55 protein-coding genes and 3 tRNA genes (2 of these 58 running past the window's edge) are annotated in these 55,430 nt (G+C 69.2%); 31 read left to right on the top strand and 27 right to left on the bottom strand.

Features of this window, described 5'->3' with window-relative positions; genetic code table 11:
* The 4 genes from ABD987_RS24965 to ABD987_RS24950 form a co-directional block, all read left to right on the top strand.
* Positions 1-530: the end of an acetoacetate--CoA ligase gene (locus ABD987_RS24965; RefSeq protein ID WP_345398315.1), read on the top strand. It extends 1,450 nt beyond the left edge of the window; 530 of the gene's 1,980 nt are visible here — the last part of the coding sequence; the start codon falls outside the window, past its left edge; the stop codon is at positions 528-530.
* A gap of 37 nt (positions 531-567) precedes the next feature.
* A complete protein-coding gene (locus ABD987_RS24960) occupies positions 568-2,283 on the top strand; it encodes a phosphatidylglycerol lysyltransferase domain-containing protein (RefSeq protein ID WP_345398312.1) in 1,716 nt (571 codons plus the stop codon).
* Between the two features lie 65 nt (positions 2,284-2,348).
* Positions 2,349-2,438 (top strand) — tRNA-Ser (locus tag ABD987_RS24955).
* 43 nt (positions 2,439-2,481) lie between these two features.
* A tRNA-Arg gene (locus ABD987_RS24950) sits at positions 2,482-2,555 on the top strand.
* Between the two features lie 207 nt (positions 2,556-2,762).
* Here ABD987_RS24950 and ABD987_RS24945 read toward each other — a convergent pair.
* From ABD987_RS24945 to ABD987_RS24925, 5 genes are all read right to left on the bottom strand, one after another.
* Positions 2,763-3,278: a YbaB/EbfC family nucleoid-associated protein gene (locus ABD987_RS24945; protein WP_345398309.1), complete on the bottom strand. Its 516-nt coding sequence runs from the start codon at positions 3,276-3,278 to the stop codon at positions 2,763-2,765.
* A complete protein-coding gene (locus ABD987_RS24940; protein ID WP_345398306.1) occupies positions 3,271-4,320 on the bottom strand; it encodes a hypothetical protein in 1,050 nt (349 codons plus the stop codon). Before ABD987_RS24940 ends, ABD987_RS24945 begins: the two co-directional genes overlap by 8 nt.
* A gap of 11 nt (positions 4,321-4,331) precedes the next feature.
* The gene (locus tag ABD987_RS24935; protein WP_345398303.1) at positions 4,332-4,709 is read right to left on the bottom strand and encodes a hypothetical protein; all 378 of its coding nucleotides are present in this window, start codon (positions 4,707-4,709) and stop codon (positions 4,332-4,334) included.
* A 181-nt stretch (positions 4,710-4,890) separates the two neighbouring features.
* Entirely contained in the window at positions 4,891-5,394 is a 504-nt protein-coding gene (locus ABD987_RS24930; RefSeq protein ID WP_345398300.1) for a hydrogenase maturation protease, read from the bottom strand.
* 113 nt (positions 5,395-5,507) lie between these two features.
* Positions 5,508-6,560, bottom strand: a complete 1,053-nt coding sequence (locus tag ABD987_RS24925; protein WP_345398297.1) for an SEL1-like repeat protein — start codon at positions 6,558-6,560, stop codon at positions 5,508-5,510.
* Between the two features lie 173 nt (positions 6,561-6,733).
* Between ABD987_RS24925 and ABD987_RS24920 the strand changes: the two genes are divergently transcribed.
* A complete protein-coding gene (locus ABD987_RS24920) occupies positions 6,734-7,405 on the top strand; it encodes an HNH endonuclease family protein (RefSeq protein WP_345398294.1) in 672 nt (223 codons plus the stop codon).
* Between the two features lie 66 nt (positions 7,406-7,471).
* The gene (locus ABD987_RS24915; protein ID WP_345398291.1) at positions 7,472-8,116 is read left to right on the top strand and encodes an alpha/beta fold hydrolase; all 645 of its coding nucleotides are present in this window, start codon (positions 7,472-7,474) and stop codon (positions 8,114-8,116) included.
* A gap of 80 nt (positions 8,117-8,196) precedes the next feature.
* On the opposite strand, the gene ABD987_RS24910 is transcribed toward ABD987_RS24915, so the two are convergent.
* Positions 8,197-8,832, bottom strand: coding sequence for a nitroreductase family protein (locus ABD987_RS24910; RefSeq protein WP_345398288.1), 636 nt, complete (start codon positions 8,830-8,832; stop codon positions 8,197-8,199).
* Positions 8,833-8,934: 102 nt separating this feature from the next.
* Here ABD987_RS24910 and ABD987_RS24905 point away from each other — a divergent pair, with 102 nt between their 5' ends.
* A complete protein-coding gene (locus tag ABD987_RS24905; protein WP_345398285.1) occupies positions 8,935-9,453 on the top strand; it encodes a MarR family winged helix-turn-helix transcriptional regulator in 519 nt (172 codons plus the stop codon).
* On the opposite strand, the gene ABD987_RS24900 is transcribed toward ABD987_RS24905, so the two are convergent.
* The 3 genes from ABD987_RS24900 to ABD987_RS24890 all read right to left on the bottom strand — a co-directional run bounded on the left by ABD987_RS24900 (position 9,441) and on the right by ABD987_RS24890 (position 11,118).
* The gene (locus ABD987_RS24900; protein WP_345398282.1) at positions 9,441-9,866 is read right to left on the bottom strand and encodes an ATP-binding protein; all 426 of its coding nucleotides are present in this window, start codon (positions 9,864-9,866) and stop codon (positions 9,441-9,443) included. The two genes, ABD987_RS24905 and ABD987_RS24900, sit on opposite strands and share 13 nt — an antisense overlap.
* Positions 9,867-9,931: 65 nt before the next feature.
* The gene (locus ABD987_RS24895) at positions 9,932-10,705 is read right to left on the bottom strand and encodes a SigB/SigF/SigG family RNA polymerase sigma factor (RefSeq protein ID WP_345398278.1); all 774 of its coding nucleotides are present in this window, start codon (positions 10,703-10,705) and stop codon (positions 9,932-9,934) included.
* On the bottom strand, positions 10,702-11,118 hold the full coding sequence (locus ABD987_RS24890) for an ATP-binding protein (RefSeq protein WP_345398275.1): 417 nt from the start codon (positions 11,116-11,118) through the stop codon (positions 10,702-10,704). The genes ABD987_RS24895 and ABD987_RS24890 overlap by 4 nt, the downstream gene beginning before the upstream one ends.
* 160 nt (positions 11,119-11,278) lie before the next feature.
* Between ABD987_RS24890 and ABD987_RS24885 the strand changes: the two genes are divergently transcribed.
* The 3 genes from ABD987_RS24885 to ABD987_RS24875 all read left to right on the top strand — a co-directional run bounded on the left by ABD987_RS24885 (position 11,279) and on the right by ABD987_RS24875 (position 12,975).
* Positions 11,279-11,587, top strand: a complete 309-nt coding sequence (locus ABD987_RS24885) for a WhiB family transcriptional regulator (protein WP_345398272.1) — start codon at positions 11,279-11,281, stop codon at positions 11,585-11,587.
* Between the two features lie 190 nt (positions 11,588-11,777).
* Positions 11,778-12,131: an STAS domain-containing protein gene (locus tag ABD987_RS24880; RefSeq protein ID WP_345398269.1), complete on the top strand. Its 354-nt coding sequence runs from the start codon at positions 11,778-11,780 to the stop codon at positions 12,129-12,131.
* 58 nt (positions 12,132-12,189) lie between these two features.
* The gene (locus tag ABD987_RS24875) at positions 12,190-12,975 is read left to right on the top strand and encodes a metal-dependent hydrolase (protein ID WP_345398829.1); all 786 of its coding nucleotides are present in this window, start codon (positions 12,190-12,192) and stop codon (positions 12,973-12,975) included.
* Here ABD987_RS24875 and ABD987_RS24870 read toward each other — a convergent pair.
* Positions 12,941-13,786 (bottom strand): nuclear transport factor 2 family protein, encoded by an 846-nt coding sequence (locus tag ABD987_RS24870; RefSeq protein ID WP_345398266.1) that lies wholly within the window; start codon positions 13,784-13,786, stop codon positions 12,941-12,943. The two genes, ABD987_RS24875 and ABD987_RS24870, sit on opposite strands and share 35 nt — an antisense overlap.
* Before the next feature lie 102 nt (positions 13,787-13,888).
* Here ABD987_RS24870 and ABD987_RS24865 point away from each other — a divergent pair, with 102 nt between their 5' ends.
* On the top strand, positions 13,889-14,440 hold the full coding sequence (locus ABD987_RS24865) for a TetR/AcrR family transcriptional regulator (RefSeq protein ID WP_345398263.1): 552 nt from the start codon (positions 13,889-13,891) through the stop codon (positions 14,438-14,440).
* A gap of 1,064 nt (positions 14,441-15,504) precedes the next feature.
* Here ABD987_RS24865 and ABD987_RS24860 read toward each other — a convergent pair.
* From ABD987_RS24860 to ABD987_RS24850, 3 genes are all read right to left on the bottom strand, one after another.
* Positions 15,505-16,719, bottom strand: a complete 1,215-nt coding sequence (locus ABD987_RS24860) for an HNH endonuclease signature motif containing protein (RefSeq protein WP_345398260.1) — start codon at positions 16,717-16,719, stop codon at positions 15,505-15,507.
* 243 nt (positions 16,720-16,962) lie between these two features.
* The gene (locus ABD987_RS24855; RefSeq protein ID WP_345398257.1) at positions 16,963-18,603 is read right to left on the bottom strand and encodes an ABC transporter permease; all 1,641 of its coding nucleotides are present in this window, start codon (positions 18,601-18,603) and stop codon (positions 16,963-16,965) included.
* Entirely contained in the window at positions 18,600-19,496 is an 897-nt protein-coding gene (locus ABD987_RS24850) for an ABC transporter ATP-binding protein (RefSeq protein ID WP_345398254.1), read from the bottom strand. Before ABD987_RS24850 ends, ABD987_RS24855 begins: the two co-directional genes overlap by 4 nt.
* A gap of 94 nt (positions 19,497-19,590) precedes the next feature.
* Here ABD987_RS24850 and ABD987_RS24845 point away from each other — a divergent pair, with 94 nt between their 5' ends.
* The 6 genes from ABD987_RS24845 (at position 19,591) to ABD987_RS24820 (ending at position 25,196) form a co-directional block, all read left to right on the top strand.
* Complete coding sequence (locus ABD987_RS24845; protein WP_345398251.1) at positions 19,591-20,079, top strand: GbsR/MarR family transcriptional regulator; 489 nt, start codon at positions 19,591-19,593, stop codon at positions 20,077-20,079.
* A gap of 111 nt (positions 20,080-20,190) precedes the next feature.
* Positions 20,191-20,898 carry an SGNH/GDSL hydrolase family protein gene (locus tag ABD987_RS24840; protein WP_345398826.1) on the top strand — a complete coding sequence of 236 codons (708 nt, stop codon included), beginning with the start codon at positions 20,191-20,193 and terminating at the stop codon, positions 20,896-20,898.
* Between the two features lie 112 nt (positions 20,899-21,010).
* Positions 21,011-21,151 carry a hypothetical protein gene (locus ABD987_RS24835; RefSeq protein WP_345398248.1) on the top strand — a complete coding sequence of 47 codons (141 nt, stop codon included), beginning with the start codon at positions 21,011-21,013 and terminating at the stop codon, positions 21,149-21,151.
* A 315-nt stretch (positions 21,152-21,466) separates the two neighbouring features.
* Positions 21,467-22,072 (top strand): RNA polymerase sigma factor, encoded by a 606-nt coding sequence (locus ABD987_RS24830; protein ID WP_345398245.1) that lies wholly within the window; start codon positions 21,467-21,469, stop codon positions 22,070-22,072.
* Positions 22,069-22,548: a carboxypeptidase regulatory-like domain-containing protein gene (locus tag ABD987_RS24825; RefSeq protein WP_345398242.1), complete on the top strand. Its 480-nt coding sequence runs from the start codon at positions 22,069-22,071 to the stop codon at positions 22,546-22,548. The genes ABD987_RS24830 and ABD987_RS24825 overlap by 4 nt, the downstream gene beginning before the upstream one ends.
* Before the next feature lie 119 nt (positions 22,549-22,667).
* Positions 22,668-25,196, top strand: coding sequence for a CHAT domain-containing protein (locus ABD987_RS24820; protein WP_345398239.1), 2,529 nt, complete (start codon positions 22,668-22,670; stop codon positions 25,194-25,196).
* 8 nt (positions 25,197-25,204) lie between these two features.
* Here the strand turns inward: ABD987_RS24820 and ABD987_RS24815 are convergent, their stop codons facing one another.
* Positions 25,205-25,975, bottom strand: a complete 771-nt coding sequence (locus tag ABD987_RS24815) for a polysaccharide deacetylase family protein (RefSeq protein ID WP_345398823.1) — start codon at positions 25,973-25,975, stop codon at positions 25,205-25,207.
* A gap of 136 nt (positions 25,976-26,111) precedes the next feature.
* The gene (locus ABD987_RS24810; RefSeq protein WP_345398236.1) at positions 26,112-26,564 is read right to left on the bottom strand and encodes an SRPBCC family protein; all 453 of its coding nucleotides are present in this window, start codon (positions 26,562-26,564) and stop codon (positions 26,112-26,114) included.
* Between the two features lie 76 nt (positions 26,565-26,640).
* Here ABD987_RS24810 and ABD987_RS24805 point away from each other — a divergent pair, with 76 nt between their 5' ends.
* Positions 26,641-28,620 (top strand): FUSC family protein, encoded by a 1,980-nt coding sequence (locus tag ABD987_RS24805; RefSeq protein ID WP_345398233.1) that lies wholly within the window; start codon positions 26,641-26,643, stop codon positions 28,618-28,620.
* Positions 28,621-28,691: 71 nt separating this feature from the next.
* Positions 28,692-28,925 (top strand): antitoxin, encoded by a 234-nt coding sequence (locus ABD987_RS24800; protein ID WP_345398230.1) that lies wholly within the window; start codon positions 28,692-28,694, stop codon positions 28,923-28,925.
* A 48-nt stretch (positions 28,926-28,973) separates the two neighbouring features.
* On the opposite strand, the gene ABD987_RS24795 is transcribed toward ABD987_RS24800, so the two are convergent.
* From ABD987_RS24795 to ABD987_RS24785, 3 genes are all read right to left on the bottom strand, one after another.
* Positions 28,974-29,942 carry a prephenate dehydrogenase gene (locus ABD987_RS24795; RefSeq protein WP_345398227.1) on the bottom strand — a complete coding sequence of 323 codons (969 nt, stop codon included), beginning with the start codon at positions 29,940-29,942 and terminating at the stop codon, positions 28,974-28,976.
* 72 nt (positions 29,943-30,014) lie between these two features.
* Positions 30,015-32,033, bottom strand: a complete 2,019-nt coding sequence (locus ABD987_RS24790; protein WP_345398224.1) for an oxidoreductase — start codon at positions 32,031-32,033, stop codon at positions 30,015-30,017.
* Positions 32,030-32,590: a PadR family transcriptional regulator gene (locus ABD987_RS24785; protein WP_345398221.1), complete on the bottom strand. Its 561-nt coding sequence runs from the start codon at positions 32,588-32,590 to the stop codon at positions 32,030-32,032. The genes ABD987_RS24790 and ABD987_RS24785 overlap by 4 nt, the downstream gene beginning before the upstream one ends.
* Before the next feature lie 126 nt (positions 32,591-32,716).
* Between ABD987_RS24785 and ABD987_RS24780 the strand changes: the two genes are divergently transcribed.
* Complete coding sequence (locus tag ABD987_RS24780; RefSeq protein WP_345398218.1) at positions 32,717-33,646, top strand: patatin-like phospholipase family protein; 930 nt, start codon at positions 32,717-32,719, stop codon at positions 33,644-33,646.
* A 38-nt stretch (positions 33,647-33,684) separates the two neighbouring features.
* Here ABD987_RS24780 and ABD987_RS24775 read toward each other — a convergent pair whose 3' ends face one another.
* Positions 33,685-34,533 (bottom strand): SAM-dependent methyltransferase, encoded by an 849-nt coding sequence (locus tag ABD987_RS24775; RefSeq protein WP_345398215.1) that lies wholly within the window; start codon positions 34,531-34,533, stop codon positions 33,685-33,687.
* 194 nt (positions 34,534-34,727) lie between these two features.
* Between ABD987_RS24775 and ABD987_RS24770 the strand changes: the two genes are divergently transcribed.
* Positions 34,728-35,936: an alpha/beta hydrolase gene (locus ABD987_RS24770; RefSeq protein WP_345398212.1), complete on the top strand. Its 1,209-nt coding sequence runs from the start codon at positions 34,728-34,730 to the stop codon at positions 35,934-35,936.
* A gap of 93 nt (positions 35,937-36,029) precedes the next feature.
* Here ABD987_RS24770 and ABD987_RS24765 read toward each other — a convergent pair whose 3' ends face one another.
* The 3 genes from ABD987_RS24765 to ABD987_RS24755 form a co-directional block, all read right to left on the bottom strand.
* Positions 36,030-36,992, bottom strand: a complete 963-nt coding sequence (locus ABD987_RS24765) for a hypothetical protein (RefSeq protein ID WP_345398209.1) — start codon at positions 36,990-36,992, stop codon at positions 36,030-36,032.
* Positions 36,993-37,152: 160 nt separating this feature from the next.
* The gene (locus tag ABD987_RS24760; RefSeq protein ID WP_345398206.1) at positions 37,153-38,559 is read right to left on the bottom strand and encodes a nitrosuccinate lyase; all 1,407 of its coding nucleotides are present in this window, start codon (positions 38,557-38,559) and stop codon (positions 37,153-37,155) included.
* A gap of 78 nt (positions 38,560-38,637) precedes the next feature.
* Positions 38,638-39,171, bottom strand: a complete 534-nt coding sequence (locus ABD987_RS24755; protein ID WP_378214314.1) for a DinB family protein — start codon at positions 39,169-39,171, stop codon at positions 38,638-38,640.
* 176 nt (positions 39,172-39,347) lie between these two features.
* Between ABD987_RS24755 and ABD987_RS24750 the strand changes: the two genes are divergently transcribed.
* The 4 genes from ABD987_RS24750 (at position 39,348) to ABD987_RS24735 (ending at position 41,784) form a co-directional block, all read left to right on the top strand.
* Positions 39,348-39,938, top strand: a complete 591-nt coding sequence (locus tag ABD987_RS24750; protein WP_345398200.1) for a DUF2269 family protein — start codon at positions 39,348-39,350, stop codon at positions 39,936-39,938.
* A 5-nt stretch (positions 39,939-39,943) separates the two neighbouring features.
* Entirely contained in the window at positions 39,944-40,843 is a 900-nt protein-coding gene (locus ABD987_RS24745) for an ABC transporter ATP-binding protein (protein ID WP_345398197.1), read from the top strand.
* Positions 40,833-41,654 carry an ABC transporter permease gene (locus ABD987_RS24740; protein ID WP_345398194.1) on the top strand — a complete coding sequence of 274 codons (822 nt, stop codon included), beginning with the start codon at positions 40,833-40,835 and terminating at the stop codon, positions 41,652-41,654. Before ABD987_RS24745 ends, ABD987_RS24740 begins: the two co-directional genes overlap by 11 nt.
* Before the next feature lie 57 nt (positions 41,655-41,711).
* A tRNA-Lys gene (locus tag ABD987_RS24735) sits at positions 41,712-41,784 on the top strand.
* Between the two features lie 403 nt (positions 41,785-42,187).
* Here ABD987_RS24735 and ABD987_RS24730 read toward each other — a convergent pair.
* Complete coding sequence (locus ABD987_RS24730) at positions 42,188-42,730, bottom strand: copper resistance CopC family protein (RefSeq protein ID WP_345398191.1); 543 nt, start codon at positions 42,728-42,730, stop codon at positions 42,188-42,190.
* A gap of 139 nt (positions 42,731-42,869) precedes the next feature.
* Complete coding sequence (locus ABD987_RS24725; protein WP_345398188.1) at positions 42,870-43,511, bottom strand: LuxR C-terminal-related transcriptional regulator; 642 nt, start codon at positions 43,509-43,511, stop codon at positions 42,870-42,872.
* 646 nt (positions 43,512-44,157) lie between these two features.
* On the opposite strand from ABD987_RS24725, the gene ABD987_RS24720 reads away from it, so the two are divergent.
* Positions 44,158-45,207 (top strand): hypothetical protein, encoded by a 1,050-nt coding sequence (locus ABD987_RS24720; protein ID WP_345398185.1) that lies wholly within the window; start codon positions 44,158-44,160, stop codon positions 45,205-45,207.
* 433 nt (positions 45,208-45,640) lie between these two features.
* On the top strand, positions 45,641-48,016 hold the full coding sequence (locus ABD987_RS24715) for a hypothetical protein (protein ID WP_345398182.1): 2,376 nt from the start codon (positions 45,641-45,643) through the stop codon (positions 48,014-48,016).
* Between the two features lie 57 nt (positions 48,017-48,073).
* Here ABD987_RS24715 and ABD987_RS24710 read toward each other — a convergent pair whose 3' ends face one another.
* Positions 48,074-49,099, bottom strand: a complete 1,026-nt coding sequence (locus tag ABD987_RS24710) for a hypothetical protein (RefSeq protein WP_345398179.1) — start codon at positions 49,097-49,099, stop codon at positions 48,074-48,076.
* 241 nt (positions 49,100-49,340) lie between these two features.
* Between ABD987_RS24710 and ABD987_RS24705 the strand changes: the two genes are divergently transcribed.
* The 3 genes from ABD987_RS24705 to ABD987_RS24695 all read left to right on the top strand — a co-directional run bounded on the left by ABD987_RS24705 (position 49,341) and on the right by ABD987_RS24695 (position 51,690).
* Positions 49,341-49,976 (top strand): hypothetical protein, encoded by a 636-nt coding sequence (locus tag ABD987_RS24705; RefSeq protein WP_345398176.1) that lies wholly within the window; start codon positions 49,341-49,343, stop codon positions 49,974-49,976.
* A gap of 72 nt (positions 49,977-50,048) precedes the next feature.
* Positions 50,049-51,134: a class F sortase gene (locus ABD987_RS24700; RefSeq protein WP_345398173.1), complete on the top strand. Its 1,086-nt coding sequence runs from the start codon at positions 50,049-50,051 to the stop codon at positions 51,132-51,134.
* Between the two features lie 316 nt (positions 51,135-51,450).
* Positions 51,451-51,690: a hypothetical protein gene (locus ABD987_RS24695; protein WP_345398170.1), complete on the top strand. Its 240-nt coding sequence runs from the start codon at positions 51,451-51,453 to the stop codon at positions 51,688-51,690.
* Between the two features lie 97 nt (positions 51,691-51,787).
* Here the strand turns inward: ABD987_RS24695 and metK are convergent, their stop codons facing one another.
* Together metK and ABD987_RS24685 are read right to left on the bottom strand one after the other, a co-directional pair.
* Positions 51,788-52,987 carry a methionine adenosyltransferase gene (gene metK / locus ABD987_RS24690; RefSeq protein ID WP_345398167.1) on the bottom strand — a complete coding sequence of 400 codons (1,200 nt, stop codon included), beginning with the start codon at positions 52,985-52,987 and terminating at the stop codon, positions 51,788-51,790.
* Positions 52,988-53,190: 203 nt separating this feature from the next.
* Complete coding sequence (locus tag ABD987_RS24685) at positions 53,191-53,907, bottom strand: LmbU family transcriptional regulator (protein ID WP_345398164.1); 717 nt, start codon at positions 53,905-53,907, stop codon at positions 53,191-53,193.
* 954 nt (positions 53,908-54,861) lie between these two features.
* Here ABD987_RS24685 and rfbA point away from each other — a divergent pair.
* Positions 54,862-55,430 carry the 5' portion of a glucose-1-phosphate thymidylyltransferase RfbA gene (gene rfbA / locus ABD987_RS24680; RefSeq protein ID WP_345398161.1) on the top strand. It continues 304 nt past the right edge of the window, so 569 of the gene's 873 nt are visible here — the first part of the coding sequence; it begins with the start codon at positions 54,862-54,864; its stop codon lies off the right edge, out of view.

Below are 55,430 nucleotides of genomic sequence, written 5' to 3'. Positions count from 1 at the left end.
TGTTCTTCTGGAACGATTCCGACGGCTCGCGGCTGCGCGAGGCCTACTTCGACATGTACCCCGGGCTCTGGCGGCACGGCGACTGGATCCGGATCACCGGGCGCGGCTCGGCGGTGATCTACGGCCGGAGTGACTCGACTCTCAACCGCGGCGGGGTCCGCATGGGCACCGCGGAGTTCTATCGTGTGGTCGAGGGGTTCGACCAGGTCGTCGACTCGCTGGTCGTGGACACCTCGGCCGCCGGGAACGAGGACGGACAGCTGCTCTGCTTCCTCGTGCTCGCCAAGGACGCGGAGCTGACCGACGTCGAGCCGGCGCTGCGCAGGGAACTGCGCGGCGCGCTCTCCCCGCGGCATGTACCCGATCGGTTCGTCGTGGTGGCGGAGGTGCCGCGCACACTGAACGGTAAAAAGTGTGAGGTACCGGTGAAGAAGATCCTCTCCGGGGTGGCCCCGGAGCGGGCCGTGAGCAGGGACGCGCTGGCGAATCCGGCGGCGTTGACGCCGTTCGTGGAGCTGGCCAAGGGGTAAACGGGGGAAGCATGGTGGCACGCACGGTGTTGCAGGCGTGGTGACGGGGACTCGCGCACACAACACCTGGCAGCTGGCGGGCGCCACGTCGGTAGCGGTGATCACCTGGGTGACCCGGATCGTCGGGCTGCTGGCGATCGTGTCGGTGGTCATCCCGGCCGGTCGGCGGAGCCTGCGCGGTCACCTGGCCGAATGGCTGGAACTACCGCAGGAGGCGACGGTGGCCGCGGCCACCGTCGCGCTGGTCTCCGGGGTGCTGCTGGTGATGCTGGCGGCCGGGCTGCGCAGGCGGAAGCGCCGTGCGTGGCAGCTCGCGGTCGGGGGTTCGGTGCTGCTGACCGCGGCGCATCTCGGGCTGCGGCACGTCCTCGGCGCCGGGATCGTGTCGGTGATCCTGCTCACCGGCCTGCTCGCCACCCGCCGGTACTTCATCGCGAAACCGGACCCGGTGGTCGGGCGGTGGCGTGCCGTGCGGGTCTTCCTGCAGCTGAACCTCGCCGGGTTCGTCATCAACCTGGTGCTGCTGTCGGTCGCCTCGGACACGGTGCTGGAACCGCTTTCCTTCGGCGACCGGATCCAGCAGTCGGTGCTGGCGCTGTTCGGCGCGAGCGGTCCGGCGGAGTTCCACGCCATGTGGCTGGAGGACCTGTCCGCGGCCATCGGCCTGCTGTGCGGGATCGGCGCCGTCCTGGTCGCGGCCTACTTCCTGCTGCGCTCGGCCGAACCGGCACCCCGGCTGTCCGACGACGAGGTCCGCCGCCTCGCGGACCTGCTCAAACACCACGGCGAGCGTGACTCGCTTGGCTACTTCGCGTTGCGGCGCGACAAGTTCGTGGTGTTCTCGAAGTCCGGGAAGGCCGCCGTCACCTACCGCGTGATCGCCGGGGTCGCGCTCTGCTCGGCTGATCCACTGGGCGACCACGAGGCCTGGCCGGGGGCGATCGAGGAGTACCTGGCGGTGTGCCGCCGGCACGCCTGGGTTCCCGCCGCGATGGGCACGTCCGAGCTGGGCGCCACCGTGTGGGCCCGGTTCGGGCTCGAGGTGCTCGAAATCGGCGACGAGGCCGTGGTCGACGTCGAGACCTTCACCCTCGACGGCCGGATCATGCGCGGCGTGCGGCAGGCGGCGTCGCGGACCAAGCGTGCCGGGTACAAGGTGCTGGTCCGGCGCGCCGAGGACCTGCGCGAGGGTGAGCTGGCCGAGCTGGAGACGCTCGCCGCGAACTGGCGGGGCACGGACACCGAACGCGGGTTCTCGATGGCGCTGGGGCGGATGGGGGACCGGGGCTCGGTGCTGGTGACGGCCGAACAGGGCGGCCGTGTCCGTGGCGTGCTGCAGTTCGTTCCCTGGGGCAGGCACGGGTTGTCGCTGGACGTCATGCGTCGCGACCGGACCGCCGACAACGGCGTCAACGAGCTGATGATCTCCGAGCTGCTGCTCGCCGTGCGGGGCAGCGGGATCCAGAGCGTGTCGCTGAACTTCGCCGCGTTCCGGGCGCTGATGGAGCAGGGGCAGCGCATCGGGGCCGGTCCCGTCGCGCGCCTGTCCGCGAAGGTCATCCACTTCTTCTCGAGGTGGATCCAGATCGAAAGCCTTTACCGCTTCAACGCCAAGTTCCAGCCTCGCTGGGCGCCCCGGTATCTGGTGTACCCCGCCGTCCGCGAACTGCCGAGGGTCGGCATCGCCGCCTTCGAGGCGGAGGGACTCGGCGGACGGTCTCCGCGCCTGCTCAGGTTGCTGCGCCGGGCGTAAGGGGGGTGCTGTTGGAGGCCCTCGGATGGGTGTGTAACCTATCTGAGCAGTGGTCACCGGGCCTGGGAGGCTTCGCCTAGTCTGGTCTATGGCGCCGCACTGCTAATGCGGTTGGGGGTAACCCCCCCTCCCGGGTTCAAATCCCGGAGCCTCCGCTGGTATCCGGTTCGCCGGATGCTAGATTGCACAACTGAACACGCGCCCGTAGCTCAGCTGGATAGAGCATCTGACTACGGATCAGAAGGTCAGGGGTTCGAATCCCTTCGGGCGCACGTCTGGTTGAGACAGTAAACGAGAAGACCGCCTGGCAACAGGCGGTCTTCTCTATTTCCGGCCCGAAAATGGGCCGAGTGGTACCTGTCACAGCGCTCGTCCGGTCCCGTGTGGACGGACGGCGGCGGCGATTCGCTTCGTCGCAACTCCCCGGGACTTCGCCGGGAGCGGGGACGGCGCCCTCGCCGTCCCCGCCTCGCGCCGGGTCACCAGGCCGGGTCGAACCGCATGCCCTTGTCGTAATAGTCGTCGTCGTTCACCGGCCGGGCTGCCGTCTTCTCCTCGACCGGACGGCCCACGCTGTCCGAGCGGTCCTTCAGGTACTCGTACTCGCTTTCGCGCTTGACCCGGTGCGGTGGCCGGTCGGTGCGGGGTGGTTCCTCGTCCGCCTGCAGCGTGGGCTCGAACCGCGACCGCCACCGCAGCCGGTCGGCCAGGTAGCCCGCGTTGCCCAGCGGGCGCAACAACTCGGCGCTGCGCTCGGCGGACTCTCGCTGCGCCTTCGTGTAGGTCCGCATCACGAGGTCGGCGATCTCGGCCTCCGACATCCCCGTGACCGCGTCCGAAAGCCGGAGCCGCGTCATGACCCCGTCGGTGTTGACCGACAGCGAGACCACGCCGCCGGGGGACGTCGCGTCCGCCGACAACGCGCCTAGCGCGGTCACCATGGCCTCGCGCTTTTCGTCCAGCTGACGAGCGGCTTCCCGCGCGGCCTCACTCACGCACGGATCCCGCGACGCTGCCGCCGCGGTTGCCGATCGTGCCGTCGGGCGCGATGTCGACGCCCGAGTCGCGGACCCGCTTCTCGGTCTGTCGCGAGGTGTTGCCGGTTTCGAAGTTGTCCGGGTCGAAGTGGTCGCCGGGGCTGACGTCCGGCGGCGGCGGGACGCTCGGCAGGTCCCGTGATTCGATCCCGATGTGCTGGGCGAGGTCTTCGGAGGTGTCGCCCATCCCCGAGCGGATCTTGTCGGCGTTTTCCATGAAGCTCGTGTAGATGTCCATCACGTTGTCGCCGCTGACCTCGGTGCTGTTGGCGACGACCTGGCTCAGCGCGGCGCCCGCGGCGTTCCCGGCGACCAGCGCGCCGTTCGCCGCGGTGAAGACGGCCCCGCCGGCGGCGGCGCCCGCCCCACCGGTGGCGACGGCGAGCAGACCGGTGACCGCGCCCGCGAAGGCGGCGGCCAGCACCTTGGATCCCGCGGCGTCGCTCTGCTGCGCCTTGTCCTTCTGGAACTTCTTCGCCGTTTCCTTGAAGGCCGAGCCGAGGTTCGACAGGTCCTGTCGTGCCGTCGCGATGGCTTCCCTGGCCGCGACCACGTCGCTCTCCAGCACGGTGATCTTGGTTTCCACCCGTGCGTAGGTTTCCGACAGGTCGTTGATGTAGGACTTGACGGCGTTGGCCGCCTCGCCCCGCCAGTACTCCATCCGTTTCTCGGCTTGGTCGAGCTTCGTCTTGGAGTCCTCCTGGAGCGTCTTCCAGATCTTGTCGATCTGGTTGATCATCTCCTGCAGGCCTTCGGTCGACTCGCGATCGATGTCGGCGTCGGAGAACTCGCGGTACACGCCCGCGACATCCTCCCGCATCTTGCCCCAGTCGTACCCCTGCATCGCGAAGAAGTCCGAGTAGCGCAGGTACTCGATGGCGTCCAGCGCGTCGTTCGCGCCGTCGACCAGGTCGGCCGAGATGCCTTCGAGCAACTGGGTCCGGTCGTCGTCCTGCCCGGAGGTCGTTTCCGCGTCGAGCGCGCCGAAGTAGCCGTCCACGTTCGTCCCCCTCAGTTCTCGTCCAGTTGCGCGGCAGCCCGGTGCACGCGCGTTTTCGCGTCCTGATCGGCTTTCTCGTACAGGTCGGCGACCGTCCTCAGCGCGTGGCTGGTGTCGAGTGTGGTCTCGTGCAGCCTCTTGACCAGGTCTTCGATCAGCCGCAGGTGTTCGTTGTACGCCTTGGCCACCGCCGGCATGCCCAGCGTCCGCCCGAAGGCGTTGTAGGTGGGCAGCAGGCCCGCGACGTCCAGGATCCCGCCCGTGCCGGACGAGGTGGGGACGTCGTGGCCCGCCAAGGCGGTCGCGGCCGCCGACGCGGCGTCCGCGGCCGCACCGAGGTCCTTGCTCGCGTCCCTGAGATCCTGCAGGTCCGTCTCGAATCCGATCATGGGCCACCTCGTCGTTCAGCCGGTTGAGCGTCCGGGCATCGTATGCGTCGGCCGCTGGGCGGGATGAGCGGTTCGTGGAGATCGGCGGGACGGCTGTGGGTCAGATCACCGGCGGACTTCGTTGGAACAGCGCGGACTCCGCCGCTACTGAGTCCACAAAGGACTAGAAATGGCCTGGCGGTTACGCGGGGGCCAGCCTGCCGAAGCGGGCCTGTGTCGCGTCGGCCGCGCCGCCCCAGACGAGCTCGGTGACGGCCGCGACGGCCACGGGCACCGCCGCCGCGACCCCGGGGCTCAGCCCGACGCCGCCGGTGGTGCGAGCCGGTTCGCAGCAGATGATCAGCACGCGTCCGGCATCGCCGCCCAGCAGCCGGAGCAGCCGGAACACGGCGTCGCGCGGCAGCCCGTGCGCGTCGGCCGCCGCGGACGCGGACAGGCCTTCGGGGCCGGCGTCGATCAGGGAAAGGGAACCGGGCGCCCGTCCGTGCGGAGTGGCGTCGAGCAGGATCGTCGTGTCGTATCCACCGAGCAGGTCGGCCAGGTGCGTGCCGCTGATCCCGTAGTCCGCGATCTGCACCCAGTTGGGCAGATCCGCCCCGGCGAGTGCGGTGAGCACTTCCAGGCCGAACCCGTCGTCGCCGAGAAACACGTTGCCGATAGCCGCGACCAGTACGCGTGGCCTCATCCCATCGCCTCCCGGTGGATCTGTCCGGTGAACCGATGTCGTGCCGGTGGGATCCAGCTTCACGGTAGATCTGTGAGACGCATCACACAATAGCCCTGCCGGGGCGGTGCCGATCAATAACGGTCACTGTCCGTTCGCGCGTTGTCGGCCCTGGTCAGCCAGGCTTTCGCCGCGGCGTCGGCGCCGCGCGTCTCCAGCAGCCGCGCCAGGCTGAGCATGCCCTGGACGTCTCCGGATTCGGCCGCCGACTGGAACCACTTCTCGGCCCGCGCGACGTCGCCCCCGGCCTCGGCCAGGTGCCCCAGGCTGGTCAGCGCGGGTACGCTGCCGCGCTCGGCCGCCCGGCGATACCAGCCGGCGGCGGCGCGGTCGTCGCCGCGATGGCGGGCGAGGACGCCGAGGTTCGTCAAGGCCACCGCGTCCCCCTGCTCGACGGCCTCGAGGTACCAGACCTCGGCTTCCCCGAGGTCGCCGCGCCGGTGCAGCAGCAGGCCCAGCCGGACCATCGCCTCCACGTGGTGGTCCTCGGCGCCACGGCGGTACCAGTCCTCGGCCTCCGCCGGCCGCCCGGACCGTTCCGCCTGGCGGCCGAGCAGGCACGTCGCCGCCGGCTCCCCGCCGTCCAGCGCGCGACGCCACCAGCGGGCCGCCTCGGCGGTGCGGCCCTGATCGTTCAGGAGGATGCCCAGGTCGAGCATCGCGCCGGTGTGCTCGGCCTCCGCCGCCGAGCGGCACCATTCGCCCGCTTCCCCGGGGTGGCCGCGGGCGAGCAGGAGATGCCCCAGCGCGGCCATGGCGTCGAAGTCACCGGCGTCGGCCGCCGAACGCCACCAGCGTTCGGCGGAGTCGAGTTCGTGTCGTCGTTCGTGGGCGAGCCCGAGGTGCAGCATTCCGTGCGGGTCACCGGCCATCGCGGACTCGTGGTACCAGCGCTCGGCCTCGTCGTGGTCGCCGCGTTCGGCCAGCAGGTGGGCGAGCGTGGTCATCGAGACACGGTCGCCGCCCGCGGCCGCTCTGCGGTACCAGACCTCCGACTCGGCGAGCTCGCCCTCCTCGCGCAGCATCGCGGCGAGGCCCGCCATGGCCAGCACGTTGCCCCGCTCCGCGGCTTTGCGGTGTACGTAGGTGTCGAAGCGCTTGTTCCATTTCCGGAGCCGGTCGGGCATCGGCATCGCTCCCTCCTGGACCTGTTCGGTAGTCGGGAAATCGGCCCCTGGTGTGACACCCGATTGCCCGGTGGTCTCGGTCACGTTCGCGCCAGCTCGTCGTGTCGACGCGTTTTCTGCGGATCGCGGCGGCATACTCGCCGGTCCCGGCCCGTGAGTGAAAGGACCCGGTGGTGGCTTCTCGGACCTGGAAGCCGTCGATGACCCAGCGGATCCTGCTGGTCGTCGCCGCGCTGGTGGTCGCGCTCGTGGCGTTCTGGGTGTCGGGCCGCGGCGTCGGCGCCGAAACCCCGTCGTCGGCGCCCCCGGCGGCCGGCGCGGGTGACGCGCGGAAGCAGCTGTCCGAACTCACCGTGGCGCAGCGCGGCACGATGGACGGCTACGACCGGAAGAAGTTCCCGCACTGGGACGGCCACGGCAACAACTGCAACACGCGGGAGCTGGTGCTCAAGCGGGCGGGCAAGGACGTCAAGGCCGGATCCGACTGCAATCCGACCGCGGGCACCTGGGTGAGCGTCTACGACGGCGAGACCTGGACCAAGCCCGGCGATCTCGACATCGACCACATGGTGCCGCTGGCACAGGCGTGGGTCAGCGGCGCCAAGTCGTGGACGACCGAGAAGCGCGAGCAGTTCGCGAACGACCTGGATCGCCCACAGCTGTTCGCGGTCACCAACAGCGTCAACCGCGAGAAGAGCGACAAGGCTCCCGACCAGTGGAAGCCGCCTCTCGTGTCGTTCTGGTGCACCTACGCGACGGACTGGATCGTGGTGAAACACCACTACGGCCTGACCGTCACCACCGGCGAGAAGTCGGCGCTCGAGGACATGCTGCGCCGCTGCTGACCGGTGTCGTTGCCGGGCGGGCCTCGTGTGCGGCAGGGTGAGCCGCGAACCTGGGGAAGGAGCGGCATGACGACGTTCGTGCTGATTCACGGTGGCGGGAGCAGCGGCTGGGACTGGCATCTGGTCGCCGCCGAACTGCGCGGGCGCGGACACGACGTCGTGACACCGGACCTGCCGATCGAGGACCCGTCGGCCGGGCTGAACGACTTCACGAACGCCGTGCTGGCCGCGCTCGGTGACCGGCCCGACCCGGTGGTCGTCGGCCACTCCTACGGCGGGATGACCGCGCCCCTGGTGTGCGCGAAGGTGTCCGCGCGACTGCTCGTGTTCCTCGCCGCGATGGTTCCCGCGCCCGGGGAGAAACCCGGCGACTGGTGGGCGAACACCGGGTACGTGGGGCCGGAGGGCCTCAGCCAGGCCGAGACCTTCTTCGGCGGTGTTCCCGAACCACTCGTCGCGGAGTGCGTGGCGCACGGCCGTCCGCAGGTCAGCGCCGAAGGGGAGGAACCATGGCCGCTCGACGCGCTGCCCGACGTCCCGACGAGGGCGTTGCTGTGCCGGGACGACCGGTTCTTCCCGCCCGAGTTCCTGCGCCGCGTCACCCGCGAACGCCTCGGCGTCGAACCCGACGAGATCGAGGGCTCCCACATGGTCCTGCTCAGCCGCCCGAAGGAACTCGCGGACCGGCTGGAGAGCTACCTCGGCGAGTGAGCGCTCGCGGGCGGACAACCGGGGCGTGCCGCGGTCGACGCGCGGTTCCCAGCGCGGAACGCCCCGTGCCCGTGCTCAGGTCACCAGCGATCGAGGTGCAGTGACTTCGACAGCGGTTCGCGCGCGGCGGGCTTGAACGAGTCACCGGTGTAGAACGCGGTCGGGATGAGCGCGGCCTGGTGCACGTTCGGCGGGAGGTCGAGGACTTCCGCGGCCTCCTTCTCGTAGGTCAGGTGCAGGGTGGTCCACGCGGTCCCGAGGCCGAGCGACCGCGCGGCGAGCATGTAGCTCCACACCGCGGGCAGCAGGGACGCCCACAGCGGCGCCTGGTTTCCCGCGGGCAGCTCGCCTTCGCCAGCCTCGATACAGGGCACGAGCAGCACCGGGACCTGGCCCATCCGCTCCGCCAGGTACTCGGCGCTGTCTCCGACGCGCTGCTGCACCTTCGACCGTTCCGGATCGTCCGCGTACTGCTTGCCGGCGAACTGCTGGGAAGCCCGGTACTTCTCGAAGCCTCGCCGGTACAGCTCGCCCAGCGCGGCCCGCTGGTCCGGGTCGGTCACGACCAGCCAGTGCCAGCGCTGGATGTTGCCGCCCGCCGGCGCCTGGAGCGCGGCGGTCAGCGCCTGCTCGACCAGCTCCAGCGGAACCGCGCGTCCGAGATCCAGCCGCTTGCGCACGGTACGGGTCGTCGTCAGAAGCTCTTCAGGGGTCATGGCGCCATCTTGCCGATCATCGGCCCGCTGTCCGCCATGCGGACGCGAAGCGCGCCGCCGTGGTCCTCGGTCGGCCAGGATCACGGCCCTAGGATCATCGGAATGGGTGAACCCCTGACCTCGGAAGGGCTGGGAACGCGGCTGCGGCATGTGCTCGACCTGCTCGACGGCGATGTCGCGAAGTTTCTCGACGACCTCGGGCTGACGGACTACCGCCCGCGCTACAGCCCGATCGTGCACGCGCTGGTCGCCCACGGCACTCTGGCCATCCGCGACCTGGCCAGGGAAACCGGTGTCACACACTCCGCCGCGAGCCAGACCGTGGCGCAGATGAACCGCGCCGGGCTCCTCACCCTCGCGCCCGGCGCCGATGCCCGCGAGCGCCTCGTGTCACTGACCGGCAAGGCCAGGGACCTGGTGCCGCTGCTGGACGCCGCGTGGGCGGCGACCAGCGAGGCGGCCACGCGGCTCGAAGCCGAACTGCCCTACTCGCTGGGGGAACTGCTCGCCGCGATCGTCGACGCGCTGGAGGGCCGGTCGTTTCGCGAGAGGATCGGGGACACCGAGCGGGCGAAGGCCCTGCTTCGGACGGTGCGGGCCGCTGAGCGTCAGGGGCCGTGAACGGGGAGCAGGAACACAGCCCAGACGATCTTCCCACCGGGGCGGCGTTCGTACCCCCAATCCTCGGCGAGGGCGTGCACCAGCTGGAGGCCCCGGCTGCGCGCCACCTTCGGAGACGGCTCCTTCAGCCGAGGCACTCCGGTGCCGGAGTCGAACACCCGCAGCGTCAACCGCGTGCCGGTGCACTGCACTTCGAGCAGGTCCGGGTGCTCGCCGTGCTCGAAGGCGTTGGTCACCAGCTCGGATGTGGCGAGCAGCACATCGTCCATGGCCTGACCGTGGACGCCGAGACCGGCCAATACGTTCCGGACCGTGTGCCGGGCGAGGGCCGGAGCGGTCACGTCGGCCGGGAGGCGAAGCGACACGACGGCGGTCGAGACGGGCCCGGCGGCGGGCAGCCGTGACGTCGTCATCGTTCCCACACCTCCCAGCGGGTCTCGTGCTCGCCCGCCAAGTACCCATCGCGAGCGGCGTTCAATCAGATGTCGTCGGTGATATCCGTTTCGTTCAGCCGTGAGCGGAGCTTCTTCAGTGTGGCCGCCAGCAGCCGGGAAACCTGCATCTGGGACACCCCGACACGGCGGGCGATATCCGATTGGCTCATTCCCGACCCGAAGCGCAGTGCGACGATTTTGCGCTCCCGCTCCGCCAGCCCGTCCAGCAGGGGGCGCAACGCCTCCCGTAGCTCGGCCTGGCCGAGATTGGCGTCCGGGGCGCCGAAGCGGGTGTGTGCCGAGTTCTCGAGCAGGTTGTCGAGCGAAGCGCCGTAGCGTCCCTGGCCCGCGCGGAGCCCCTCGTAGACGTCCTCCATCGACACACCGAGGTGCGTGGCGATCTCGCTGGGACGTGGCGCCCGCGACAACTGGATCGTGAGCTCTTCCCTGGCCGCGGAGATGCTCGCGCTCAGCTCCTTGAGCCGCCGGGGGACGCGTACCGACCAGCTGTTGTCGCGGAAGTGGTGACGAAGCTCACCGGAGATCGTCGGTACCGCGAAGGCCAGGAAGTCGGTGCCCTGGGTCGGGTCGAAGCGATCCACGGCGTGGATCAACCCGATCGTCGCGATCTGGATGAGGTCGTCCATCGCCTCGTCGCGGTTGCGGAACTTGCGGGCGAGGTTGCGCGCGAGCTCGAGGTGGGCACGGACCAGACGGTCGCGGATCGCTTCGCGCTCCGAATCCTCGGCCGGCAACTCGGCCAGTTTGGTGAACAGCGGCGTGACGTCGAGTTCGGTTCCCTCGACCGGATCGGTCACGGGCGGGCCGCCGCACTCTCCCGGACCAGCCGCACGCTGGAGCGATATCCGCCGTCGACAGGGGTGACGGACCGGTGCGCCGACGTCGCGAGGGCGGTGAGCAGCTGCCAGGACAGCCCGTTCGCCTCACCCTGTTCGGGTGATTCGGCCAACACCGAGACGGCTACCTCGATCCGCCCGTCGGACCAGGAGAACACACAGGTCAGCCGCCCGTCGTTGGCGAAGGGCAGCAGCAGCGAACAGGCTTCGTCGACGGCCATCCGGAGGTCTTCGACCGCGTCGAGGTCGAAGTCCTGGCGCATCGCGATGTCGGCCACCACCGTCCGCAGCGTGGGGACGACGTGCGGGATCGCGGCGGTACGCACCTCGATGACCTGCGCGTTTTCGTGGTCGAGCGGGGCGTATTCCTCCACGTGTCTTCCTCTCTCCGGCTCGCGCTGGTGGCAGCAGATGTCCGGGGATGCCCCGGACACCGAATGCCCGTGCTCTGAGCAAACCAAACCCGCGTTTGATTCGGAGCACCGGCGGGCATGTACCGAGCGAGGAGTTGATCCTGGGAAAGGCGGGGACGACATGGCTGACGTGAGCCGGCTGCCCAACGTGGTCGCGGAAGAGTGGGAGTGGCAGCTGCGCGGTTCCTGCCGGGGGGCTGACAGCAGCCTCTTCTTTCATACCGACAATGAGCGCGGATCGGCACGCGAACGGCGGGAATCGCGTGCCAAGGCGATCTGCCACACCTGCCCCGTACTGGCTCAGTGCCGGCAACACGCGATGGCCGTGCAGGAGCCGTACGGGATCTGGGGCGGGCTCGGCGAGATCGAGCGGCGGGAACTTTTCCTGCGTGAACGCAGGGCGAAGCGGAAGGCTCTGAGTGCACGCTGACCACCGCTGAACAACCGTTCAACCGATCGCCGTGGCGCCGTTGTGCCCGAAAAGTATGGCGGGCCTCGTCAGGGCGGTCGCCTTCTGGGTTAGGGTTGGGTCTCCAGATGTCTGGGACCGTGACACGGTTGCCGCTTGAGACCACAGGCGCGTACCGGCGCAGTATCGGCGCCTGACGAGGAGAAACTGCATGCCCGCAGCCGAGCAGAACGCCACCCCGCCCGGGTTCGGTATCACCCTGGACACCGGAGCGTCCGAGCCTCGGGTGGTGGTCACCGGCGAGCTCGATCTGCTGACCAGCCCGCAACTGCAGGAAGCCCTGGCAGGGCTGATCGCGGAGAAGAGTTCGCGACGCGTGGTGGCCGATCTGACCGGGGTGACCTTCTTCGATTCCTCCGCGCTGAACGTGGTGCTGCACGCGCAACGTCAGGCCGGTGAGCACGACGTGGCGCTGGAGGTCGTCCCGAGCCCCGCGGTCAGCCGGGTGATCGAGCTCACTGGTGTCGCCGAACATCTGAGCGTGTCGGAGGAACCGCCCGGCTGAACCACCGATACGGTCTGGCGACCGATCGGCACGCGGGATTTCTGGGGGCAGCACGATGATGGGGCGCACGCACGCCCTGACCGGGTGGTGCGCCGGGCTCGCGCTCGCGCCCGCGGTCGGGGCTGGTTCGCTGCACCAGGCGGTGGTTTTCGGTGCTACCACAGCCGGTTTCGCGCTCCTGCCCGATCTTGACCATCCCGGCGCCAAGGCATCGCGGCTGCTGGGATGGCTCACGGGCATGATCTCGTGGTTGCTGCGCCGTGTTTCGGCCGCGACGTACGCGTTGACGAAGGGCCCGCGCGACGAGAACGTGACGGGGAAGCACCGGCACCTTTCGCACACGGTTCTGTTCGCGGTCGGGTTGGGCATGGCGACCGCGGCGGGTACCTCCGCCGGTGGACCGTGGGCTGTGTTCGGCGTGGTGGTGCTCGGCCTGCTGCTCGCGGAAGGCGCGCTCGGAGACTGGTTGTTGCCGGTGAGCGGCGCGGCCGTCGCCTGGTGGGTCTGGACCGCTCCGCCCGACCACGCCGCGCAGCTTCAGGAGATCTCGGGTTGGCTGGGGTTCGCGGTGGCGGCGGGATGCATCACCCACTGCCTGGGAGACGCGCTCACCGTGTCGGGCTGCCCGTTCCTCTTCCCACTCCCGATCGCGGGGGAAACCTGGTACGAGATCCGGCCGCCGCGCCCCTTGCGTTTCCGGACCGGGAAGAAGGTCGAGAAGCGACTGATCTTCCCGGTGTTCGCGGTCCTGGCGGTGCTGCTGGTGCCGGGCGTGTGGGACCAGACGACCGGCACCTTGCAACGGTTGTTCAGCCCGCCGACGACGCAGACGGCGACTCCCTGAACGCGGCGGCCCGTTCGGCCGACGCGGCGGTATCGATGTAGTCGCGGGAGTGCACGATTCGGCCGTCGCGCACGGTCAGAACCATCGCGTAGGAAGAGGTGAACCCGGCACCGTCCGCCAGAACTTCGTTGTGCAGGTCGAACTCGGCGATGATGACCGCGGGGTCGGTGGTTTCGTGCACTACTACATTCTCGGCCTTCGTCAGGCGCCGGACCTCGGCCGCGGCCTTGAACCTGGTGCGCAATGCCTCGCGGCCACGGGTCAGGCGCGGAACGCCTGGGACGGTGAACGGCAACTCGACGACGGTGTCCTCCGCGTACAGGTCCGCTAGGTCGTCCCAGCGGTTCTCGACGGAAGCGGCGAGGAACCTGTCGAACACTTGGCGAGCGTCGCTGGCGGGTTTGGCGCCAGAGCCCATCACTTTCGCTGCTCCAGCGTAGTTCGGATAGTCGCGATAGCTGGTGATCCGGCCGTCCACCACGGTCAGAACCCCGATCGACGACGGAAACCGGTACGGCGTCCCATCATCCACGGAGCTCCCCTCGGCGACGAGTTCGATGACGAAACCCGAGTCGGTGAGGTGCGTGGTGACCTGTACTTTTGCCAATCCCAGTTGCCGGGCACGCACGCCGCCGGCGGTCAGGGTCGCCATGATGGCGTCCCGTCCTTCGATTCGCTGCGGCGTGCCTGCTTCATTGAACGGGAACTCGTAGACGGCGTTCTCCGCGAACAACTCGGCCATCGGGGAGGCGTCGATCGATTCCATCCCCTGACGGACAAGCTGAGCGATTTCGGACACGGTTCGGGTCATCGGAAATTCTCCAGGGAAGCAGAGTGTTAAATCGGAACGGTGCACCCGCTTGCGACGATACGGAACGCCCGTTCCGGTTGTCAACGAGACCAGGAGGCCTCGATGGAGAAAGCTGTGCTGCGTGCCGACGCGCGGCGGAACCGCGCTCGCGTTCTCGCGGCCGCGGAGGAGGCGTTCGGTGCGGACGGCCTGGCTGTCCCGCTCGACGAGATCGCTCGCCTCGCTGGTGTCGGCGCGGGCACCGTGTACCGGCATTTCCCCAGCAAGGAAGCCCTCTTCCAGGCAGTGGTCCTTGAGCGCATCGAGCAGTTCGCGCAGGAGGCCCAAGCTCTGCAGGCCGCGGAGGACCCAGGCGAGGCCTTCTTCGACTACTTCCAGCGCGTCATCCGCCAGGCTTCGCTGAACCGCGCCATCTGCGAGGCGTTGGCCGAGTCGACAGGTCTCGGCTTCAAAGCCGACGCCGGCAATGACTTCCGGGCCGCGCTCGACGCATTGCTCGAGCGAGCGCAGGCAGTCGGCGCCGTACGCGCGGACATCGATGGTGACGACCTGCGCGCGCTCATCGTCGGTTGCCTTGCTGTGGAACGCTACTCGCCGGACAGCCGCCACTTGGTTCGTGTTGTCGTCGACGGCCTCCGGGTGACCGGGAACTGAAGTCCCGAACTGGGTTCAGCCCGTCGGTGCGCTGGCTGACCAAAGTGCTGCACCGTCGGGCCACGTCCCATCCTCCTGCTTCGGAGAACCTTCGGTATCCCTGCCTCAGGGACGCACGATGGTCGATTCGTCACAACTTGCACGCTCTGTAACAGAAGTTAAGATCAGAGCGAGTAGTCCTCATATCTACGCCGGGCGTAGTGAGGGGGTGCCGGATGTCCAGTCGGGCTCCTACCTGGGGATCTGTTGTGGTCGCCGGGTTGGCAGGTTTTGCCATCGGACTCTTGGTGGCGGCACTCCTCGTCGCGGCTCGATCTCCGAGTCGCCCGACGGGATTTACCGGGTCATCACCTCCCGCAGTCCTTCCCGCGCAGCAGCCGACGGTGACCGTCACAGGACCTTCGCCGCCGCCGGTGACAGTGACACATCAGGTCCAGCTTCCACCGAGGACGACCACGCGGCTCGTTGAGCTGACCGTGTCGCCGCCCAGTTCGTCGGCAGAAGCGGCAACCATGCCAGCACCGAGCACCTCGGCCGGGCCAAGGCGCCCAGGCGAATGGCGGTGGTGATCGGTGGCCTGACCGCCGGTGCAACTCCAGCAACGTTCCCTTCCAGCTGCCTTGAATGTGGAAGCTCGTTGGCTCAGCCGTTGACGTGGTCTTCGCCGTTGGCGGTGCACACTCGGCCGGTTCTGGTACTGCGCCGGAGGTCTCCGCGCTGTCGTCGAAACAAGTTGGCCGGGGCAGTGCGTCACGGCGCAGGTCGGACTGACCCAGTCGGCTAGTTCGGTTTCGACGAGTTGTGAACGAACGGACCCTTCCAGCGTCTGCTCCGCCCGAGGTGTGTCCGCGGTGATCGTCACGGATTCGCGGAGGTGCCCGGACTTCCTGCTCGGCAGGTCCACGTCACCGTGACATTTGATGACAGCCGTCCGCGCAGTCTTGATGCCACCCCTGTGCCGCTCCGTCCTCGGGGACCTGGTTGCGGTGCCGTCGGACCGCAGGCGCAACTGGTCATCGACGCGGACCGCGAGGTTCGCTCCCGCTGACGCGCGGTCGAGGAGCTCACGCTGCGGCTTGGAGTTGATGTGCGGTGTTGTGAAGAGGCCGTTGTTCCGGATCCAGCCAAGCAGGCGGGATGAACGCGATACGGCCGTCCACCAGACGCACCTCCCACTCGGTGTGGTGTAGCTCGCGCTCGTGCTCCTCACATACGAGCGCCAGGTTGACCAGATCCGTAGATCCTCCGTCCAGCCAATGGACGATGAAGTGGGGACGACACCATTTCGCAGGGCGTTGACACCCTGGCCGAGTACAACCCTTGTCGCGTAAGGCCAATGCCGTACGTTGGGCCGTCGTCACCAGTTGCGTGCCTCGGCCGAGATCAAGCACCTCGGCGTTGGATCCCAGCACTGCGGGAACCACCTTCACGTCACCGCAGCAAATCCGGCGAAGCTGGGCAGGAGTAGTGTGCCCGACGCCCCGGGTAAAAGTTGCTCCTGCTCGCTTTTCCAGCTCTGCCAACGGGATTGTCACAGCCACGGTGTGCTCGCTCTGCGGCTGTTGTGACTCGGTGACCCGTACAGCGAGGGCCAGGGCCTCGGCGAGTGCGTCACCTTCTCGTTCGGAGCGGCCGCGCCCATCGGCCCGCCCGAACTCGTCTCGCTGCCTTGGTCGAGCCAGCTGCTGGAAGATCAGTTCGACGCGCGCGGAGGTTTCGCGATCGAACATGCCGGAGAACCTCATGCGGCCGTCAAGAAGCCGGTGTGAACGGAAAGCTCGGCGTGGCCTCGCGAGGTCGGTTTCGGTGTCGTCGGCAGGCCGGCTGTCGACCGACCAGTAGCCGGCCAGCCCATGCCCGGCCTTGCGAACGGTCGTCGGAGTCGCCTGTTCGGCCAGTTCCACCAAGGTTGTCACGGCTTCGACCAGATCGGTTTCGGCGATCGTTGTCGGCGCTTTCGACAGAACATAATGGATCGCACGAACGTGCGCCGAGGTTATTCGGCCCTGGGCAAGGGCGAGCTCGACCGCGACCTGACGTCTTCTGGCAAGTCCTACGCGTGTTCTGGCTTCGGCCACCGAAATGTGACTGATCGCAGTCAGCAGTGCAGTGGTGCTTCGATACCCCTTGGTAGCAGCCAGCTTTCTGTTTTCCGCTTCGCGGACCAAGGTGAGGTTGTTCGCGTACTCGCGCGCCATCGTGGCTTCGGAAGCAGTCAGCGCAGCTACCAGCTCGTCATCGCTGAGCTGGTTCGAAGGGGAAGAGGAGGTAGTGGACACGCTCTGAAGGTACGGCGGGCGCCAGATTGAGATCGACTACACGATCGAGTGAGGCGACGGGTAGGAAGCACAATAACGTGCTCTGAGCTGGGGATGCATCTGAAAGGTGGTGGTCAATTCTTACCGCTCGTGATTTGTCAAGCTTGCATTACTTGGTGAAGAACTGTTCCGATAGGGCATCCTGAGAGCCAGGGAGGCGCCCTGCTCGCGCGACAGGACGCCTCCCCGACGCTGGACTCGGAGTCAGCCGACGTCGCGGCGGCGCCATCCCGCGAGCCCTGCTCCGAGTGCAACCGCGGCGATCGCCAACAGCCACAACAACGGCGTTACGGTGAAAGTCTGTCCAGGAACCTTCGGCGGATGTTGGAAAGGGGAAATATCGAGCACTACTTGTGGCAGATTCACGACCGGTCCCAGCAGACTGATCAGCAATGCGACGCCGCCGACAGCCCAGGCAGCAGCGGAGAACTTCGGCAGTAGGCCGAAGAGTGAAACCGTCAGTGCGACGACAACCCAGGTGGCCGGTATCTGTGCGAGAACGGCGAGCAGCATGTCTTCGACGGATCCGCCGATATTCCCGCTGCGCAGGCCGTTCGCCAGGCCGAGCATCAGACCGGCGATCAGAAGAAGCAGTGCGGTACCCAAGAACGCGAAGACCAGATGGCTTACGGCCCAGCGCAGTCTGCTGACTCCTGTGGCGAGCAGGGGTTCCACGCGAATCGCGGTCTCCTCGCTTCGCATCCTGAGGGCGGCTTGCACCCCGTACAGCGACACGATCATCCCGAGGAGGCCTGCCATGGCAGCGAGAAACGCGTTCACGAGAGCCGAGGAACCACCTAGCCGCTCGAAGATCGCGCGAGTCTGTTCGGTTTGGCCGACCAGGGCACCGATTCCGTTGGCAATCGAACCGAAGACGGCGCCGCCTGCAGCCATGCCGATCGCCCAGCCGAGCAAAGGGCCTCGATGCAGTCGCCACGCGAGTGCGATGGGCGTGCGGAGAGAGGTCGCGGCTGTCGCCGGGCCGGGGCGTGGCGGCAGTATCCCGACGCCTAGGTCGCGCCGTGGCAACAGCAGATATCCCGCAGCACCGGCTAACAGGGCGGTCGCGGTGGGTAGCGTCAGCGCCCACCAGCGCTCCTCTGCGAACGGGCGAACCTGCTGTGCCCACCCGATTGGTGAAAGCCAGGACAACCATCGGGCGTCGGTGGTCGAGTCGCCGGCGCCTCGCAGAAGAAACGCGATACCCACCACGGCCGTGCCTAGGCCATTAGCCGTCCGTGAGTACTCCGCCAGCTGCACGGCGATCGAGGCGACGGCGGTGAAGAGCAAGCCGGTCAACGCGGTCCCGGCACCGAATGCGATCGAGCCGCCTGCCGGGAGTTTCGCGCCTGCCATGCTGATGGTCTGGATGAGGCCGACCAAGATGCTCGCGCCACCCGAAACGAGAACGGCGGCAGTGAGTGCCGCGAACCGGCCGACGACAGCTGACGCGAGAAGCTCCGCGCGCCCGCTGTCCTCCTCGGCGCGAGTGTGCCGGGTGACCGTGAAGACGGCCATGAGCCCGATGAGTACGGACAGAAACCCCACCATGCGCCAAGCGATGAACCCTCCGGCGGTGGACAGGTCGAAGGCCGGTCCGTACAGGAGAGCGAACGAGGGGTTGGTGCTGGCACTCGCCGATAGAGCGGCTCGCGATGCCGCTGTCGGATAGAACTGGTCGTATGCACTGACCGTGCTGGCGGGCACGATGCTGAGCAGGACGATCCAGATGGGCAGGATGACGCGGTCCCGTCGTAGCGCGAAGCGTGTCAGCTGCCAAGTGCCGGCCAGTGCGTTGGCAGGCGTGGCAGCCGTGTGTGCGGGACGGTCCAGTGCCGCGGTCATTTCGCGCTCGTTTCCGCGGTGTAGTGGCGTAGGAACAGCTCCTCGAGCGTGGGAGGCTGGCTGACGAGACTGCGGACTCCGACCTGGGCGAGATGTCGCAGCGCTTCGTCGAGTGAGCGAGTCTCCACATCGAAGCGGACCCTGGTGCCTTCGACCTTGAGGTCGTGGATGTCCTCCAGAGCCGCCAGCCTGTTCGGAGGTCCGGCGAGTTCCGCGGTGATGGAGGTGCGGGTCAGATGCCGGAGGTCGGCGAGCGTGCCGGACTCGACGGTGCGGCCGTTGCGAATGATGCTCACCTTGTCGCAGAGTGCCTCGACCTCGGCGAGGATGTGGCTGGAGAGCAGGACCGTACGTCCTTGCTCGCGCTCTTCCTGGATCGCGTACTGGAAGGTGGCTTCCATGAGCGGGTCGAGGCCGTACGTCGGCTCGTCGAGAATCAGCAGGTCGACTCGTGACGCGAGGGCGGCCACGATCGCGACCTTCTGCCTGTTGCCCTTGGAGTAGGTGCGCCCCTTCTTCTTCGGGTCGAGGTCAAAGCGTTCGATGAGCTCATCGCGACGCCTCTGGTCGAGACCGCCACGGAGGCGGCCCAGCAGGTCAATGACCTCGCCGCCGGAGAGATTGGGCCAGAGGTTCACGTCTCCCGGTACGTACGCGAGCCGACGGTGCAGGTCAGCGGCGTCTTTCCACGGATCCCCTCCGAGTAGTCGGACATCACCGGAATCCGCGTGAAGCAAGCCGAGCAGGACCCGGATGGTGGTCGACTTCCCCGCGCCGTTCGGGCCGAGGAAGCCGTGCACCTCGCCGATGGGTACCTGCAGATCGAGGCCGTCCAAGGCCTTCGTCCGGCCGAATGACTTGTGCAGGCCGGAGACCGATATGGCGTTTCCCATGGTCAGGAAGCTACACTTTGTTCATGAACTTGTGAAGTTAAGAAAACATCTAGATCGGGTGAGTAGTGGGGGACGGGTAGGAGAGGATGGGCTGATGACGACGCCTGACACCAAGCGAGACGAGGACGCCGTCCGCCGCTACGTCGAGAAGATGGGCCTGACACTCGCCCAGATCGGCATGCAGCGTATGCCCGCCCGGGTCTTCGCCGCCCTGATGACGACCGACGAAGGCAGGCTGACCGCGGCTGAGCTCGCTGAACGGTTGTCGGTGAGCCCGGCCGCGATTTCGGGCGCGGTTCGCTATCTCGAGCAGGTCGGCCTGATCGGGAAGGAGCGGGAGCCGGGTGAACGTCGCGATCACTACCGCCTTTTCGACGACCTTTGGTACGCCACCTTCCTCAAGCGGGACCGGTTGATCTTGATGTGGCGGGACGCCGCCGAAGAAGGCATCGAGGCGCTGGGCGCGGACACCCCGGCCGGTGAGCGCCTGGTCGAGATGCGTGACTTCCTCTCGTTCATCACCAGGGAGCTCACCGAGATGTTCGAACGTTGGCACCGCGAGCGAGGTGTGGGACCGAGTTGACAGGTGTGGATGCTCGGGGGTGATAGGCAGAAAGAAGCACGGCCGGCTGGCGCGGCAGTCGTCAGGATTCGACATCGGATCGCGTCCTTCTTTCGTCTCCTTTACCTGGTCATGCTCGCTCCGGTGCTGGCCGCGCAGGCTGTCCGGGTTCGGCGTTCCACGCCGCGGTTGCCTGGAGCGGCGGGGCCGACCTGTGGGGTCGTGCCAGGTGAAAGCGCGGTCCTCCGACTTGCCGTTGTCGGGGAGTCGACGGTTGCCGGAGTAGGCGCGAGCGGTCATGAGGAAGCGCTCACCGGCCGGCTTGCCTGGGTGCTCGCTTCCAGTGGACGGGCGGTGGCGTGGCAAGCGGTCGGCAGGACGGGCGCGAACGCTCGCGTTGTCCGTGAAGAACTGGTGCCGTTGGTGCGGCCTGCCGACGTGGCCGTTGTCGTACTCGGGGTCAACGACACGATCGAGCTGCACTCGGCTGCTCGCTACCGGCGCGACCTGCTGAGCGTGATCGTCGTGTTGCGCCGGAGAATCGGGCGCATCCCCGTGGTGCTCGCCGGTGTGCCGCCGATGGAGAGCTTTCCCTCGTTGCCGGTGCCGTTGCGGAGTGTGCTGGCCAGGCGTGCCGAAGTGCTGGGTGCCGCTGCCGCCGAACTGGCCGTCCTGCCCGCGGTCGAGTACGTGCCGATGTCGTCGGACCTCCTCGGCCCTGACCTGTTCGCCGCCGATGGCTTTCATCCTGGCCCGGCTGGCTACCGTCGATGGGCAGAGCAGCTTGGCGAGGTAACAGTACGTGCTTTTCTGGTGACGGATTGGGCAAGACGAGGCTGATGGTGTCACCCATCTGACGCAGATCTGAGGATTTCTTCAAAAAAGTCTCCGCTGCGTGTATCTGACGGCCCCTTCGCTGCGTCCTAATGGGCGTGAGGGAAGGAGGGGTCCGATGCCCACCGACAAGAACTCCGAAGAGAACCCGGTCCCGGTGACCGTGCCGCCCGTCTCGACCGAACCTAAGACGAGCGGGGGCGGGGGCGGAGCGCAGACCAACGGCAGCTACGACCCGCACACGCCGCCGAAGAACTGAGGAACGACTGAACTGAACAAGACCGGCGTCGTCCGGTAGCCGAGGGGGCTGCCGGGCACGCCTGGTCGGGTGTGCCTTCGGGGGAGGGGACGCCCGGCGGGATCCGCGGGGGAGTGGATCCGAGGACGAAGTGCCGGTCGGCGCGGGGTCACACCACCGCGCCGGCCGGTGCCTCGCAGCAATCGGCATTGGGCCAAAAGACGGATAAGTAAGCAATCGATGTATCCCAGAGCCACCAGCACACTCCTTCCCCCAGAAGGACACGACATACGGCCAGCGCCGACCCGAAGACACTTCCGAAGTGGGGCAGCTACGGTGACGGACGTGCGAACAGCAGAAGTAGACCCGCCATGGGAAGGTTTGACCGGCGCTGAGCTGCACGCGGCGTGTATGCACGCGGCGCGCGCCGGGGACCGCCAGGCGATGAACAAGCTGGTCGAAGAGCTGACTCCGCTGGTCTGGCACGTCGCCCGGGCGAACGGGCTGGATCGTGTCGTGGCCGAGGACGTGGTCCAGACGGTGTGGCTCGCGCTGTTCAGCCAGCTGGACAAGCTGCGGGACCCGAGGGCGCTGGCGGCCTGGCTGATCACCACGACCCGGCGCGAGGCGACCCATCCCTACGGTCGCCGCACCCAGCCCGTGCCGCTCAGCGACGAGCTGGCCGAATCCATGCCCAGTAGCCAGCCCGCTCCCGAGGACGAAGCTGTTCGAGCCGACCGCGATCGGCGGGTCTGGCGCGCCTTCGTCCGGTTGCCGCATCGTTGCCAGGAGCTGCTCCGGCTCACGGTGCTGGCAGGCCGGGCCGAGTACCAGCTGGTCGCGGAGGCCATGCGAATGCCACGCGGCAGTGTTGGACCGACCAGGGGACGTTGCCTCGACTCGATGCGCGATCTGCTCGCCAGTGAAGGGGGAAGCCGATGAACGACATCGGTGCGGCGGAGGGGAAGGCCTTTCCGGATGACGAGATGTTGCTCGCCGACATCGACCGTTTCCTGGATGAACTGGACCCGCCGCCGGACGATCTGGTGCAGCGGGTCCAGTTCGCGCTCGCGCTGGAAGACCTCGATGTCGAGGTCGCCCGCTGGGAGCGGATGGATGCCCATGCCGGTGTGCGCGGCAGCGGCACCGGGACGATCACGTTCACCGTCAGCGATCTGACCGTGATGATCAACCTCACCAAGATCGGCAAGCGGCACCGGATCGACGGATGGCTGGTTCCTGCCGGGCAGTACGCGGTCGAGGTGAGAGTCGCCGAACACGGCACCTCGTCCACGACCGCGGACGAGGGCGGCCGTTTCGTCCTGGAGGACGTGCCTCAGGGCACGACGCAGATTCTGGTGCATTTGGGCGACGTGTCGTGCCGCCGAACGGTCGTAACGCCGACGGTTGTGCTTTAGAACCCGGACAGGCGTTACGCGTTCGCCGGGGGTGTGCTCATATTGGGCGTGTGCCTGTGTCGCCCCTTTCTGCTGAACAGACTGCGGTAGCGGCGGCTGCCGATCTTCACCGTCGGGCGATGGCCGTCGCATCGGATCTCCGTCCTCGCCCGGCGGCGCGGTTGCTGCGCCAGGCGTTGACCTGGCTGGCGCGGGCGCGGACGGACGGGCCTGCGCGCTGGGAGCTCGAGGCGCGCATCCTCATCAGCCTGGCCTCCGCGGACGCGGAGGTGATCTCGGCAGAGGCCGGCCTGGTTCATCTCGAGGCCGCGGAAAAGGTGCGGCTGCGCCTGCCGGAGGGGGAGCCTCGGAAGGTTCTGAGGCTGACGGTGAGGCTGCAGCGTGCGTTGGTGCTCGCGCGAGCCGGCCGCTGGGAAGAGTCCCTCGCCCTTTTCGAAACGATCTTTCCGGCGCTGGAAGTCGAGGTCGACGACAACGGGTTTCTGCTGACCCGAAATCTCAACAATCGGGCAATGGTTCACCTGCAGCTGAACAACCCCGAGGCCGCTTACGCGGACCTCCGGCGCGCGCTGGGGCTGGCGATCGAGAACGGTCATACGCTGCTCGAGGCCAAGGTGAGGCACAACCTTGGTGATTGCGCTCAGCTGATCGGTGACGTGCCACAGGCCCTCCACCACTACGAGGAGGCGGCGCGGATCTTTGCCGTCGTCGGCTCTGGACCGCTGCCCGGGGTCCGGCTGGATCAGGCGCGGGCGTTGCTGAGCGCCGGGCTGAGCGAAGAGGCCTCTCGCCATCTCGACGAGGCGCTCCCGCAACTTCGCAGTGCGGGCTCGATCCAGCAGGTGGCCGAGGCCGAGGTCGCGCGGGCGGCGGCGGCGATCCTGGAACACGACTATCCGCTCGCGCGGAAGTTCGCGTCGGCGGCTCGCCGCCGGTTTCTGCGCCGCGGGAACGCGCGGTGGGCCGAGATCGCCGCGCTGACCCGGCTGCGCGCGGAGGCGTCGGAGATCCTGGCGGAGGAGCGGGCGAAACCGGGACCGCGGCTGCCCGGTGAGTTCGCCAAGCTCGCCGAGCGGCTGAACGAGCTGGGTATGCGTGACGAGGCCGCCGTGGCGAGGATGTTCGCCGTCCGGCTCTCCTTGCGTCGCGACCAGGTCGACATCGCCGCGCGGCTGCTCGCCCAGGTCCCGAAACCGCGGCAGACCACGCCGATCGACCACCGGATGCTGCTGCGGTTGTGCCGTGCCGAACTCGCTGTGGCGACCGAACGGCCCCGCTCGGCGCTGGCGCAGGCTCGTGCCGGACTGCGTGAACTGGGTGCGATCCGGGATCGGATGGGCGGACTGGACCTGGTGTGCGGCACCGCTGTGCACGGCGAGGAGCTGGGCAAGCTCGCCCTGCAGCTGGTCCTGCGGCGGGCGCGTCGCAACGCCCAGGGGGCCAAGCGGATGTTCGCCTGGCTGGAGCGCACACGGGCCCAGGTCTACCGGTACGAGCCGTTGCCGGTGATCGAGGATCCGGTGCTGGCCAAGCACATCACCGAGATGCGGCATGTGCAGCGCACGATCCAGCGCACCCGGCTGGAGGGGGAGCCGGTCAAGGCGCTTGAACAGCGATACGCGACATTGCAGCAGGAAGCCAGCAGGCTCGGCTGGTACACGAGCCAGTGGGGGAAGCCTCGTCCGGTGTGTACCCCGGACGAAGTGGTCGAGCAGCTGGGCGAACGAGTGCTGGTGAGCCTCGTCGGCTACAACGGCCAGCTGTATTCGCTCGTCGTCGACCGGGGCGCCTTTCGCCTGCTGAAGCTCGGGCCGCTCGCCGAGATCGTCGAGACGGCGAAGCAACTGCACGCCGACCTGGACGCGCTGGCGCCTGATCACCTGCCTGTGCCGCTGGCGGAGACGGTCGCGGCGTCCGCGCGGCGCCGCGCGGACAAACTGGACGGGTTGATCTCCGCGTCGCTCGCGAAGACGCTGGGTGATCGCGAGCTGGTGATCGTCCCGATCGGACAGTTGTACGCACTGCCCTGGGGTGCCCTGCCGTCGCTGCGCGGGCATCCGGTCACGATCGCACCGTCGGCCACCGCCTGGGTGACCGCGAGCAGCCGGTCGGCCAGGGGGCCGGTGCTCCTGGCCGGTGGCCCGGGCGTGCCCGGCGCGGTCGGCGAGGTGCGCAAGCTCCGGGACGTCTATCCGGCCGCGAGGCTGGTCGACGGGGCGAACGCGACCAGCGGGACCGTGCTAGCCGCGCTTGAGGGAACGGGGATGGCGCATCTGGTGGCGCACGGGGCGCACGAACCGGCGAACGCGCTGTTCTCCCGGCTCGAACTCGTGGACGGTCCCCTCTTCGCCCACGAAACGACCCGGCTGACGCGGCCGCCGGAGCGCGTCGTGCTGGCTTCGTGCGAGCTCGCGATGAGCCACATCCGCCCCGGGGAAGAGGCGTTGGGGTTCGCGGGGACCCTGCTGGCCAGCGGCAGCAGCACGGTGATCGGCGCGGTCGCGCGGGTGGGTGACCGCGCGGCGGCGGACGCGATGGCCGACCTGCACCGGCGGCTGGCGTCCGGGACGTCGCCCGCGCTCGCGCTCGCGGAAGCCACGGCGGTGGACCCGCTGCGCCGGCCCTTCCTGTGCCTCGGCGCGGGCTGAGCGGGGATTCAGCCGAGGAAGTCGACCAGCGGGACGGGAGTGAGACCGTCCTTTTTGGCTTGATCGAGGAAGGCGTTGTAGTCCTCTTTGAACGTCTTGCGGAAGTGCATCAGCACGATGTCGCCGGGCTTGAGCTTGGTGCCTCCCTGGAACTGGACGTGTCCGTCGTTGACCGCGGCCGACCACAGCACCGCGACCCGCATGCCGCAGGCCGCCGCGGCGCGCAGGGTGTTGTCGTCGTAGTTCCCGAACGGCGGCCGGAACAGCGACGGCCGCGTACCGAGGCCCTTCTGGAGGTCGTCGGCGTTGTCGCAGATCTCCTTCCGCTGGAACTCGAGCGGCTTGCCCCGCAGGTTGGGGTGGTTGACCGTGTGGTCGCCCAGAGTCGCGCCCGACGAGTCGAGGATGCCCTTGAAGTACGCCTCGTGCCCCTTGACGTACTTCTGGTTCAGGAACAGCACCGGATGAGTGCCTGAGCCCTGGATGAGCCGCTGCGCCTCCGGGTCCTTCACCGCGCCGTCGTCCATGGTGATGAACACGTAGGGCTTGTCGGTGGTGATCCGGCGAACCACGGGGACGAGGCCGTTCGCCACGGGCGGGGCCTTCTGCTGGACGGTGCCGAACGGGTAGGGCGCGGTGAACGCGGGCGCGGGCGCGGCGGCGGGAGCTTGGTTGTGTTCGCTCGGTTCCGGCGCGGGGGCGGGCGGCGGTGGGGTGGAACAAGCGCTCAGGGCCAGCACGACGGCCAATGCGGCCGTGACTCGCCAGCGGGCCCCCATGCGCGCCGCAAAACTCACCGTCTGTCCCCATTCTTTCGGCTTGTCACCGGATCAGCGATCCGTACCCCGAAAGAAGGACGCCCATGAGGGTGAAAACGTTGCAGTTGGTTAGTGAGTGTGGCGGGTCACACCCAGGTCAGCGCCGGTTTTCGGCCGCCTTGACCAGTTGGGCGGACAGGAACCGGATCGTGCCGCGCACCGCGGTCAGCAACGCCGGGCCCGTGCCGGGGAGCGGCTCGGCGAACGAGCCCGTCCACCGCAGGTTCGTGCCGCCGTCATCGGTCGGTGTGAAGAAGACTTCGGCGCGGTAGTCCTTGACCGGAGCCGCGCCCGCGAACGTGTAGACGTGCCGGCGGTCCAGTTCGTACTCGAGCGTCTCCTCCCGGACCAGTACCGGCCACAGACCGAGCTCCCGGATCGCGCCGACCCCGCCCGGTTCGGGCTCGCCGTGGCGAGCCCAGCGCGACTGCGGGACCAGGGGCCGGGCCCATTCCGACCACCGGGAGCCGTCGGTTTCCAGCCCGAACAGGGTGGACGGTGGAGCGGTGCTCGTCCGGTTGATCTCGAAGGAGAACCTCCGAGCTGCCATGGTGACCTCCCGCGATGGGTTTCGCGGACATCACAACACGTGATCCAGCCGGTGCCTAGTAGGTCAAGATGAGGGCGTGAGCACACCGCGCCGGGACTTCGCCGCACCGCACTGGCTGGTTCAGCTGCTGCGCAGCACGAGCGTTCCGGTGCCGTGGAACATGGTCGTCCGCGCCGCGATCGCGCTGGCCGTGCCGATCGGCGTTGGCTACGCGCTGGGGGACATCGCCGTCGGCGCCTATCTCTCCTCCGGTGCGCTGCCCGCCGTGCTGTCCGAATCGGCCGGTCCGTACCGGTATCGCGCGCGACGTCTCGGCGGCGCGACGCTGGCGGCGATCGCGGGACATCTGGTCGGGCTGCTGACCGGCGCGAACCCCGCGCTGGCGATTCCCGCGGTGGTGCTGGTCGCGGCGGTCTCGGCGCTGATCAGCGCCGCCGGGAGCAACGCCTCCGTCGCCGGGCTGATGATGTTCGTGTTCTGCGTGCTCGGCACCGGCCAGCAGGCGACCGGGGCGCAGATCGGCCTCGATCTCACCTACTTCTGCGCGGGCGCGGTGTGGAGCATGCTCGTCGCGCTGGCCAGTTGGACGTTCCGCGCGACCAGCGCGGAACGCGACGCCGTCGCCCAGGTCTACGTCGAGCTGGCCGCGATGCTGTCGGCCGCCGACGAAGCGACGTCGAGGGTCGCCCGGCACCAGCTGACCACCGCGATGAGCACCGCGTACGACCGCCTGCTCACGGCGCGCTCCTGGCTGTCCGGCCGCGACGCCACCTACCGGAAGCTGTTCAATCTGCTCTCCGCGAGCACCCCCGCGGTCGAGGCCTCGGTCGCGATGGTCAACGCCGGACAGCGCGCACCGCGGGAGGTCATCGACTACTTCACGGCCTCGGCGGCTTCGGTGCTGGCTGTGCGGCCGTTGCCCGCGCCACCGGTGCCTCCGGACGATGAGGACGCCGAGGACACGGACGTGGTGCTCGCGGCCCTGTACGCCGGGCTGGTGCGCATCGGCAAGGGGGACGACCGGACGCGGCGCCGGCCCGCGCCGTGGCACCGGCGCGTGCGGGAGTGGGTGGGTTCGCTGGCGGCGGGCCCGCTGACCTGGATCGCGGCGTTGCGGCTGACCTTGTGCGTCGCGATCGCCGAGGTCGTCGCGCTGCTCATCCCGTTCGAACGGTCGTACTGGATTCCGCTGACCGTGGGGATCGTGCTCAAGCCCGACTTCGGATCCGTTTTCGGACGTGCCGTGCTGCGTGGCATCGGCACGGTCGCCGGCGTCGGCATCGGGGCCGTCGTGCTGGCGCTGGGGGCGCACGGCTGGACGCTGGTGGTGCTGATCGCGGCGTTCGCCGGCGGGGTCGCGGTGGGCAAGGTCCGCAACTACGGGATCCAGAGCGCCTTCGTCACCCCGCTGATCATCGTGCAGATGGACCTGGCGAACAAAGGTGACTGGTCGGTGGCCTTCACACGGCTGCTGGACACCGTGCTCGGCTGCGTCATCGTGCTCGTCTTCGGCTACCTGCTCTGGCCGGGCAGCCGGCGTCCTCAGGTCGGTGGACGGCTCGCGGCGGCGCTCGACACCGTGGCCGCCTACGTCGGGCCCGCGTTGACGCTCACCCCTTCGGGTGAAGCACGGCTGGCTCGTTCGCGGGCCCGGCGCAGCGCGTACCGGGCCATGGCCGACGTGCGCACGGCGTTCCAGCAGGTCATCGTCGAACCGTCCGCCAACGGCAGGCAGGCACTGGCGTGGTGGCCGGTGATCGCCGCGATCGAGCGGGTCGCCGACGCGGTCACCGAGGTCGGGGTGACCATCGGGCACGGCGCGCCGGAGCCTGATCAGCGCGATGTCGAGCTGCTCACCGCCGCGCTCGCGGAACTCGCCGCGGCGGTGCGGGAGCAACGTGAACCGGAGTCGGTTCCGCTGCCGGACGGCAGTCAGTTGTCCGGCGTCGTGGACCAGCTCGGCTCCGCGTTCGACGCGGTGCGCGGCCCGGATCTCGTCGAACGGACCCCGGCCCGGCTGGTGCGCAGGTTCCTGCCCTATCACAGGCGGACCTGAACGAAGTGTTGTTGTATGGAGGGGCCTGGAAATCCCCGGACCGTCTTGGACGGATCGGAAGGGAGCCTTCGATGGTCAACTTCGACGAACTGAAGAACAAGGCGCAGGACGCGCTGAAGGAACACGGCGACAAGATCGAGCAGGGCCTGGACAAGGCGGGTGACTTCGCGAAGTCCAAGTTCTCCGGACAGTCCGACAAGATCGAGGGCGGTGTCGAGAAGGCCAAGGACTTCCTCGGCAAGTTCGGCGGGGACAAGCCGGGCGAAGAGCCGCCCAGGGAGCAGCAGCCACCCGCCGGTCAGTAGGTCAGCGGTCGCGTCGGGCCCGGGTAGCGGCCCGACCGGGTGTGCTCGTCAGCTCACTTCGCCGACGGCGGTGTCGGCGTCGATGCCGGTGACGCGCCCGCCGCGTTCGCCGAGTGCCACCAGGCCCTCACGGGCGTCGGGCGCGGTGAGGCTGACCCGGACACCGGCGCGTTCGACGTCGCGGCAGGCCGCAAGCGTTTGCGTCCCCTCGTAACCGGCGTTGATCGTCGCGGCGAGCCCGCCGGTCGACGCCAGGGAGCCGCGGGCGGCGCCGAGCCGCCCGAGCGCCTCGTCCACGATCGGGAGCAGCGCTTCGCGGTTGCCCTCGGTCATCGCCTTGACCAGCGCCGGGTTCGATCCGGCGACGCGGGTGCCGTCGGTGTACGAACCCGCCGCCAGCGACATCGCCAGCGGGCCGCCCTGGGCGCCGATGGTGGCCAGGATCGCGGCGAACAGATGCGGCAGGTGCGAGACCCTGGCGACCGCCTCGTCGTGCGACTCGGCGTGCAGCGGCACCACGTGCGCGCCGAGGTCCAGCACCAGCCGCGCCACCTCGGCCCAGGCCGTCAGGTCGGTGTCCTCCTCGACCCCGACCACCCACGCCGCGTCGTCGAACAGTGTCGCGTCACCGGCCAGCCACCCGGACTCCGCGGTGCCCGCCATCGGGTGCCCGCCGACGTACCGGGCGTAGGGCGTGCGACGGCGCACGGCGTCGAGCACGGGCGCCTTCACGCTCACCACGTCGGTGAGCAGGCAGTGCGCGGCGTGCTGGGCGACCTGGCGGAGCGTGTCCTCGACCGCGGTCAGCGGGACGGCGAGCACGACCAGCGCGTCCTGTTCGGCCGCGCGGTGCAGCGCGGCCTCGACGTCGGTCGTCACGTCGTAGCCCGCCCTGCTCGCGGCATCGGCGTCCACTTCGGACAGCGTGGCGCCCCACGCGGTACGTCCGGTCCTGGCCGCCGCGCGCAGCAGCGACCCGCCGATCAGCCCGAGCCCGATCACGCATACGTCTCGCACGCGTCCAATCCTGCCAGTGCGCGCAACACACGTGACAGCACATGAACGCAACGTCACGACGGTGGGATATGGCTAGAGCGCGGCGGCGAGCCGGGTGCCCTGGTCGATCGCCCGTTTCGCGTCCAGTTCGGCCGCGACGTCGGCGCCGCCGATCAGGTGCACCGGCAGCCCGGCCGCGCGCAGGTCGTCGGCCAGATCCCGCACCGGCTCCTGGCCCGCACACACCACGACGGTGTCGACCTCCAGGGTGCGTGGCTGCCCGGCAACGGTGATGTGCAGGCCAGCGTCGTCGATCCGCTCGTAGGTGACGCCGGAGAGCTGTTCGACCCCTTTCGCACGCAACGCCGCCCGGTGCACCCAGCCCGACGTCTTGCCGAGACCGGCTCCGATCGCGGACTGCTTCCGCTGCAGCAGGTAGACCTGGCGCGGTGCGGGTTCCGGTCGCGGCTCGGTCAGGCCGCCCGCGGCCCGCTCCGGATCCGTGACGCCCCATTCGGCCATCCAGGCGTCGCGGTCGAGCGCGGGGGAATCGGCGTGGGTGAGGAACTCGCTGACGTCCACCCCGATCCCGCCGGCCCCGATCACCGCGACCCGGTCGCCGACCGGCCTGCCGTGCTTGACGACGTCCACATAGGACAACACTTTCGGGTGATCCATGCCGGGGAGTGCCGGGACGCGGGGCGCGACCCCGGTGGCCAGGACGACCTCGTCGAATCCGCCGTCCCGCAGATCCGCCGCGGTGGCCCGGGTGCCGAGGCGCACCTTCACCCCGGTGACCTCCAGCCGGCGGGTGTAGTACCGGATGGTCTCGGCGAACTCCTCCTTGCCCGGGATCTTCCGCGCGATCGCGAACTGGCCGCCGAGAGCGTCGTCCGCCTCGAACAGTTCGACGGCGTGCCCCCGCTCGCCGAGCGCGGTCGCGGCGGCGAGCCCGGCCGGGCCGGCGCCGACCACCGCGACGTGTTTGGCCTTGCGGGTGGGCAGCAGCTTCAACGTCGTTTCGTGCCCGGCCCTCGGATTGACCATGCAGGAGACGAGCTTGCGTTTGAAGGCGTGGTCGAGGCACGCCTGGTTGCACGCGACGCAGGTGTTGATCTCGTCCTCGCGACCGCTCTCGGCCTTGCGGATCCACTCGGGGTCGGCGAGGAACGGCCGCGCCATCGACACCAGGTCGGCGTCGCCGCTCTCCAGCGCTGCCTCGGCGACCTGGGGCATGTTGATCCGGTTCGAGGTCACGACCGGGATGCCGACGTGCGGCTTCAGTTTGCCGCTGACCCAGGTGAACGCGGCGCGGGGCACCGAGGTCACGATCGTCGGCACCCTGGCCTCGTGCCAGCCGATGCCGGTGTTGATGATCGTCGCGCCCGCGGCCTCGACCTCCCGCGCGAGCGCGACGACGTCTTCCCAGCGCTGTCCGCCCTGGACCAGGTCGAGCATCGAGAGCCGGTAGATGATGACGAAGTCCGGCCCGACCTTCTCCCGGGTGCGCCGCACGATTTCGACCGCGAACCGGCGGCGGTTCTCGGCGCTGCCGCCCCACTTGTCGGTGCGCTTGTTGGTCCGTTCGGCGAGGAACTGGTTGATCAGGTAGCCCTCCGAGCCCATGATCTCGACACCGTCGTACCCGGCTTCGCGGGCGAGGGCGGCGCAGTCGGCGAAAGCGCGGATCTGCCGGAGCACGCCGTAACCGGTCAGGGCGCGTGGGCGGAACGGGTTGATCGGTGCCTTGATGCTCGACGCGGACACGCTCAGCGGGTTGTAGGAGTACCGGCCGGCGTGCAGGATCTGCAGCGCGATCTTGCCGCCCGCCTCGTGCACCGGCGCGGTCAGCCGCCGGTGGGCCCTGGCCTCGGCCGGGGTGGACAGCTTCGAGGCGAACGGCAACAGCCAGCCGGTGCGGTTGGGGGCGAAGCCGCCGGTCACGATCAGGCCGACGCCGCCGCGGGCCCGCTCGGCGTAGTACTCGGCGAGCTGCGGGAAATGCGCGGCCCGGTCTTCGAGACCGGTGTGCATCGACCCCATGATCACCCGGTTCCGCAGGGTGGTGAAGCCGAGGTCGAGCGGGGCGAGCAGGTTCGGATACTGGCTCATGGGGTGCCCTTCGTGTGGTGGTCGGCGTCGCGGCGCAGGGCTTGGCGGACCTCGGTGAACCACTCGACCTGGCCTTCTTCGACGCGGATCCCGCCGCGGAGCACGAGGTACTGGTGCAGGGACCTGCCGTGCAGCGCCGCGGGGTCGGGGAAGTCGCGTTTTTCGATCTGGCGGTAGACGTCGAGCCGCTCGGCGTGACTGTCGCGGTGACGGGTCAGCTCGGCCGCGACGGCGGCGGGGTCGCCGAAGGAGGCGCCCCGGATCTTGACCGCGAGTTCCTGGGTGGTGGCCGCCGGATCGGGCTCGGCCAGCCAGCGGACCAGTTCGGCGTGTCCGGCGGTGCTGACCGTGTACATCTTCTTGTCCGGCCGGCCGGACTGCTCGACCAGGTCGACGGCGACCCAGCCGGCCTCCTCCATGCGTTTGAGCACGCGGTAGATCTGCTGGTGGGTGGCGTTCCAGAACAACCCGATCGAGCGCTCGAAGCGGCGCGCGAGCTCGTAGCCCGAACCCGAACGCTCGGACAGGGAGACCAGGATCGCGTGCTCCAGCGCCATCGTCCCAGCATGATATGCAACTAGGTGCAGTGCAACGGGACGCACATCACGCCGTCCGCCCCGTCTGGTCGGGCGAGGGAAGACAAAACGGGTCGACGGAACGCGGCGGCGGGCCAGGATGGAGGGATGCATCCGGTACTGGGGCTGATCGGCGAGCGCAGGGCGGCGGGGAGCAGGCCGGGGAAACGGACGGACTCGCGGCGGCTCGCGCTCGCGATCGAGGGCGGCAGCAGCCGGGGCACCTACTCGAGCGGGATGGTGCTCGCGCTCGACGAACTGGGCGTGCTGCCCGCGTTCGACGCGGTTTACGGTTCTTCGGCCGGGGCGCTCAACGGCGCGTGGCTGCTCTGCGGCCGGTCCGCCACCGGCGTGCGGACCTGGTGGAACCCCGAGATGATGCGCCGGATCATCAATCCGCTGCACACACTGCGCGGGCGCGCGGTGATCGACCTCGAGTACCTGGTGCATCAGGTCTACTCGGTGCTGGAGCCGATGGACTTCCCGGCGATACTGGCCAACCCGGTGACCTTCCACCCGCTCGCCACCGACGCGGACACCGGCTTGTCCACCGACCTGCACCCGTTCCTCACCGACGTCGACGCGGTGAAGATCGCGTTGGCCGCTTCGTCGGCGATGCCGGTGCTGGCCGGTCCGCCCGTCGCGCTGGGTGGCCGCAGGTTCGTCGACGCCGGAGTGGCGGAGCCGCTGCCCTTCCGCACCGCGCTCGCGCAGGGAGCGACGGACGTACTCGTCCTGCGTACCCGGCGGGCCGACGAGCCACCGCTACCGCCGCCGCGGGTGCACGACGTCGTCGTGCCGCGGTTCCTGCGGCGGTACGCGCCGGGCGCGATCGACGCGTGGCGTGACCAGTACCGCCGGGACCTGGAAGACGAGCGGACGCTGGCCACCGACGAGCGGCTGCTCAGCGTCCGGCCACCCGCCGGCGCTCCGGACGTGGTGGCGCTGGAACGTGATCCGGCGGTGCTGCGGCGCGCCGTCGAACTGGGAAAGGAGGCGGTGTGCGTAGTGCTGGAGAGCCTGCGCGAGGCGTCGTGAACGTCAGGTGCGGCGCGTGGCCGCACGACGACGCGGTGTCAGAGCGCGGGTTTGCGCGCGATGCCGCCGATCACCCGGGACTCCGACGGCGCACCCGCGAACAACGTCCTCTTGTCGGGGTGGAACGCCGGGGCGTAGACGAGGCCGGGATCGAGCATCGGCCAGCCACCGAAGAACCGCTCGAACTCCGACATCGTGCGCAGGAAACCGGGGTTGGTCGTCGTCTCGTAGTACTCCAGCAGGTCGATCAGCGCCTGGCGTTCGTCCTCGTTCGCCGGGTTCTCGTTGGTCATCTGCGAGAGCACCAGGAGCGAGCCGGGGGCCAGCTGGTCGCGGTAGAACGCGAGCAGGCTGTCCGGGTCCTGTTCGTCCTTGACGAAGTGCATGACGGCGTTGATCACCAGCGCGACCGGCCTGCTCAGGTCGATGAGGTCGGACGCGTAGACCCGCTCCCACAGGTCTTCCGGCTGGAAGAAGTCCGCGGCGATCGCGTGGTGGCGGTCCGGGTCGGCGGTGTCGGCCAGCAGCAGCGTCGAGTGCGCGAGCGCGATCGGCTCGTTGTCGATGTAGAGCACCCGCGTGTCGAGTTCGGGCCGCACCTCGTCGGCCACCTCGTGCACGTTGCCCGCCGTCGGCAGCCCGGAGCCGATGTCGACGAACTGCTGGATACCCGCTTCGGCGCAGGCACGGACCGCGCGGCCGAGGAACTGACGGCTGGTGAGGCAGTAGTCGCCGATCAGCGGGACGCGCTCCCGCACCTTCTCGGCGAACACCCGGTCGATCGCGTAGTGCGTCTTCCCGCCGATGAAGTAGTCGTACACCCGGGCCGCCGATGGCCGGTCCAGGCTGCCTGCGACGGCACGGAGCGCGTCGTCGTGATCGATCATGGAAGAACCTCTCGCTGCCGCGTTGTCACCCATGTTAGCGACCACTCAAACGGCGAGTCGGACCATCACGCGCTAGGCCGTTCGTGTGATGCAGGACACGATAACGCAACGAAAAGGGCCGTTCAGACGTGCAATAGAAGCAGGGCCTGTGCTATCCGGGCGCGCAGGAGGCACGCCGGAAGGACACCCGTTCGATGCACTTGAGCAGCATCAGGCTGGATTCGCCGCTCAACCTGATCATAGTGATCGTCCTGGCGGTGCTCGCGGTCGTCGCGGTGCCGTGGTTCTGGGACCGCTGGCGCCGCAAGCGGCTCGGCCGGAGCGCGACCACCCTGCTCGCGGTCGTCCTCGTCGTGCTGAGCACGGCCATGGCGGGCAACATGATCGGTGGGTTCTTCCCGACCGTCGGCGCGCTGACCGGCACCGGCGTCTACTCCGCACCGGGTACCAACGCCGAGGCGTCGCACAACGGCGAGGACCTGGAGAAGATGCGGGACACCGGCACGACGCGCGCGCGTGAGGGCAAGGGCACCGTCGTCCACCTGAAGGTCACCGGCCGGCGCACCAGCGTCACCCGCGACGTGATGGTCTACTTCCCGCCACAATCCTTCGAGGCGAGCTACAAGGGCCAGAAGTTCCCGGTCATCGAATGGATCCCGAACTACCCGTCCGGGCCGGAGGTCCTGACCGGCGCGTACCAGCTGTCCGACCAGCTCGACGCCGCCATCGCGAAGCGCGTGCTGCCGCCGACCGTGGTGATCACCCCGGATCCCACCGGAACGCCGAAGGTCGGCCACGACACCGAATGCGTCGACGAGGTCGACGGCACCGCGAACGACACCTTCCTCACCGCGGACCTGCGGGAATGGGGCATCCAGAAGCTGGGTCTCAACCCCGAGCGCCGCGCCTGGTCGATCGCGGGCTGGTCCTCCGGCGGCTACTGCGCGATGAACCTGGTCACCCGGCACCCGCAGTGGTACGGCCAGGCGGTCAGCGTCGGCGGTTACGACAAGGCCCAGGTCGACGCCGAGACGAAGAACCTGTTCAAGGGCCGGAAGGACATCGACGACGCGAACAACGTGCGCGTCAATGTCCGGCTGCATCCCTCGCCGGTGGAGATCCTGGCCATCGCGGGCGAGAAGGAGAACTACGAGGGCTTCGCGATCGACCAGATCAAGGCCGCCGCGCAGCCGCCGATCCAGTTCTCGTACTGGAAGATTCCGGACGCCGGGCACAACATGAACACCTTCAAGTCGCAGATCCCCGACATCCTCGCGTGGATCGGTTCGCGGACGGTCGGGCCCAGCCCGGCACTGCGGCACATGGACACCTCCGGCGGCGTCAAGCCGTGGCCCCTGCCCCGGACCGGAGCGCGAGGCGCGCTGGTCGACATGGCCGAGTAACCGAAAAAGCCGATTCGCCCGAGAGCCGTGGGCAACCGAGGAGGCCCGGTAAGCGCTGTGGAAAGCGCCTGCCGGGCCTCTCGGGTTCAAGGTTCAGTAGCCGCCGTAACCGTTGCCGCTCGCGGGTGCCTGCTGGCTGGCGGGTGCCTGCTGCGTGGTGGCGGAGCTGCTGGTGCCCGCTGCGGTCCCGCCGGACTTGCAGCCGTTGGGCTCGATCACGAACCAGCTGCCGTTCACGCCCTGGCCCTTCGCGTCGCCTGCCTTCGCGTCCTTCGCGAACCGGTACACCGGCCAGCCGCCGACGGTGACCTGCTCGGTGCCGTCCGCGCGTTTCACCGAACCCAGCAGCTTTTCGTCGATGCCCTGCAGTTCCACCTTGGCGCCGCGGGAAAGCACGGGCGGCCAGGTCTTCGCGCAGTCGCCGTCGCAGGTCGACTTCGAGGGCTTCTTACTGTCCTTTGTGAACAGATAGAGCGTGAAGCCTTCCTGGTCCACGATCGCCGGTCCGACGCCGGAAACCTGGCTCGCGCTCAGCTTCACGGCGGCGGCCTGGCCGGCTTTGCCGCCCGTCGGGTTGACGCCGAACCAGACGCCGCCCACGCCCTGTCCCTTGGCCTCGCCCGCCTTCGCGTCCTTGGCGTAGCGGTAAATCGGCCAGCCGCTCACGGTGACCTGTTCGGTGCCGTCACCGCGTTTCACGGTGCCGACCATGCTCTTGTCGACCCCCTGGACCTGCACGTCGCCCTGCGCGATCACCGGCGGCCACGCCTTGGCGCAGTCACCGTCGCAAGTGGATTTTGGCGGTTTGGCGGAGTCCTTGTCGTAGCGGTAAAGGGTGAAGCCGTCCTTGTCCGTGATGACCTGGCCGAGGCCGCCCACGTCGGCGGTGACCAGCTGGGTCCGGCCCGAACCGGCCGCGGTGTTGCCCGCCGGGCCGCCACCGGATCCGGCGGCCGGAGCGATGACCGGCTGCGCGGTCGCGCCGGAACAGGCGGCGAGCACGGCCATTCCCGCGGCCACGGAAGCGGCGGCGACGGCTACGCGCGTGCGAAGCATGGAGATTCTCCTTGTGTCCGTTGGGGTTCCGCAGCTCGGCGCGGCTGCATTCACCCCGATACACGGACACTCCGCGAGGGCGGTTCAAAGAATTTCCGGCGGATCGTGGATCGGGCCCGCCAGGGCGTCGTCGGTCCGTTCGGTGTCGGATCGACAGCGGTCAGCCGTCCGTGACGTCGCCGTCGATGTCCTGCCGAAGGGCGCGGTCGACGAGAGACCCGGCGGCGCCGGTGTAGCAGGACGGGTCGAGCAGCTCGGCGATCGTGGCGGCGTCGAGGACGTCGGTGATCTCCGGGAACTCGGCGAGTACGTCTCCCAGCGGCCGGTTCTCGAGTACGGCTCGCCGGGAGGCGTCGCCGAGGACGTCCTTGGCTTTCGCTTTGCCGAGGAGCGGAGCGAGTGTCGTCGAAAGCCGCTCGGACACGATCAGCCCATGGGTCGCGCCCAGGTTTTCCCGCATCCGGTCGGCGTGCGCGGTCAGGCCGCGGGCCAGCTCGGCCGCGGTGTGCGCGGCGCCCCCGGTCAGCCGCAGGCACTCGCGTAGCAGTTGCCACTCGGCGTGCCACACCCCGGCGGACCGCTCGTCCTCGGCGGACATCGACTGGGTCACCCCGGCCGCCAGCACCGGAACCTGCAGCGCGGCCGAGCGGATCAACGTGGCCAGCACCGGATTGCGCTTGTGCGGCATCGCCGACGACCCGCCCCGGCCCGCGGCGGCGGGCTCGGTGACCTCGCCGATCTCGGTCCTGGTCAGTGTTTCGACGTCGATCGCGAACTTGCCCAGCGCGCCCGCAGTGAACGCCAGCGCGCCGGCGACGTCGGCGACCGGTGTCCGCAGTCCGTGCCACGGGAGCACGGGCGCGGTGAGGCCGGTTTCCTCGGCGAACGCCGTCGTCAGCCGCTCGGCATAGTCACCGGGGACGACACCGTCGGTACGGCCGTACTCCAGGTACGCCGCCAAGGTGCCCGCCGCCCCGCCGAGCGAGACCGGGAGCCCGTCGTCGAGGACCCGGCGGACGCGGCGTGCCGCGTCCAGGACCAGCTGCCGCCAGCCCGCCGCCTTGAGCCCGAAGGTCGTGGGCACGGCGTGTGCCGTCAGCGTCCGGCCCGCCATCGGGGTGTCCCGGTGGGCGCGGGCGAGTTCGCCGAGTGCTTCGGCGGTCGCGTCGAGGTCTGCCGCCAACGGCCGCAGTGTCCGCGCGACGACCAGCATCATCGCCGTGTCGAAGATGTCCTGGCTCGTCGAGCCGCGGTGCACGTAGTCCGCCGCCTCGGGCGCGAGGCCGGCGACCGCCTCGGTCAGGGCCTTCACCAGCCCGACCACCGGGTTCGCGGTGGCACGCGCGTCCCTGGCCAGCGCCACGACGTCGATCTCGACGGCCCTGGCCGCTTCGGTGATCCTCTCGGCGGCCGCGACCGGCACCGTGCCGAGCCTCGCCTGTGCCCTGGCGAGCGCCGCCTCGGTGTCGAGCATGGCGCGGAGCCACGCCAGGTCGCCGGTGGTCGACTCGGCCGGAGTGCCTGCACGGACGGGGGAGAGCAGCCCGGAATCAGGGTCGGCGATCATGCGCCCAGCATCGCACGCCCGCGGACCGCTCCATCGCTGCCGCCCGCCGCGGGGGCCTCGTATGAAGTTGTCAGACGGTCACTCGCCCACCTCCCCGTCGATCCGTTCGCGCAGCAGGTCGGCGTGCCCGAGATGGCGCGCGTACTCCGCGATCATCCGCAGCATGAGCCAGCGCAACGTGAACGGCTCACCGGTGCCCCTGCGGGTGCCGGTCCGCTCCAGCGACCCGGCCGCCGCCACGATCTCCCTGGATCGCTCGCACTCCGCCCGCCACAGCGCGAAGGCCGCCTCGACGTCGCCGTCGAGCCGCTCGAAATCCTGGTTCGGGTCGTCGTCGGAGTAGTAGAGGATCGGCAGGTCCTCACCGGCGAACTGCTGACGGAACCACCACCGCTCCACGCTGGTGAGATGCCGCAGGAGACCGTGCAGCGACATCCCCGACGGCGGTACCGAGAGCGTGGACAGCTGCGCCTGGCTCAGCCCGGCGCACTTGAGCTCGAACGTCCGGCGTTGCCACTCCAGGTACTCCGTCAAGGATGTCGGCTCGTCTGCGACGCAGGAGGGATCAACCCGCTCGCCCCCTACGCGAGCGGGTTGATTGGCCTCGGGAATCGCTTGGTCAGTCACGGTCGTGAGCCTCTCATCCACCACCGACAATTTCCGGCGCGCGAGTGAGCCGTACGCGCGGGGCCGTAGCCGGAACTGCCGTGCCAGGGCTGACGACCGGAGCCGCCGGAAACCCGACGATGAGGACGACCACGACGAATCCGTCTGCAGGGAGGAAGACGATGACGACCAGCGCTCCGGCCCGGCCACGCAGGCTGAAGCCCCGTACGCGCAAGGCATTCCTGGTCATCCATCTCGTTTCGGCGGCCGTGTGGATCGGTATGGATGTCGCGCTCGGGATCCTGGTGTGCACCGCCCTGCTGACCAGCGACCCGGCGGTCGCCGCCGGGAGCTACCGGGTGCTCGAACTCTTCGCGGGCTGGCCGATGCTGGCCGCCAGCCTGGTGTGTCTCGTCAGCGGGGTCGTGCTCGCGGTGCGCAGCAAATACGGCCTGGCCCGCTACTGGTGGGTGCTCGCGAAGCTCGTGGTCAACGTGCTGATGTCGCTGCTGATCCTGTTCGTCCTCCGGCCGGGGCTGAACGACGTGGCGGCCAACGCGGAGCGTCTCGCGGCGGGGGACACGAGCCTCGGATCACCTCGTGAACTGCTCTACCCGGTCGTCGTCGCGCCCAGCCTGTTGCTGTTCGCCACGGTGATTTCGGTGTTCAAGCCCTGGGGGCCGATCCGTCGCAGGACCACGGCTACCGCGTCCGTCGTAGCGGAGAAGCCGCTTCACGACGGACGTGTGGCCACTTCGAAGAGCGGAGCCTGACAGCCATGAACACGCCAGTCGAAACACACGGGCTGACCAAGCGCTACGGCACCGCGGTCGCTGTCGATGGGTTGGACATCTCCGTACAAGCGGGTGAGGTGTACGGATTCCTCGGGCCGAACGGCGCCGGGAAGACGACCACCCTGCGCATGCTGCTCGGCCTGGTCCGGCCGACGACCGGGACGCTGCGTCTGCTCGGCCGGGAACCGGGACCGCGCAGCCTCGACCGGGTCGGCGCGCTCATCGAAGGCCCGGCGTTCTATCCCTATCTGTCCGCGCGGACGAACCTGCGTGTCCTCGCCGACCACGCCGGCGTCGGCCGATCCCGGGTGGACGCGGTGCTCGAAACGGTGAGCCTGACCGACCGGGCCCGCGATCGCTACGCGACCTACTCGCTGGGGATGAAGCAGCGGCTCGGGCTCGCCGCCGCGTTGCTCAAGGAGCCCGAGCTGCTGATCCTCGACGAGCCGACCAACGGACTCGACCCCGCCGGCATGGCCGACATGCGCGGCACCATCCGCCAGCTGGCTGCCGAGGGGTGCACGGTGCTGTTGTCGAGTCACCTGCTGGTCGAGGTCGAGCAGATCTGCCACCGCGTCGGCGTGATCGACCACGGCAGGCTCGTCGCCGAGGCGACGGTCGCCGAGCTGCGTTCGGGCGGTGTGCTCCGTGTTGTCGCGCACCCGGTGGAACAGGCCAGGATCCGGCTCCGCGCGTTGCTCGGCGCTGCGCTGGTGCGGGGCGAAGGCGACGTGCTCGAACTCGACGTCGACACCGGTCAGGCCGCGCGGATCAACGCCGAACTCGTCGGGGCCGGGATCTCGGTCAGTGAGCTCGGCTGGCGCGAACCCGATCTCGAACAGACCTTCCTCGCCCTGACCGGAGGCGTTCACGATGCTGACTAACGTTCGCGCGGAGCTGGTGAAGCAGGCGCGCCGCCCCGCGATCTGGCTGTTGCTGGTCATCGCCGTCGTCCTGACCATTACGTTCGGATATGTGATCCCGTTCGTCGGGCTGAACGGGGCCTCGGGTGCGCCAGGCAGCGGCCGTGGCCTGGCGTCGATGCTGCCGGACGCGGTCGTGGGCAGCACGCTCGCCGGGCTACCCGTGTTCGTCGGTGCGCTCGCGCTGGTCTTCGGCGTTCTGGTCGTGGGGAGCGAGTACGGCTTCGAGACCTGGAAGACCGTGCTCGCACAGCGTCCGTCGCGTGAAACCGTGCACGCCGCCAAACTGGTGACGGTCGCCGCCGGAACCCTGCTGGGCATCCTGGCACTGTTCGCGTCGACCGCCGTGGCGAGCGCCGTGGTCGCCTCGGTGAAGGACCAGCCGATGAACTGGCCCGGCGTCCCGGACCTGCTGATCGGAGCCAGCGCCGGATGGCTGGTCACGACCATGTGGGCGGCACTGGGCGTCCTGCTCGCCGTCTGGTTACGAGCGGTGGCATTGCCGATCGGGCTCGGTCTGGTGTGGCTGCTGGCGGTGCAGAACCTGCTCTCCTCCGTCGCCTCGCCCTCGCTCGAGTGGGTCGCCCAGGTACAGAAGGCCATGCCGGGGCCGAACGCCGGGGCGCTGGCCGCCGCGCTCGGCGCGCCCTCGGGAACCCCGGGGGTCGGCGAGATCGTCGGCGGTGGGCAGGGGGCCGCGGTGGTCGCCGGATACCTCGTGGTGTTCGGCGTCGTCAGCGGCTGGCTGCTGCGTCGCCGCGACATCGCCTGACGGGGGCGTCAGGGCGAGCGGCGGCCTCGCCCGGCGCCCCGCTAGACTTGGCCGCGCGGGCCGTTAGCTCAATTGGTAGAGCTGCGGACTTTTAATCCGTAGGTTCTGGGTTCGAGCCCCAGGCGGCCCACTCGATCTTCGGTGCCTCCTGTTCGGCGGGCACGCCTTTCCTGTCGGCGATCGTCGTCTTGCCTTGTGGGGCCAAGCCCCACACCCCAGCCGGGGGCGCGCCCCCGGACCCCCGACGCCGCAGCGGCTTGGTTCGGATACCGGCACGTTTAGTCGTCGCGGCGGTCCGCAACGCCGGTGCCGACTCGGGCCGGTCGGTGCCGATCAGCAGTGGCAGCACGCACAGCCCGACGGTGATCATCGCGGACAGGTTCAGCGGCACTCGCACGATCGGCAGGCCGGGAGTCGGCCGGATCCGGACGCGACGATCGCGGTGCCGAGCAGCAACTCGGCGAGGTCCGCTGCGGTGAGCAGGGCGGTCAGCCGGAGTCAGGGCGAGGCGGTCCGGGGTGGCCCGCCGACGGTCACCGCCTTTTGCCGATCCGCAGCGCGAGGGGCAGCCCGATGCCGAGCAGGACCACGGCGCCGAGAATCCACACCCAGATCGGCAGGCCCTGGCCCGCACCCGCACCCGGCTCGCCGGGGGTGGCGACGCCGGGCCGCGGTGAAGCGGTGGCCGTGGCCGGGGTGCCGCTGTCCGGCTTGCTCAGCGTGAACGTGATCGAGCCGCTGACCGGGTGGCCGTCCGCGGACATGATCCGGTAATCGACGGTGTACACGCCCGCGGCGCCCAGCGCGCGCAGCGGGACTTCCACCGAGTTGCCCTTCACCGCCGCCGGGCCGTTCTCCCAGTGGTCGCGCTGCGCGTCGGTGACCACCACGGTGGTCAGCTCCGCGCCCTGCTGCACCGGCTCGGCGAACTTCAGCTCGACAGTGGACGGTGAGGTGTCCACGGTGGACTTGTCCGCCGGGGTGGACCCGACCAGGGTGTCATGGGCCAAGGCCGGCGTGGCCGGTCCCAGCATCGTCAGGCCGGCCAGTACCAGGGGGATCAGCGCGCGTTTCATGCCTGCTCACCCCGGCTCAGCGTGTGGGCCGCCTCGGCGATCTCGGTGTCGCGCGACTTCTTTACCGACATGTTTGCCTGCCTTCCGAGGTAGCGGCCGGAGACCGTGGGCCCCATCGTGATCGTGCGCGGTATCGGTGTCAGGAGAGCAAACCGGCACGAAAGCCGGCAGCGACCGCTTCGGCGCGGTCGTGGACGCCCAACTTGCGGAAGATCCGTTTGCAGTGGGTTTTGATGCTGTCTTCGGAGAGTGCGAGATCGGCGCCGATCTGCAGGTTCCTCTTGCCGTGGGCCATGCCCCAGAGGACCTGGAGCTCGCGTTCGGACAGGCGGGGCGGTTCGGCCTCGGGCGGCGCGGGGTCGTGGGGTGCGGTGGCGATGGTCAGCTCGGGATAGCGGCTGTCGTATTTCTGGAGGAAACCGCCGATGCCGGGCACCAGCGCGCCGGTCGCTCCGGTGAGTGTGTCGGACGATCCGAACATGATCACCGCGGCGCCGGGGGCGACCGACAGCAACCTCGCCGCGGCGGCGGGACCGGACGGCTCACCCGACCGGACCGCGACGAGCACCACGTCGGTGGGTGACCGGGTGTACCTGCTGACGAGTTCGTCCGCGGTCGCGGCGCATTCGACGCGTCCGATTCCCGGCGCGCCGTGTAGTGATCGCGCGACTCCGTGGCGCGTATTCGGCCGGTCGGCATAGACCAGTATCGCCACCGCAACCGCCACTGGCGAAGGTTCTTCGCGATCGCGCTCGTTTCGGGAATCGAACACGGCCTCCATGTCCCGGGAACGAAGGTCTTCTCATTCCCTTACGAGGGATTATCAAAATGTTACCCAGTCGATCACCCTGACGTATTCGCCGTCGAACGGGCCCGATCGGCTCCGGGCGGTGCCCGATCCCGTAGTCGCCGCCGGCCGGACGCGGGTGACGCGGCCCGTTGGTTCTTCACCGCCGACGCCGCGACCTTGCCACATCGCCCCTACCTGCCACGATGATGTCGAGTTATCAAACCGTGACCACGGGTCCCGGGCGGTGTCGGGCCTGGACCGCGACAAGCAGTGGACCGCCGCTACCCCGATTCACCCGATCGTGCATATAAGGTTGATTTCCAGAATTTTGGGTCCGACGGAGAGTGGTTCATTCGGGTGCCGGAGGCTGAGGGAAGTGGCGGCGGCGGGGCCCGTAAGTGGCAGTTCCCTATCGGCTGACGGGTCCTTACCATCTGCTGTCGGGGCAACCCCTTCGAACATCCGGAAATGGTGGAGTGCGATGGTGTGGCTGCGAACGACCCACGGTGAAACGGGCGCGACGCCCGTTTCGCGCGGTCGTCGCGGGCCTGCCTCGCTTCGAATGGCCGGCCGTGCCGGGCCGGTTCTTTCCGGGTCGTTTCGGGATCCGTGTCGAATGTCGGCCGGTGAGCAGAGCGTGAGTCACTCGGCACCATCGCGGCGGGCGACCTGCCTCGCGGTGGTCTGCCGTGCCGTGCTGCTCGGTACGTTCGTCCTCGCCGGTTTCTTCGTGGCGAGCGCCTTCGAGGCCGCCGACACCGCCGCCGCCGACACCGGATGCGATCCGGTCGCCGCGGTCACGGCACCGACGGCGTGCCGGCTCGCGAGCGTCACCGTTCAGGAGACGGGTCCTGTGCCGCGGATCGTGTCGTCGCCGATCGCGGTGCCGATGACGCGCCCGGTGGCGAACTCGGTCACCGCCCTCGTGAACGCGACCGTGGGGCAGACCGCCGAGGTGGTCGTGTCGGCCGCGCCGACGTTGGCTCCGGCGATCAACCAGGTCGGCTCGGCGGTGCGGACGGCCACCACGGCGACCACCGTGCTCACCCAGACCGTCGACACCGTGGTGCGCGACACCGTCGCCACGACGAGCCGCACGCTCGACAACCCGATCACGAACGCGCTCGCCGGGACGGTCTCCGCGATCACGCCGGTCGTTTCCAGCGCCGGCCCGCAGCCCCGTATCGCGGTTCCGGGCGTGGTCACGATCACGGCGACGTCGATGGTTTCGACGGACTCGAAGGTGTTGTCGGCTCCCCGCCCGCAGTTCGTCCCGGACGCGCTCGGCGACGTGACTTCCGCGGCGCCGCGGGCGACACCGGCGGTGGACCTGGCGGCGACGACCACTCCGGCGGCTCCGCTCGACGGCGACTGCGCGTTCTGCGCGAGCGGGTGGCACGGCCGGGACTCGCTTCAGCGATCGGCCGTGACGGCGGCGCCGGCCGGTCTCGGCTCGCAGCGCCCGGCCGACCGCCTTCCCCTTGATTTCCCGGCAGCGCCCCTCGGCGCAGTCGGGTCCGGTAACGGCACTTCTTCGGCAGGCTCAGGCGGTGGCGACGGGCAGCGCGCGATCGTGCTGTCCGAACGGACCGCCCGCGACGAGCGACTCGCCTGCTGGGGTGCCGGCCCGGATGACGTCGCTCCGCTGCGCATGCGCGCACAGCAACCTCCGGTGTCGCCCGACTGACGTGTCGGCTGCCAACGCGATCAACGCGTAAGCGCTCACCGAAAGATCATTTAAATGTCGATCACGGTGAATCGCACAGCACATCCATTTGATCAGTAGCGACAGCAGGACCGTCGAGGGACAAGCTCGACGGCCGGCTCGCGAACTCATGGGCTGAAATCGCAAGTCGGTAGCTCCCGCTGCCACTACTTCCATCAACGGCTGGTGTCCAGGGCTGTCGGCAAACAAACCCGTTTCACAGCAGACACGTCAACCGCCGCGCCGATGTTATCGGCAGGCGCTCATGAACTGGAGCGTTTCCATGAAACTCACACGTTGGACACGGCGCCGTCGCGCCAGTGTCCCGGGTGGACAGGTCCCTTGTGGACTTCCCCCGGCGAAAGATTCTTGCCACCACCGCGGGTCGAACCGCGCGCTGCGCGGTGCGGCCGCGATGTCGGTCACCGCGACCATCGCACTGGTCGGCCTGGTGACGAACGCCGCCGCTGCCCCCTTGCCCGGCCTCGACGGCCTGGCCCTTTCCGGAACGGACACCACCTCACCGTCCACGAGCTCTCAGCCCGGCTCGTCGGTGAGTGTTTCCGGAACCAGCGGCACCGCCGGCCAGCCCTCCGCCAACCCGCTCCTCCCGGTGACCTCGTCCACCGGTGACCTCCCGACCGCGCAGATCCCGACCGTCGGCAAGTTCCTCAGCGGCGACGTGCTCAGCGGCGGGATCTTCACCGGCGGCCTGTTCGGCGGCACGACGAAGCAGACGTCCGTCGACCCGAACCAGTCCGGCGGCGCCCACTCCAGCGGGGACACCACCCACGAGGGCGGCGGCGACGCGTGCGACTTCTTCCTGCAGCACATGTGGAAGAACGAGGACGGGATTCCGTTGATCGGCAGCAGTTCCCACGCCTTGACCTACCACACCGACCCGTCGTACAAGAACCTGATCCTGTCCATGGCCAGCGGCGCGATCGGGAACTCGCAGATGCCGGTCGTCGACATCTACGGCGGACCGCTGGGCTGGATCCCGATCTTCAACCCCTCGCACGTGCGGGGCCACGGCACCGACTACCTCACGATGGCGACCGGTTGCGGCGGCATGGGGCTGCCCATCAACACCAAGACCATGGCCATCGACATGTCCCGGCTGCCGACGCCGGACAAGGTCGCCAACTTCGTCCAGAAGGGACTGCCGAGCATTCCCGACCCGGCGAAGATCCTGAAGCCGGACTACCTGTACAACACCCTCCAGGTCGCCGAGATCATGAGCAGGCTCGGCCCCAACACGGTGTTCACCCCGGACGAGTACCTGTCCTTCGCGGGCAAGAACTTCGACGCGATGCGCCTGCTGTGGCAGACCGCGTTCGACAAGCTGCAGAGCGGTAACCCGGCCGCGGTCCTGGACGTCCTGAAGATCACCGACAACATCAAGACGCTCCAGTCGCTCGGCCTGCCGGGCCTGCCCGGCTCGGGTGACAACACGGTGACCGGCAACCTCCCGACCGGCGGCGTGACCGGCGGTCTCCCGACCTCCGGGATGACCGGCAAGCTGCCGACCGCGAGCGTGCCGTTGGTCGGTCCTCTCGTCGGAGACCTTCTCGGCAGTTCGTCGGCCAATCCGGGCACACCGGGCACGCCCAACCCGGGCACACCAGGCACGCCTAACCCGGGCACACCGGGTATGCCCAATCCGGGTACGCCGGGGACACCCAACCCCGGGACGCCCAGCCCGGGCACGCCGGGGACGCCCAATCCGGGTACGCCCGGCCTGCCCATCCCGGGTCTGCCGAGCCTGCCGCTGCCGGGTCTCTCCGGCTCTGGTCAGCCGGGTGATTCCCCGCTTCCGGGTCTGTCGGGCCCCGGTGCGCTCCTCGCGTCGGTGACCGGTCTGCTGGGCAACGTGGCACCGGGCTCGCAGCCGCAGCCGGTTCCCACGCCGCAGCCGCAGCCGACGCCGCAGCCGGTTCCGGTTCCGCAGCCGCAGCCGACTCCGGTTCCGGTCCCGCAGCCCCAGCCCGTGCCGCAGCCGCAACCCCAGCCGACCCCGGTTCCGCAGCCCCAACCGCAGCCGTCGGCGAGCATCGCTGTCGGTACTCCGCTGGTGAACGGGAAGGCCGCGGGCTCCGCTCCCGGTCCGAACGTTCCCTCGGGTACCCCGGTCACCATCACGATCCCGGTGACCAACAACGGCAGCGTCCCGGTGTCCGGGCTCAGTGGCCGCACCTCGCTCGGCACCTTGAACTGTGGTTCGAGCCAGCTGGCACCGGGCAGCACCGCCCGCTGCACGGTCACCACGACCGCGCAGCCGGGCTCGAACACCGCGCAGTTCAACTTCACGGTGTCGGGTCCGAACGGCACCCAGCAGAGCAAGGCCTGCCGGATCTACTACACCGGTACGCCCGCGGGCGCCGGCAAGCTGACGATCACCGGCAAGCCGTCGGTCAACGGCGTTGTGGTCGGGTCGAACTCGACCGCGTCCGTGCCGGCTGGCAGCGCGTCCACCATCAGGACGCAGGTGACCAACACCGGCACCGCGCCGATCGCCACCCTGCGGGGCACCTCGCAGAACGGTCAGGTCACCTGCGACGACGCGACGCTCGCCCCGGGCGCGAGCACCCAGTGCACGGTCCAGTTCAGCGCTCGTCCCGGCACCCAGAAGGTGCAGGCGACCTTCACGGGTAAGGACACCGCCGGGAACACCTCGACCGTCGGGTTCTCGCAGAACTACACCACCACCGGCGCGTGCACCTGCGATCCGGCCGCCTCGACCTCGGCCGGCTCGCCGATGTCCTCGGTCACCGGCGCGCGCACGCACTGATCGACATCAGCTGACGACAACCGGACATCACCGAGACCACTGCTGACAGATCACTGATCAGCCCAGCAGACCTTGGAAAGGTTTTCTCATGCATACCTGGGTAAAACGGTCCATCCAGGCCGGGTTGCTCGCAGGTGGCTTGACGCTTCTCGGCATGGGTGTGGCCCACGCCGAGGAGACCACCGAGCCCTCGCGAACAGGCGACCAGGCGACCGTCACGACCGCGGGCACCAGCCCGCAGACCACTATCACCTCGCTGGTGTCGGGACTCGTGCAGCCGCGGCAGGCGGCTTCGACCAGCACGACCTCGGCGTCCGCGTCGGCACCCGCCGCGTCGATGACCACGACCGGCACCGGTTCGACCAGCTCGACCACTTCGGCGGGCGGCGAATCGGTGACCCGACCGGCCTCGCCCGTGGCGGGAGTCCTCGCCCCGGTCAGCTCCGTGCTGACCGCGCAGTCCGGCTCGTCCGGCCCGGTGACCGCGGCTACCTCGGCGGATGCCGGAGGGGCCACGGAAAGCGGAGCCGCGAGCGGTGCCGGGACGTTGCCGGCGACGTCCCTTCCGACGCTGGTGACGGCCACGTCCACCGGCGATGCCGGCAGCTCGGCTGGTACGACGACCACCGGCCCGGCCACGTCGACCCCGGTGGACACCGGCGCCGGCACCGGGTGTTCGTGCTCCACCGGCGGCCCGGTACCTGCTCCGGCACCCGTTCCGGCGCCTGTGCCGGAGCCCGCTCCGGTGGACACCGGCAGTGACACCGGGTGTTCGTGCCGCCTGACCGTGGGCACCCCCACGGTCAACGGCACCAACGCCGGATCGCCGGACACCGCCGTACCGGTCGCCGTCAACCAGCCGGCAACCGTGGCCGTCCCGGTCACCAACACCGGCACCGGCACGGTCGGCAATGTCGGCGGCACCACCGCCAGTGGTGCGATGACCTGTGACAACAGCACGCTGGCCGCCGGTGAAAGCACCACCTGCACCGGAACGTTCACGCCGACCGCGAGCTCCACCGCGGCACCGGTCACGGTCACCGGCACCGCGGCGAACGGCGAGCAGGCCAGCACCACCGGCACCGCCTACTTCGCCCCTACCGGCAGTTCGGCACCTGTGCCGGCAACGGGCACCGGTGGTACCGCCACCGGCGGGATCGCGGGTGGCATCTTGCCGGGTCTGCCGGGTGGCGTCCTCGCGGGTTTGCCGGGTGTTTCGTCCGGCGGGACCACGGCGGGTGGGTCTACCGGTGGGACCGCTACGGGCGGGACCGCGGGTGGTACCGGTGATCCGGGCGGTGCCGTGGGTGGCATTTTGCCTGGTTTGCCTGCTCTGCCAGGTTTGCCGGGTGGCATCCTCGCGGGCCTGCCGGGTGTTTCTTCCGGCGGGACCACCGCGGGCGGTTCCACCGCCGGCGGGACCGCGGGCGGCACCGTCGACCCGAACACCGGCGGCACCACGGGCGGAACCCCCAGTGGCAGCACCCCCAGTGGCAGCGTCCCGGGTGAAACCCCGGGTGGCACCGCTACCGGTGGTGTCCCGTCCAGCGGCGGCACCGGCGGAACCGCCGACCCGGCCGGGCAGCCGGCCGGGCAGCCGGCCGGTGCGCAGACCGGTGGCTCCGTGCACGGCACCGCGAGTGCCGGCCACGGAGTGGTCGTCGCGGCCGGCTACCCGATGGGTGGCGATCTCGGCGGTCTCGTTTCCGAGGCGGGCGGTTTCGCCACCGGCGCCGGGGCGCACAGCGGTTCGGTGGAAGCGGCCCTCCACGGGGCCGCGGGCGAGCACGTCGATGCCGGGTTCCCGGTACCGGCCGGTGCGGTCGAGGCCGGTGGTGGCGGCACCGCCGATGATCACCAGCGCGCCGACGGCGGAATCGTCGGTGGCGGACTGGCGCTGCTGGCGATCGCACTCCTCATGGTGACGGCGGCAGCCGCGCGTCGTCGTCACCTCCACTAGGGGGAACGGTGTGGTGTGGCCCTGCCCCGGCCACACCACACCACCCTCCCCGTTCGACACCTGGAGTGGGCCATGACCCCGGCACCGTCCGGCCGTGTCCAGACGCGGCTCGCCCTGCTCGCGCTGTCCGGCCTGTCGTGGACGCTGCTCGCGGTCACGTTCCTGCCGGGCAACACCGGCTTCGCCGTGGCGAGCGTGTCCGTCCTGATCGTCGGCGCGGTCGGCTGGGAGACGCTCCAGCAGGCCGGTCGGCGACTGCGCTGGGACAAGGACTGGGCGACCCGGTCCGCCCTGCTCACCACGATCCTCGAAGCCGCGCTGGCCTACCTGGTGCTGCGCGCGCTGGACGCGGCCGGTGATTCCGCCGTCCGCTACGTCCTCTGTTTCGGCTCCACCTGGTTGCTGATCTGGCTGGTCGTCCGAGGGCTGACGCGGGTGAGCGCGGCGCGCCGACGCCACCTGGGCGCCGCGCTGCCGAGTTTCGCGCCACGTCACGCGTTCGGCGCGATCGGTGCGGCGGTGGTGATCGCGGTGGCGGTGGGGCTGGCACCCGTCCCCGCCACGGACCCGACGCCGTCGCCGGCCATGGAAGCCGCGGCGCCCGGCATGACGCACGCCGCGCCGACCACCCGGCCGGCGCCACCACTGGCCCCGCCGCCCCGGCCGGTCGTCGCGGTCAACAACCCCACGGTCCGGGTGACCCCGATCGCGGTGCGCATCCCGAAGCTCGGCGCCGGCTCGTCGCTGATCAAGCTCGGCCTCGACGCGAACCACCGCATGCAGACCCCGTCGGTGACCACCCCGATGCAGGCCGGCTGGTACGAGCCGGGACCGGCACCCGGCCAGACCGGGCCCGCGGTGATCGTCGGTCACGTCGACGGCGTGAGCGAGCCCGGCATCTTCTACCGGCTGCACGAACTCGCGCCGGGCGACCGCGTCGCCGTCGAGCGCGCGGACGGCTCCGTCCTCACCTTCGTGGTGCGCCGGACCATCCACGCGCCCAAGGATCACTTCCCCACCGGGGAGGTCTACGGCCGCACCGCCGGCCCGGAGCTGCGGCTGATCACCTGCGGCGGCTCCTTCGATCGGACCGCGCGCTCCTACCGTGACAACGTCATCGTTTTCGCTCAGCTCGAAGGAGGGATGCGCCAGCCGTGACCCCCCGGCGGCCGCACGCGCGAACGCCTTTTCCGATCTCGAATCAGTGTGGAATCGGGCAATGGGTCCGGGTGCGCTACCCACGACCTGCGGAAAACATTCTTCGGGTCATCCGATGATCGCGTTGGCCGATAGTGACGCGAATCATTCGCGGGCACCTTTTCGTGGTCTCGACATCTCTGCGAGCGGGTCCGGAAGCGCGTCGGCGAATACGCGAGCACCATTTTCGAGGGGCTGATTATGAACGTCGACGTGAAGGCGATCCGGCGGGGCGCGATGGCGATCGCCGCGTGGCGGCGGTGGGCGCGCTGGGGGCGTGCTCGACGGCGACACAGCAGACACAGCAACTCGCGCCGGTGGCCGGGGGAACGCAGGCCTCGGGGTCGCCCGCCGCCGGGGCCGGGCCGGGTGTGAAGCACCAGTCGGCGTCCACGTCGGTCTCGGTGCCACCAAGGCGCAGGTCACGGCTGCCTACCCGAACCTGGTGGAAGGCATCAACGGCTCGCACGCCCCGGTGCCCGGCAACGCCCGCGCGGACCAGTCGTGCAGCAACTGAAGCCCGTCCGTGGTGTGAAAAAGTGAAAAGTCCGTGAAGGCCTCCTTCACAGCGCTCAACGCTGTGAAGGAGGCCTTCACGGAACGACAGCGAGCGGTCAGGCGCCTACGACGGACTTGAGGGCCTCGGCGCGGGCGGTGTTCTCCCACGGCAGGTCCAGATCCGGACGGCCGAAGTGACCGTAGGCCGCGGTCGGGGCGTAGATCGGGCGCAGCAGGTCCAGATCACGGATGATCGCCGCCGGCCGCAGGTCGAACACCTCGCTGATCGCGGCCTGGATCTTCGACGGATCCACCGTCTCGGTCCCGAACGTCTCCACGAACAACCCCACCGGCGCCGCCTTCCCGATCGCGTACGCCACCTGCACCTCGGCACGCTGCGCCAGCCCCGCCGCCACCACGTTCTTCGCCACCCAGCGCATCGCGTACGCCGCCGAACGGTCCACCTTGGACGGGTCCTTACCCGAGAACGCGCCACCCCCGTGCCGCGCCATCCCACCGTAGGTGTCCACGATGATCTTCCGCCCGGTCAGCCCCGCGTCCCCCATCGGACCACCGATCACGAACCGGCCGGTCGGGTTGATCAGCAGGCGCGCGCCGGAGGTGTCGATCCCCAGGCTTTCGAGTTCCGGGCTGACGACGTGGTCCTTGACGTCGACGCCGAGCATGCGGTCGAGGTCGATGCCCTCCGCGTGCTGCGTCGACACGACCACGGTGTCCAGCCGCACCGGCTGGTCACCCGCGTACTCGATCGTCACCTGCGTCTTGCCGTCCGGGCGCAGGTAGGGCACTGTGCCCTCCTTGCGGACCGCGGTCAGGCGGCGTGACAGGCGGTGGGCCAGCGCGATCGGCAGCGGCATCAGCTCGGGCGTGTCCGAGCAGGCGTACCCGAACATCAGGCCCTGGTCACCCGCGCCCTGCCGGTTGATCTCGTCCTCGTCCGACTCCACCCGCGACTCGTACGCGGTGTCGACGCCCTGCGCGATGTCCGGCGACTGCGAGCCGATCGCGATGTTGACGCCGCAGGAGTTCCCGTCGAAGCCCTTGGCCGAGGAGTCGTATCCGACGTCGAGGATGACGTCCCGGACGATGGTCGGGATGTCGGCGTAGGCCTCGGTGGTCACCTCGCCCGCCACGTGCACCTGGCCGGTGGTGATCATGGTCTCGACCGCGACGCGGCTGCGCGGATCCTTCGACAGCAGACCGTCGAGGATCGAATCACTGATGGCGTCACAAATCTTGTCGGGGTGCCCCTCGGTCACCGACTCCGAGGTGAACAACCTGCTGCTGCCGGACATGACGGTCCTCGCTTCCGGTGTGAGTTTTGCTCGGCACCGCACAGTTTTGCGGGCCGGTAGTGGATTTCACGACCACGACGGACTGCGGCAGGCATCCCGGACGCGGAATGCCTGCCGCCAGTGGTGAATTCCGAGTAAAGTTTTTCCCCAGTCCCCAGTGACTTTCGGTTGAACTCGGTTTCACCGGAAAAGCCGGAAGGTGGTCAGCCTTCCTGGCGTGTCGACGTGTGGTCTTCGCCCGGCAGCCCGATCACGGTGTCCGCCGCGCTGTCCAAGATGGACACGATCCAGGAGAGCAGGTCCTGCTTCGTCGTGCTGGCGGCCTCGAGCCATCGTTGCTTCCGGTCGGCCGGCACGTTCATCTCGATGCTGAGGACGTCGCTGGCGTCCTCGTCGTTCGCCGCCCGCGCCGCCTTCCGGCTGGCCCGGACCCGGTTGCGCAGTTCGTTCCTCGACCAACCGAACTTCTCCGCCCGGTCGAGCCACTTCTCCTGCTGTTCCTCCGGCAGGCTGGCCAGCTCGGCGTGGTGCTGGAAGCTGAGCGCAGACCGGCGGCGGGCCACCGAATACCGGCGCGCCACCCAGGCGTAGTTGCGCAACGTCTGGTAATCCAGCGACGTCTTGGCGATCGCGTGCATGTAGCGATCGGGGTACTGCGCCTGGCCGTAGATCAACCAGTCGCCCAGCCACCACGTCGAGGACTCCGAGATCACGAAGATCTCGTGGCCGATCCGGCTCCACTCGTCGAGCGGGATCTGGGGCGGCAGGTTGAGACTGGTCCGCCTGGTCAGCATGCCGTCGGTGAACGGCCGGCCGGGCAGCCGTCCGGGCGACGAGGCGACCGGTGGCCGCTCGGCGCTCCGGGGGGCGGCGGCCGGTCCGCTGTGCCGCGGGATGCTGGCCTCTTTGCTCGTCATCATCACCATTCGTCTCCTAGACGTCATCGACGTGGACGACCTCGGCGTGGCAAACGCTTTCGCCGGGTTGCCCTGGCGCTCCTCATTGGGCATCACCTCTCTTCACGAACGGGTGAATTCCCTGGTGTCAGCACCCTACAGGCGAGTATGGCGTGACGCGCGGTTTCCGGGAATCCGCCGGATGGTGTTCGCCTGCCGTTTCGGAATGTTGTCCATACCAGTGAACGGGGCAGGTGACAGCGCCGGATGAACGGCGCGCCGGTGCGCGTCGTCCCATTTCCGGGGGTTTGACACAACAGTGTTGTGTATTGGAAAAGTGATACAGGGCACAGGTATCCGCCGGTGGAGGTGTGATCGCCCCGGGGGCCCGGTTCGCGGGCTAAACGAAGGTCATGCGCGGACGGCCCGATGCTTCCCGGCTCGCCGCGTGTGCGCGCGTCTGCCGGTATCGGTCGCGCACGAGTCCCGTGCCGCAACGGTCGTGTTCACAAGCGCCCCCAGGTGCCCCAGTGTTGCGGGCCTCGCGGGACCCACGTCCTGCCGGGGTGATCCGGGTGCGTGCCAAGGACGCATCGAGACGGATCACCTCGGTGACCAGGTGGATTCTGGCACCGTCGACGATGTTTGACAAGTTGGGAGATGATGTCTCTTCGTGGGCGTGGTAACGGGTACCGTGTCGCGCCCGGGCGCGACGGGCGTGACCTGGCGGAGTCTCGCCAGTGGCCGCGTCCCGCCGGCGGGACGCGGTGCCCCCGGCCTGTCGCGCGAGTGAATTCGCGGTGCGCGGGGAGCGCGAGCGGAAATCGTTCTCCGTCGGCTATCGGGGAAAGGTGCCGCTACGCGGTGTTCGCGCCATTGACGCCTTCGTGTCGCGCTGCCTAGGGTTTCCGATATCCACATCGCGACATTCTTATTCTCGCCTCGCGGTCGACGTAAATCGACGAAATGGACAATGTTATGAAAGGAATCGTTCTCGCCGGTGGGACCGGTTCGCGGTTGTACCCCCTGACGAAGGCGACGTCGAAGCAGCTTCTCGCGGTCTACGACAAGCCGATGGTCTATTACCCGCTTTCGGTGCTGATGCTCGCCGGTATCCGGGAGATCCTGATCATCTCGACCCCGGAGAGCGTTCCGCCGCTGCGCGCGCTGCTCGGCGACGGCTCCGAACTCGGCCTCGACATCAGCTACGCCGAGCAGGACCAGCCGCGCGGCATCGCCGAGGCGCTGCTGATCGGCGCCGACCACATCGACGGCCAGCCCTCCGCCCTGATCCTCGGCGACAACATCTTCCACGGCGCCGGGTTCCCCCGGATCCTGCGCGCCGCGCGGGAGCGGCTCGACGGCTGCACCCTCTTCGGCTACCCGGTCTCCGACCCCGAGCGGTACGGCATCGGCGAGACCGACGCGCGCGGTGCCCTGGTGTCGATCGAGGAGAAGCCGCTGCGGCCGCGTTCCGACAACGCGATCACCGGGCTCTACTTCTACGACTCGGACGCCGTGGAGATCGCCCGCGGTCTCGAACCGTC

The organism is Amycolatopsis samaneae, from assembly GCF_039541975.1.
Classification (GTDB): domain Bacteria; phylum Actinomycetota; class Actinomycetes; order Mycobacteriales; family Pseudonocardiaceae; genus Amycolatopsis; species Amycolatopsis samaneae.
This window is presented reverse-complemented; position numbering and strand designations above follow the sequence as displayed.

Coding starts and splice junctions, on each gene's coding strand:
- ABD987_RS24855 (WP_345398257.1), bottom strand. CDS start 18,603: ATGACCGCGGCACTGGACCGTCCCGCACACACGGCTGCCACGCCTGCC.
- ABD987_RS24915 (WP_345398291.1), top strand. CDS start 7,472: ATGACGACGTTCGTGCTGATTCACGGTGGCGGGAGCAGCGGCTGGGAC.
- ABD987_RS24770 (WP_345398212.1), top strand. CDS start 34,728: ATGCACTTGAGCAGCATCAGGCTGGATTCGCCGCTCAACCTGATCATA.
- ABD987_RS24905 (WP_345398285.1), top strand. CDS start 8,935: ATGGGTGAACCCCTGACCTCGGAAGGGCTGGGAACGCGGCTGCGGCAT.
- ABD987_RS24685 (WP_345398164.1), bottom strand. CDS start 53,907: ATGATGACGAGCAAAGAGGCCAGCATCCCGCGGCACAGCGGACCGGCC.
- ABD987_RS24885 (WP_345398272.1), top strand. CDS start 11,279: ATGGCTGACGTGAGCCGGCTGCCCAACGTGGTCGCGGAAGAGTGGGAG.
- ABD987_RS24765 (WP_345398209.1), bottom strand. CDS start 36,992: ATGCTTCGCACGCGCGTAGCCGTCGCCGCCGCTTCCGTGGCCGCGGGA.
- ABD987_RS24825 (WP_345398242.1), top strand. CDS start 22,069: ATGAACGACATCGGTGCGGCGGAGGGGAAGGCCTTTCCGGATGACGAG.
- ABD987_RS24790 (WP_345398224.1), bottom strand. CDS start 32,033: ATGAGCCAGTATCCGAACCTGCTCGCCCCGCTCGACCTCGGCTTCACC.
- ABD987_RS24740 (WP_345398194.1), top strand. CDS start 40,833: ATGCTGACTAACGTTCGCGCGGAGCTGGTGAAGCAGGCGCGCCGCCCC.
- ABD987_RS24730 (WP_345398191.1), bottom strand. CDS start 42,730: ATGAAACGCGCGCTGATCCCCCTGGTACTGGCCGGCCTGACGATGCTG.
- ABD987_RS24850 (WP_345398254.1), bottom strand. CDS start 19,496: ATGGGAAACGCCATATCGGTCTCCGGCCTGCACAAGTCATTCGGCCGG.
- ABD987_RS24815 (WP_345398823.1), bottom strand. CDS start 25,975: ATGGGGGCCCGCTGGCGAGTCACGGCCGCATTGGCCGTCGTGCTGGCC.
- ABD987_RS24880 (WP_345398269.1), top strand. CDS start 11,778: ATGCCCGCAGCCGAGCAGAACGCCACCCCGCCCGGGTTCGGTATCACC.
- ABD987_RS24845 (WP_345398251.1), top strand. CDS start 19,591: ATGACGACGCCTGACACCAAGCGAGACGAGGACGCCGTCCGCCGCTAC.
- ABD987_RS24785 (WP_345398221.1), bottom strand. CDS start 32,590: ATGGCGCTGGAGCACGCGATCCTGGTCTCCCTGTCCGAGCGTTCGGGT.
- ABD987_RS24760 (WP_345398206.1), bottom strand. CDS start 38,559: ATGATCGCCGACCCTGATTCCGGGCTGCTCTCCCCCGTCCGTGCAGGC.
- ABD987_RS24865 (WP_345398263.1), top strand. CDS start 13,889: ATGGAGAAAGCTGTGCTGCGTGCCGACGCGCGGCGGAACCGCGCTCGC.
- ABD987_RS24780 (WP_345398218.1), top strand. CDS start 32,717: ATGCATCCGGTACTGGGGCTGATCGGCGAGCGCAGGGCGGCGGGGAGC.
- ABD987_RS24775 (WP_345398215.1), bottom strand. CDS start 34,533: ATGATCGATCACGACGACGCGCTCCGTGCCGTCGCAGGCAGCCTGGAC.
- ABD987_RS24930 (WP_345398300.1), bottom strand. CDS start 5,394: ATGAGGCCACGCGTACTGGTCGCGGCTATCGGCAACGTGTTTCTCGGC.
- ABD987_RS24925 (WP_345398297.1), bottom strand. CDS start 6,560: ATGCCCGACCGGCTCCGGAAATGGAACAAGCGCTTCGACACCTACGTA.
- metK (WP_345398167.1), bottom strand. CDS start 52,987: ATGTCCGGCAGCAGCAGGTTGTTCACCTCGGAGTCGGTGACCGAGGGG.
- ABD987_RS24870 (WP_345398266.1), bottom strand. CDS start 13,786: ATGACCCGAACCGTGTCCGAAATCGCTCAGCTTGTCCGTCAGGGGATG.
- ABD987_RS24715 (WP_345398182.1), top strand. CDS start 45,641: ATGTCGGTCACCGCGACCATCGCACTGGTCGGCCTGGTGACGAACGCC.
- ABD987_RS24745 (WP_345398197.1), top strand. CDS start 39,944: ATGAACACGCCAGTCGAAACACACGGGCTGACCAAGCGCTACGGCACC.
- ABD987_RS24725 (WP_345398188.1), bottom strand. CDS start 43,511: ATGGAGGCCGTGTTCGATTCCCGAAACGAGCGCGATCGCGAAGAACCT.
- ABD987_RS24800 (WP_345398230.1), top strand. CDS start 28,692: ATGGTCAACTTCGACGAACTGAAGAACAAGGCGCAGGACGCGCTGAAG.
- ABD987_RS24910 (WP_345398288.1), bottom strand. CDS start 8,832: ATGACCCCTGAAGAGCTTCTGACGACGACCCGTACCGTGCGCAAGCGG.
- ABD987_RS24900 (WP_345398282.1), bottom strand. CDS start 9,866: ATGACGACGTCACGGCTGCCCGCCGCCGGGCCCGTCTCGACCGCCGTC.
- ABD987_RS24875 (WP_345398829.1), top strand. CDS start 12,190: ATGGGGCGCACGCACGCCCTGACCGGGTGGTGCGCCGGGCTCGCGCTC.
- ABD987_RS24700 (WP_345398173.1), top strand. CDS start 50,049: ATGACCCCGGCACCGTCCGGCCGTGTCCAGACGCGGCTCGCCCTGCTC.
- ABD987_RS24750 (WP_345398200.1), top strand. CDS start 39,348: ATGACGACCAGCGCTCCGGCCCGGCCACGCAGGCTGAAGCCCCGTACG.
- ABD987_RS24840 (WP_345398826.1), top strand. CDS start 20,191: ATGCTCGCTCCGGTGCTGGCCGCGCAGGCTGTCCGGGTTCGGCGTTCC.
- ABD987_RS24835 (WP_345398248.1), top strand. CDS start 21,011: ATGCCCACCGACAAGAACTCCGAAGAGAACCCGGTCCCGGTGACCGTG.
- ABD987_RS24820 (WP_345398239.1), top strand. CDS start 22,668: ATGGCCGTCGCATCGGATCTCCGTCCTCGCCCGGCGGCGCGGTTGCTG.
- ABD987_RS24935 (WP_345398303.1), bottom strand. CDS start 4,709: ATGATCGGATTCGAGACGGACCTGCAGGATCTCAGGGACGCGAGCAAG.
- ABD987_RS24810 (WP_345398236.1), bottom strand. CDS start 26,564: ATGGCAGCTCGGAGGTTCTCCTTCGAGATCAACCGGACGAGCACCGCT.